This window comes from Sinomonas soli, from assembly GCF_054782415.1.
In genome coordinates this window covers 394,394-449,454 of record NZ_BAAGSN010000003.1, presented here as the reverse complement: position 1 = coordinate 449,454, position 55,061 = coordinate 394,394, and the positions used below count along the sequence as shown (strand labels likewise).

Below are 55,061 nucleotides of genomic sequence, written 5' to 3'. Positions count from 1 at the left end.
GCGTGCGGGCGGCGCAGCTTGCGCCGTAGACGCCACCTCTGCGCGCCCATCGCGTGTTCGGACATAGGCCTTCCGACTCTTCGGCAGGCGTCCGGGCTGGGAATAGCCTTGAGCCGTCCATCGGCCGACGAGCATGACGGCGAGGTATCCGACATGGGCGCCTCAGAGAAGTCGGAAGTGGTCCGGCGGGGGTACGTGGCCTTCAATGCAGGGGATCTGGCAGCCCTCAGCGAGTTGCTCGCAGAGGACGCGGTCTGGTACGCCGCCGGCAGGGGCGTACTTTCCGGAGCCAAGCAAGGACGCGACGCGATTTTGGCCTACTTCGGCGAGTTGGGCGCCCGTTCCCACGGTACCTTCCAAGCAGCGGTCCAGGACATCGTCGGCGGAGAAGGCCACACGGTAGGAATCCAGCAGAGCCGCGCAGAGAACGACGGGAAGACCCTCGACGCGGCCACGGCAATCGTGTTCGTCATCCGCGACGGAAAGGTCGTCGAAGGCCGTGAGTTCTTCGAGGACACAGCCACGGCCGACGACTTCTGGAGCTGACCCTCCAGCGGAGCAGAAGCAGAGCACACATCCGGACCACGTAAGGAGCAGACATGGAAGCCACCCCGTACGGAGTCGTGCATTTCTTCCCGGGAGGCACCAAGGAGCAGTACGAGGCCTCGATAGCCGCCGTCCACCCAGGCCCAGGCCTCCTCCCCGGTGGCCAGATCTTCCACGCAGCAGGACCTTCAGCGGGAGGATGGACGATCATGGCCGTCCACCAATCGAAGGAAAGCTGGGAGCAATTCCGCGACAGCATCCTCATGCCCCGCATGCAGGCAGGCATCGAGGGCGGATTCACCTCGCCACCGGAGGAGACCGTCATCGACCTGTACAAGATCATGCCCTGACACTTCGGCAGGCCGCCTAATGCAGGCCCCGAACGGCCCACGGGGTAGCAGAGTCCGCCCGTCCCGTTAGGCGCGCCCGCCGTCCCCGGCGTCGGGAAGGACGAGGCCTGCAACCCTTCCCCCGGCAGAAGGCCCGGCACCCCGACCGCCGGCCCTCACCTGTGCGAGCCCTCCCTCCCCCGCTCGGCCTGGGCGATGTAGAGGGCTGCCTGGGTCCTGTTCTCGAGGCCGAGCTTGGCCAGGACCGTGGAGACGTAGTTCTTCGCTGTCTTCTCCGCCAGGGCCATCTCCCGGGCGATCTGCCGGTTCGTCATGCCCTGGCCGAGCAGCTCCAGCACCCGGGACTCCTTCCGCGTCAGATGGTCGTAGACCCGCGGTGGCGGGGCCGACTCGATCACCCCCGAAAGGATCCTGTCCTCCTCCTGGGGGTCGAACAGCACCTCACCCGCCGCGACGCGCCGGACCGCGGCGGCGATGTCCTGCCCCGGGAGCTCCTTGAGGAGGTAGCCGGACGCCCCGGCCAGGACCGCGTTCCGGAACCCCTGATCGTCGTGGTCCTCGGCCAGGATCAGACACCTGATACCCGGGTGGACGGACCGGACACGCCGGCAGACGTCGATCCCCGGACCGCCCGCCGGCCGCTCATCGAGCACCGCCACCTGGGGGCGCACGGCGGGAATCATCGCCGCTGCTTCTGCGGCGGTGCCGCTCTCTCCCACGACGACCATGCCCTGGCCCTCGAGCAGCTCCCTCAGGCCCCGCCTTGCCACCTCGTGGCCGTCCAGGATGTAGACCCGGATCGCCTCGATGGCTTCGTCATTGCTGTCCACGTTGCGCGCCTCTGGCTCAGCCCTGCTCGGAACGGGCGGCAGCCGCCGTCGCGGCGTGAGGGTGCGGCACACGCCGGGAGTTCCCGTTCAAGGGGTTTCACGGAAGGGGAGCCAGTCTGGTTCAAAGCTCCCCCGTGGGCGCGATTCTTGACCCGCAGCCATGCTAGGGACCGCCCTCCTTGACGGGCGAGTACAAGACATCCCACCACTATTCCCACCAGAATTCGCCAGCATCCGTCACGGTCTTGGGGGTCGTCCCGCAGCCGATGGAATCCTGCCGACGCCCCGGATTCCTAGGGGTCTGCCGCCTCTTGACGGCGGCGCATGCCGGGAGGACAGTGCCGACCGTAAGGGGTTCGGTCCGGGGAGGTCCTTCGGCGAAAGGAGCCCGCAATGGCATGGCGGCTCGAAGGCACGTACTTCGAAAACTGCAACTGCGACATGGTGTGCCCGTGTACGGCCTCGGGCCTCACGGCCCCCGCCGACAACGACCGGTGCGATGTGCTGCTGGCCTTCCACATCGACACTGGCGAGATCGACGGAGTCGATGTCGGCGGCCTGACCGTCGTCGTCGTGGCGGACACCCCTGCCCTGATGGGCGAGGGCGGCTGGCGGATGGGAGTGCTGATGGATGCCGCGGCATCGCCGCAGCAGGCTGAGGCGCTAGGGGCCGTCTTCGGCGGCCAGCGGGGCGGACCGATGGAAGGCCTCGGCCCGCTGGTCGGCGAGATGCTGGGCATGGAGTCCCGCGAGATCGCCTACGCAGACGACGGCCGCGAGCACCGGGTGAAAGTCGGAGACGCCGTCGACATCACAGCGGAGGACTTCGTCTCCCCGCTCGACCCCACCGGCGCGGGAGTAAAGGTCAGCGGCGTCGGCTTCCCCGCCGACACCTTGGCCGCCGGGCACGCCACTGCGTCGGCCGTGGACGTGTTCGGGCTCACGTGGGACAACACCGGGAAGAACTCCTTCTCGGCTCCCTTCGCTTGGTCAGCCTGACATGGCGGGGCAGGCACACCTGGCCGTCCGCAACCACTCAGCTCTTCTCGTGCTGCTCGGCTGCGCGGCCATCGCCTGGTACTTCACCGTCCTCGGGACCGGGGAGATGCCCCCGGGTCCTGGGACGATGGGCCTGGACCTCGGAGGCTTCCTGCTCGTGTGGTCCCTCATGATGGCCGCCATGATGCTCCCGGCGCTGGCACCGCTTGCAACCGCCTACCTCCGATCTCTCCGGGCGGTACCCGAGGTTCCTTTGCGGGCGGCGCGGACGGCCGCGCTCGTGGCAGGTTACCTGGTGTCCTGGGCCGTCTTCGGAGCAGGCGCCTTTGTGCTGGCGCTGCTCGCCGCCGAGCTGGCGACGGTGGCCCCCGAGGCCGCAGTCTGGACAGGAGCGGGAGTCGTGGCAGCCGCCGGGGTCTACCAGCTGACTCCGCTGAAGGACTTCTGTCTGCGCCACTGCCGCTCCCCCATCGCCTTCCTCCTCCACGTGGCCGGCTTCAAGGGCCCCCTCCGCGACCTCGGCGTCGGCATCTACCACGGCGTCTACTGCATCGGATGCTGCTGGGGCCTGATGATCGTGCTGACCGCGGTCGGCCTGACAAACCTCGCATGGATGGCCGCAATCGCCGCGACCGTGCTGCTGGAGAAGACCTGGGGCCACGGCCGAGGACTGAGCAGGACCGTCGGCGTCGCACTCATCGTCTTCGCATTCTTTGTCCCCGCGAACCCTGCCCTGTTGCCCGGCCTGCACGCACCCGCCCAGATGCAGGCCGCGGCCTCCGTGGCCCGAGAGGCCTGACGCCACTCCCGCCCCGGTCAGCCGCGCGCTAACACAGCTCCGGGGATGAGGGATCAGCGCGGAACGGCGCTTTCGGGGTTCTTGTACTGGGACACTCTCCGCCCTCAGGTCATGCGGGCGTGTTCGTCGAGCAGATCCGCGACGATTCGCAGGTTCGAGGCGCCGTGGGGATCCCGGTCGTCGGGTTGAGCGAGGCCGAGCATTGCCTTCCAGAGTGCCCAGCCGCGCGCCCTGGCCCACATTCCATCGTCCCGGGCGACTGCTCGTCGGAAGGCTTCTCTGCTATCGCCGGCGAACATGGTCCAGGCGATGACAAGGTCGCATGCCGGATCGCCAATCCCGGACGTCCCGAAGTCGATGACCGCCGCCAGCTCGCCGTGCGCGACGAGCAAGTTCCCCGCTGCGACGTCGCCATGGAACCACACCGGTTCTTCAGTCCAGTCCGCCTCGAGCGCGGCGTCCCAGACAGATTCGGCCGCTGCCGTGTCGATACGTCCTTCAAGGGCGCGGAGGCAATGGCGGGTCTCGTCGTCGTAAAGGGCGGGTGCTGCGCCGCGGAACCAGCTGTGCTCGCCCGCAGCAGGAGCGTCCTCCGCAGCACAGGCTTCCAGGGCATGCAGGAATTCGGCAACGGCAATCGCGAATCCCGGCAGGTCCCCTATCGGCGCGCGGTCCGCCGCGTGGCCGTCGATCCAGCTCCGGACGGACCACGGGAACGGGTATCCCTCGCCCGGCCTCCCTACGGCCAGGACCGTCGGAACCCGTACCGGCAGCTGCGGTGCCAGCCGAGGCAGCCAATGGCTTTCCTTCTCCACGGCGGGAGCGTAGCCAGAAGCTGTGGGCAGACGGACCGACATCGACTCTCCGAGCCGGTAGGTCCGGTTGTCCCACCCCTCGAACTCCGCCGGTCGCACGGGAAGGCCCGCCCATTGGGGGAACTGCGCAGCGATCAGCCGCTCTACCAGTCCAGCATCAACCCCGGCTCGCCCGTCCTGACTTTGAGAGACCACCCGACAAGGATCCCTCATGGCCTGTCCACTGGAGGATCCCTCATCGGGCGGGTCTCGGCGGACGCACGAGCAATCGACGGTCCCCCGACAGGGGTGGGGCCAAGGGACCAAGCAGGCGCGCCCGAACTGCTCGAACGCGCCGGCCGGCGCCTCACCGGCGACAGCCCGTACTGACCACTGGGCTATCCTGCCGCCATGGGGGAACGGGGCAAGGCCGCGCAGGTTGCGCTGCGGAGGCAGATCAGGGTGGAGATGGCAGTGCGGGGCCTGAACCAGACCCAGCACCGGGGAGCTCATCGGCCGAGCCGACCGGCGCGCCGCCGGGGAGGACGTCCCGTGAGCGGCGACTACGGGCGGGAGAGCCAGGAGGCGCTGCGGGCGCAGGTGCGGGCCGAGCTCGGCGCGGAGGGCTGGAACCTCGCCGACCTGCAGCGGGCGAGCGAGATGCACTTCAGCACGGTGTCCCGGTACTTCGGCGCCACCGCGGACCGGGACATCCCCTTCGTGGTGGTCGGCACCGTCGCCGAGGCGCTCGGGATGCAGGTCTGCGAGCTCACCGCCCGGGCGGAACGCCGCCGCACAGGCGAGGCCACCATCTGACCCGGGGGAACGGGTGGGTGGCGGCCAGCTGGCGCCAGCCGTGTCAGGGTTGCGCCCCAGCCCAGGCGCCGGACCCGGGCACGCCCCTGACCCCCGTGGTCAGTGGCTAGTCCTGCTGTTCGTCGCGCGAGATCCGTTCGATCGAGGGGTCCCTTTGCCTACTGCGAAGGAAGAAGAACGCCAGCCCGCCGAGCGCTATGACGACAATGGCGGCGAGGACCACGATCCAGATGATCAGCGAACTGTTGTCCGACGCGGGAGCCACCGCAGGGCTGTCACCCCTGCTGTTGGCGACCGGTGCGGGTTGACCTGCCGCGCCACTCGCCGACGAGCTGGCCGCCGACGAGCCGCCCGCGGCGGGGGCCGCGGACCCTGCCCCTTTCACGCCGTTCTTCTCGTAGAAGGCGCGCATCGCATCGGTAGTGGTGATGTATGACTGGTTCTGATTGGTGAACGACCCACTGTTGATCCCGACGACTTCGCCGTCCTGATTCATCGTCGGACCGCCTGACATTCCACTGATCACCTCACCGTCGAGCTGCAGCTTCGGAACCCCCTTCTTCGACACCACCGGCGCACTGACGGAAGCCTCCTTGAAGGACGGTGCCTGCCGCGTCGCATCGAACGCCTCTCCGGTCTCGGCAGGGAAGCCGACGATGGTGACCTTGTCCCGCACCTTCGGTATGTTCGAGGCGATCCTCAACCCGACGCCAGCGGTCGATTTGCTCGCCACCTGAAGGAGCGCATTGTCCTGGGCTTCAAATTCTTGCGAATCGATGAGCTGCGCCGTCGTTCCCCGGTCGTCGAAGACCGGGTTTGCGATGACGTTCGGTTGGAGGACCTGCACGGTGGGCGTCTTCTCGGGCACGACCTGCCAATCGAGCTTCTTGACGTCGAGACTGTTCGCCTGCGACGGGAACTGCGAGGTGATCAGGTTGGAAATCATGGCCTCGCGCACGGACTCTTCGTAGGTGACGCAATGGCCTGCCGTGGCGATATGCGCAACGTCATCCATGATCCAGCCGGTGCAGTTTCCTGTCGCGGTCGAGGGGTAGGTCTGTGTTGTGCCGTCCTGGAAGGGAACGATGACTGCCCCTTTCCAATTGATCACCACGAACACGACTGCTCGGGACACTTTGTCAACGTCGATGTCGGCCCGAGCCGGGATTATTGCGGCGCCCGACCAGCCGAGTGCGAGCGTGAGGGCCGCGGCTGCGCGCAGCAATGTTTTCACCGCCATGTCTTTCTCCAAGTTCATGAGAAGGGGCGAAACCGTTGGATATGTGTAAGCCGGGTTTCGGGGCTCGCCGCTCAAGGACCACGCCTTCGGGGCGGGCCGGAAGAAGGTGCACTCGCGCCGGTCCAGCGCCGGCGCGGGCGCACGAGAGACTCACGTGGGGCGGGACATCAGTGTGCCCGCCTGCAATCGAGGAATGGTTTTGGGATCCGATGCGCACCCACGACGTGCTTACGCGGCGGAATCTCCCTCAAAGCGATGCGCTGCGGATCCCCGAGTTCCGAGCGGGCGCGGCCTGCGCCGAAACGGAAGCCGCTCTTGAGAGCCCTGCTCGCCGCCATTTCTTGACGACAGCAGACTGGTGTTCGTCCCTCCAATGGTGCGTTTATTGGAGCCGATGCTTACCAGCCATGCCATCGTCATGGGGGCTGCACGGATCGTCAACCCGAGAAAGCTTGGCGTGGGCCCGGATTGTTTCGTGGGTTGCTGGAGTGACGGGGTGTGCCCTCCGGGCCCTCGACTTCCCAAGTGTCGAAGAGATCCGGCCGACCGGACCTTGACATCCTGACGTCCTGGTGTGGCGTGCAGGCTGTCGGACCGGAAGTAAGAGCCCAAGGGCGCCCCAGTCTCCCGAGGCGTACGCTGCCTCTACAACAAGAAACACCCCAAACGAAATGGAGAGCGCCCATGCACGCCGTGCTCGAGTACACCTGCGCGGACAACTACCTCGAAAGCCGTGAGCAGCACCGCGCAGACCATCTCCGTGCCGGGTGGGAGTCGGCCGAGCGTGGCGAGCTTCTGCTGGGCGGAGCCGTCGGCGAACCGCCCTTCAAAGGATTGCTGATCTTCACCGGCGAGAACGCGCTGGGTGCGGCGAAAGCTTTTGCTGCGGCAGACCCCTACGTCATCAACGGCGTGGTCACGTCGTGGACCGCCAGCCCGTGGACAACCGTCGTCGGAGACGAAGCGGCCACACCCTTGCGCCCCTAAACGCCCCCGCGCCTCGCCGCAGGGCGTATTGCGCCCAGGCCGGTCCGACGACGGAGGGGCGTGTTATGGAGCGCTTTGCTTGGAGCAAGTCAGAATATCGGTGTTCGGCACCCGTTGTCATTTGGCGAAAAGCAGGTGCACGTGCCTACCTTTGGCCGAAACCAAGGACAGCTGGGCGCAGCTACTGGGTCCTGACCGCCCAGGGGTCACGGTCGGGGCGGAATCTGGCCAGTCGGACGGAGTGGCGGAGGGCGACCCCCGAGCAGGCCGCACCCACAGAGACTTCCACGACGACGGGCTTGACGAGAGTCGCCCGGACCGGCCCCGTGTCCCGAGCGAAGCGGTCGAAGGCCGCTGCAGGCACTTCCTCGAGCCACGGGTGTCCCACCTCAGGGGGTAGAAGAAGCCAGCAGCGACCGGGGCCTGTGCAGGGGTGAGAGATGCTGTGCAGCCGATGAAGCGCAGCTCGCCTTCGGCGCCCCAGGCTCCGAGGACGAGCTGCTGCGGGTTGCCCCGGTCACCAATAACAGCGGCGCAGACGGCGTCGGTGTTCTCGGCGTTTGACCTTGGACCAGGCTCTCCTCTCCCCTCCCCTGTAGGGCCGGGCGAAGTCTTTGGCCATCAGGCCCTCGATGCCGGTGTGGGCGAGCTCGTCCCACCACCGCCCCAGACGACGGCTTCTCCGTCGAGCACGCACCCGGACGGGATCTGTTCGGCGGCTGCTGCCAAGAGTTCAGGGAACCGTGTGCTGAGGTCCGTGCCGTTGCGGGAATAGACGACGGGAGCCCCGTCCTCGAAGATGAGGGCCGCGCGGAAGCCGTCCCATTTCGGCTCCAAGAGAACCCCGGGGCGCGCCCAGCGTCCGGGACCGCGGCGAAGGCATGTCTCAAGGTCAAACGATCCCGCTCCCGCAACCCAGCTTCCCTGTTCGGGATCCTCGGCCAAGTGGCACTTGCTGCGCACCGATGCCGCCCTCGGCTCTGCATAAACGGCACAGGCCCTGTGTCGCCGCCAGCGGGTGACGGACCGCGGCGACATCGCGTTGCAGTGAATCGCGGACCGGCGTGGGCTTGCGCGGTCTGGGCGCCAGTCAGAATTGGAGTTAGCATGACTGACATGAAATCCGGGGCGCCAGTCCGCAGCTATGTGATGACGAAGCGGGCTCAGTCCGCAGCGGCCACCGCAGAGCGCATCCTGGACTCGGCAGCGGGCGAGTTCGAGGACGGCACCCCCATCGCCGGCATCACACTCGAGGCCGTGGCCGCCCGCGCCGGGGTGAGCGTGCAGACCGTCTTGCGCCGCTTCGGCGACAAGGACGGCCTCTTCGCCGCCTCCGCGGAGCGGCAGGCGGCCCGGGTGGCAGCGGAGCGGGACCCGGCCGTGGCGGGCGACCTGACCGGCGCCGTCGCCAATCTGGCCGGGCACTACGAGCGGGACGGCCGCTTGGCCCTGCGCCTGCTGGCCGAGGAGTCCTCCTCGCCGTTCATGGCAGCGGTCACGGGCGCCGGCCGGGCCTTCCACCGGTCCTGGTGCGAGCGGGTGTTCGCGCCCTTCCTCGACGGGCTGGAGGGTGCCGGCCGCCGGCGCCGCCTGGCCCAGATCGTCGCCGTGTGCGACGTCTACGTCTGGAAGCTGCTCCGGCTGGATGCCGGACTGAACCCGCAGGCGTATCGCGAGGCGCTCCTCGAGCTCCTCGAGCCCCTCACCCGGAGGCCATGATGTCCCGCATACTCGCCTACACCTCTCCCGCGATCGGCCACCTCTTCCCCATGGCGCCGCTGCTCCTCGAGCTCAAGCGGCGCGGGCACGAGGTGCATGTGCGCACCCTCGCAGACCAGGTCGGCCTCATGCGCCGCCTCGGGCTCGCCGCCGAACCGATCGACGCCCGGATCGAGGCGATCGGCCACCACGACTTCGGCGTCCGGAACACCCTCGAGGCGTTGTCGGCATCCGTTGACGTCTTCGTCCGCCGGGCCGCGGTCGACGGCGGCGACCTCGCCGCCGCGACCGCCTCGATCCGCCCGGCAGCGGTGATCGTGGACTTCAACTCCTGGGGCGCCCGCGCAGCCGCTCAGGCGTGGGGCGGCCCGTGGGCCGCCTTCTGCCCCTACACCCCGCCGGTCACCTCGCGCGGCACACCGCCGTTCGGTCCAGGGCTCCCTCCCCTCGCCGGCCCAGTGGGTCGGCTCCGGGACCGGCTGCTGCGCCCTCTCATCATGGGCCAGCTCGAGAAGCGGTTCCTCCCCGGCATCAACGCAGTCCTCGCTGCCAACGGAGTTCCGGCCGTCACCAGCGCCGACCAGTTCTTCCGGTCCGCACCCCTTACCCTGGTCGCGACCTCCGAGCCCTTCGAGTACCCCCACCCCGACTGGGCACCCGACCTACGCCTCATAGGAGCCCTCCCGTGGGAGCCCCCAGCGGAGGCACCGGAATGGGTCGAGGAGCCGGGCGACCCCTTCGTCCTCATCACCACATCCTCCGAGTACCAGGCCGATGAAGCCTTGGCCCGGGCCGCGGTCGAGGGCCTGGCCGGCGAACCCTACCGGGTCGTCGTGACGATGCCCGCCGGCGTGCCAGACCTCGGGCCGCTGCCGGCCAACGTGCGGGTCGAACAATTCATCCCGCACGGGCCCGTCCTCGTCCGCTCCGCAGTGGCGGTGACCCATGGCGGGATGGGCGCGACCCAGAAGGCCCTCGCCGCCGGCGTCCCCTGCGTCGTCGTGCCCTTCGGACGGGACCAACTCGAGGTCGCCGCCCGAGTCAGACACGCCGGCGCGGGGATCCGCCTACCCAAGGGCAAGCTGACCCCATCCCGGCTGCGCGAGGCCGTGCACCGCGCAGCCGGGATGGGCGAGGGCGCCCGCCGCACAGCTGCAGGCTACCGGGCGGCCGGCGGAGCAGCAGCAGGGGCGCAGGCAGTCGAGTCACTCATCGGCATCCCGCGGCCCGAGTCAGCCCTGAAGCGCCCCGACCGCGTATGACTCCTGTTTGGTGGGGTGCACAGCAAGGATGCCTTTGATCGGGAATCCGGACCAACGATCACGAAGACCCGTATTTCACTGGCCCTCGGGAGAGCCATTCCAAGTGGTCGGCCCGAGGCACTGCGCTCCAGCGGGAAGATAAGGCCGAAGTCAGCGTTATGACAGCTATGGCGAGCTAAAGTGGCCTGCAGGAAGGGTGGACGTGTTCGACATCGGAGCCTACTGAGAGATCCTGTCGAGGAGCTTCGGTTGGGCGACGTCAGTACGGATGACCTCCCTCAGGACGTCTGTGCTGGTGGCTGTCCCGGTCCTCTTCCTCACCTCGCGCCGGACGATGTCCAGCACAGGCTCAGAGAGAATGGCGTCGAGCAGAAGTTCAGGTGCTGTTGCTGCACTATGCCGCCAGACCTCCTCGATCTGCCGCCGCTTGAGGGAGTCGTGGTGCAGGTAGAACAGCAGGGAGGCCTTGCTCTCATCGCTTTCGGCCCCGAGCAGATCCACTTCGAAGACGAGGTCCACCACGACGGGAAGCCCACCGGTGAGGTGGTACACCTGCCAGTGCTGGCCGTTGGTGAGGACCATCCATTCGACGCCCTCATTGACCGCGTACATCTGGATCTGCCGCAGGTGGCGCTCATTGAGCTTCTGGCTCACTCGCTTCACCTCGATGAAGGCCACGAGCTGGCGGTCGATGCGGACCCCGTAGTCGGCGAAGTCCTGGCGGACCATGTACTCGGTGGTGAGGTCCGCGTACTTGTCGTACCCGAGGCCTTCGCACAGCAGATCGGTGATCAGTAGGCGCGTGTCCCCCTCGTTCGCGTCGCGCGCCAGCAGTGCGCGCAGCGGATCGGCGAATCTGCGCACCGCGGCCAGCGTCTGCTCGCGCGCAGCCTCCTCCCAGCGCGGGACCTTCAGCCGTGACCTGGCCGCAGTCGCCCTGCCGGACCGGCCTTCGCCGGAGGAGTCCGGCGCGTCCTGACCCGGGTCCTCAGCGGCATCCTCGGGTGGTGATGCTGTTGTGACGGCTTCCTCCCCCGTCAGGGCCTCCTCTGTGAGGACGGCGGCGGTGCCGATTGCCGCCTCAGCAGGCTGCGATGACAGGGTCTCGGTGAAGTCTGCTGCCGACTCGGTTCGGGTCGGAGTCGCGGGCTCGGCCAGTTCCGGTGGGAGCTGCGAGTACGGGTCCACGACCCCCATTGAGGCCTGGGCCATGATCCACCGGATCGTGGCGGCCCAAGGCTCTACGGCGGGGTGATCCGCCCCCGGTGCGTCCAGAGTCCTCGCCACGGCGAGAACCTCCAGGACCTCGACGCTCGGCACCTCGTGCCCGTTCTCGGCCACCGCATCGGCCCATCGGACGAGAGCCGCATAACGTGCTGAAGCCTTCGCCTCCATGTGAACCCCCCAGTTCCGCAGCTCCCCTAGCTGCTCCTTACAGACTCTAGCCCAGCCCCGACACTCGTACCGGACCGCCAGAGCGTAGACCCGGTTCCCGGGTGAGGAGAGGCCAATTTCGCCCATGAAACAGCGGCCTACCTGGAAGACATCCAAGTAGGCCGCTTGTCTCTCGCGTATAAGGTCCGGCTCTGTCACCTAAACCTGTTCTTCCCAACAGGAGGAAAGGAACTCAGAACTCCCAGTCCTCGTCCTCCGTGTTGACGGCCTTGCCGATCACGTAGCTCGAACCCGAGCCGGAGAAGAAGTCGTGGTTCTCGTCGGCGTTCGGGGAGAGCGCCGAGAGGATCGCCGGGTTCACGTCCGTGACGGAGGACGGGAACATGGCCTCGTAGCCGAGGTTCATGAGCGCCTTGTTGGCGTTGTAGTGGAGGAACTTCTTGACGTCCTCGGCCAGGCCCACCGGGTCGTAGAGGTCGTGCGTGTACTGGACTTCGTTCTCGTACAGCTCGAAGAGCAGCTCGAACGTGTAGTCCTTGATCTCCTGGCGCTTCTCCTCCGAGACCTTCTCGAGGCCCTTCTGGAACTTGTAGCCGATGTAGTAGCCGTGCACGGCCTCGTCGCGGATGATGAGGCGGATGAGGTCGGCCGTGTTCGTCAGCTTGGCCCGCGAGGACCAGTACATGGGCAGGTAGAAGCCGGAGTAGAACAGGAAGCTCTCGAGCAGGGTCGAGGCGACCTTGCGCTTGAGCGGCTCGTCGCCCCGGTAGTAGTCCATGACGATGTGCGCCTTGCGCTGGAGGTTCTCGTTCTCGAGGCTCCAGCGGAAGGCGTCGTCGATCTCCTTCGTCGAGCACAGGGTCGAGAAGATCGACGAGTAGCTCTTCGCGTGGACCGACTCCATGAACGCGATGTTCGTGTAGACGGCCTCCTCGTGCGGAGTGATGGCGTCCGGGATGAGCGAGACGGCGCCGACCGTGCCCTGGATTGTGTCCAGGAGGGTGAGGCCCGTGAAGACGCGCATCGTGAGCTGCTGCTCCTGCGGCGTCAGGGTCGCCCAGGAGGGCACGTCGTTGGACAGCGGCACCTTCTCGGGAAGCCAGAAGTTGTTGACGAGGCGGTTCCACACCTCGACGTCCTTCTCGTCCTGGATGCGGTTCCAGTTGATCGCCTGGACGTGGTCGAGGAGCTTGAGCTTCTCGGGGGTCATCGCTGGTCCTTTCGAGCGGATCCGAACAGAGGGGGTGCCACCACTAGAGCATGCAGCTGACGCAACCCTCCACCTCCGTGCCCTCGAGCGCGAGCTGGCGGATGCGGATGTAGTAGAGCGTCTTGATCCCCTTGCGCCACGCGTAGATCTGGGCCTTGTTGATGTCCCGCGTCGTCGCCGTGTCCTTGAAGAACAGCGTGAGCGAGAGGCCCTGGTCCACGTGCTGGGTCGCGGCAGCGTAGGTGTCGATGATCTTCTCGTAGCCGATCTCGTACGCGTCCTGGTAGTAGTCGAGGTTCTCGTTCGTCAGGTAGGGGGCCGGGTAGTAGACGCGGCCGATCTTGCCTTCCTTGCGGATCTCGATCTTGGAGGCCACCGGGTGGATCGACGAGGTCGAGTTGTTGATGTAGCTGATCGATCCGGTCGGCGGGACGGCCTGGAGGTTCTGGTTGTAGATGCCGTGCTCCATGACCTCGGCCTTGAGCGCGCGCCAGTCCTCCTGGGTGGGCAGGTGGACCTTGGCGAACAGCTCCTGGACCTTCTCGGTCTGCGGGACCCACTCCTGCTCGGTGTACTTGTCGAAGAACTCCCCCGAGGCGTACTTGGAGTTCTCGAACCCGCCGAACGCCTGCCCGTGCTCCTTGGCGAGCAGGTTCGAGGCCCGCAGCGCGTGGTACAGCACGGTGTAGAAGTAGATGTTCGTGAAGTCCAGGCCCTCCTCGGAGCCGTAGTGGACCCGCTCCCGGGCGAGGTAGCCGTGCAGGTTCATCTGCCCGAGACCGATCGCGTGCGACTTCGAGTTGCCCTCGGCGACCGAGGGGACGGACTGGATGTAGCTCATGTCGGACACGGCCGAGAGGGCACGGATCGCCGTCTCGATGGAGCGGCCGAAGTCCTCGGAGTCCATCGTCTTGGCGATGTTCATCGAGCCGAGGTTGCAGGAGATGTCCTTGCCCACCGCGGCGTACGTGAGGTCCTCGTTGTACTCGCTCGGGGTGGACACCTGCAGGATCTCCGAGCACAGGTTGCTCATCGTGACCTTGCCGGCGATCGGGTTGGCCCGGTTCACCGTGTCCTCGAACATGATGTACGGGTAGCCCGACTCGAACTGGATCTCGGCGAGGGTCTGGAAGAACTCGCGGGCGTTGATCTTGGTCTTCTTGATCCGCGCGTCGTCGACCATCTCGTAGTACTTCTCCGTCACGGAGATGTCCGAGAACGGCTTGCCGTACACGCGCTGGACGTCGTACGGCGAGAAGAGGTACATGTCCTCGTTCTTCTTCGCGAGCTCGAACGTGATGTCCGGGATCACGACGCCGAGGGAGAGGGTCTTGATGCGGATCTTCTCATCCGCGTTCTCCCGCTTGGTGTCGAGGAACCGGTAGATGTCCGGGTGGTGCGCATGCAGGTACACCGCGCCGGCGCCCTGGCGGGCCCCCAGCTGGTTGGCGTAGGAGAAGGAGTCCTCGAGCAGCTTCATGACCGGGATGACGCCGGAGGACTGGTTCTCGATCTGCTTGATCGGCGCCCCGTGCTCGCGGATGTTGGTCAGCGAGAGGGCCACGCCGCCGCCGCGCTTGGAGAGCTGGAGGGCGGAGTTGATGCCGCGGGCGATCGACTCCATGTTGTCCTCGATGCGCAGCAGGAAGCAGGAGACGAGCTCGCCGCGCTGCTTCTTGCCCGCGTTGAGGAACGTCGGGGTCGCCGGCTGGAAGCGCCCGGCGATGATCTCGTCGACGAGCTGGGTCGCGAGCTGCTCGTCGCCGCGGGCGAGGTGGAGCGCCACCATGCACACGCGGTCCTCGTAGCGCTCGAGGTAGCGCTTGCCGTCGAACGTCTTGAGCGTGTAGGAGGTGTAGAACTTGAACGCACCGAGGAAGGTCTCGAAGCGGAACTTCTTCTTGTACGCGCGGCCGAACAGCTCGCGCACGAAGTTCATCGTGTACTGGTCGAGGGTTTCGCGCTCGTAGTAGTCCTTCTTGATGAGGTACTCGAGCTTCTCGTCCAGGTCGTGGAAGAAGACCGTGTTGGTGTTGACGTGGTCCAGGAAGTATTGGCGCGCCGCGTAGCGGTCGGCCTCGAACTGGATCCTGCCGTCCTCGCCGTACAGGTTCAGCATCGCGTTGAGCTCGTGGTAGCCCAGGCCCTTGTAGCTGGCGGGCAGCTCCTTGGGATCTGCCGTCACGGCGACTGCTGGCTCTTCGAGAGTCGTGTCCAAAATGCGTCCAATCCTTCGGTGACCCGGGCCACGTCGTCGGGCGTGCCCATGAGTTCGAATCGGTAGAGGTGGGGGACATGGCACTTGGCGGCGACGATGTCTCCCGCCGCACAGTAGTTGTCCCCGAAGTTCGTGTTGCCGGCACTGATGACGCCCCGGATGAGCGACCTGTTGTGCGGGTCGTTGAGGAATCTGATGACCTGCTTGGGCACGGATCCCGCTCCCCCGGTCCCCCCGTACGTCGGAACCACGAGCACAAAGGGAACCGTGGCCCTGAGGGCCGCATCACCCTGGTGCAGCGGGATCCGCGCGGCCTCCAGGCCGAGCTTGTCGATGAACCGGCGCGTGTTGCCCGAGACGGAGGAGAAGTAGATGAGTCGCGCCGACGTGGGGCGGGATCCGGCATCCGAACCCGTTGCCCCGGCGTCGGCCGCGGCGAGGACCTGGGAGGTCATCTCAGCGCACTCCCTCGTTGGGACGGTGGAGTCGGGGCGTGCCCGACGCCGTGGGTCAGGCCACCGAGGCTGCCGAGCTGCCCTCGGCGATCGCCGCGATCTTGTCCGGGCGGAAGCCGGACCAGTGGTCGGCGTCCGTGACGACGACGGGCGCCTGCATGTACCCCATGGCCTTGAGGCGCTCGAGGGCCTCCGGGTCCTGGGTGACATCGACGCTCTGGTAGGCGATGCCCTTCTTGTCGAGGGCACGGTAGGTCGCGTTGCACTGCACGCAGGCCGGCTTCGTGTAGACCGTGACGTTCATGAATCCTTACCCCATTCTCCAAAGCTTCCCCAGCCGAGGCGTTCGCCGCTGCCGCACCGACGGCCGCCCTGACAGCCCTGTGATCCAGTCCTGCGCACCTCGGTGCCCTCGATACTACATGTAGTGCACCCCGCTGCCGAGGACCCCAAGATGTTGTCTTACAAGTATGTCATTCCTCACCCCGTGAGTCCACAGCCGACCCACATTTAATGCACCGCCGGATGCCCGTATTCCCGCCCTTCAGGGCCCTGCGTCCACAGGCTGTGGATGCCCGGTTCCCACACCCGCGCACAGGTGCGTGTCGCCCATCTCACGGCGTGTCGCGGTGTGTCGTAGGCTGGGCGGGTCGCGGCCGGAAGGAGACGACGTGGTCAACCCTGTGCACCTGACGACCCTCATCGAAGTGGTCCGCCTCGGCTCGTTCGCCTCGGCCGCCGCCCAGCTGGGGTACACGCCGTCGGCCGTGTCGCAGCAGATGGCGGCGCTCGAGCGCGAGACCGGCGTCGAGCTCTTCCGCCGCACGCCGCGCAGCATCGTCCCCACCGAGGCCGCCCTCGTGATGATCCGCCACGCCGAGAAGGTCCTCACGGACATCGACGCGCTCAAGGCCGCGACGGCCCGGGCCGCCGACGCGGCCGGGCGGGAGCTCCGGCTCGGCATCTTCCCGAGCCTCGCGACCTACGTGCTGCCCCGCGTCCTCAGCGGCGAGCGGTGGCGCCGGCTCGGGCTCGACCTGCACGTGTCCGTGGCCGAGCCCGGGGACACCATCCGCAGGCTCGCCTCGGGCGGGGGGCTCGATGTGGTCCTCGTCTACCAGGTGGGCCAGAGCGGCCTCGCCTGGCCGCACACCGCTGAGCGCCTCTGGATCGGCGACGACCCGTTCCACGTGGTCCTGCCGCAGTCCTGGGGCATCGCGGAGGGCGCCCGGGTCACCGCGGACCAGCTGGGCGGGATGCCGTGGATCGTCCACCACCCGGGGACGTCCGACGCGACCGTGATCGACCGGCTCTTCGCCGGCTGCGGCCTCGCCCCGCGGGTGGTGGCCTACAGCGACGACTTCAACGCGAGCCTCGGGCTGGCCTCGGCCGGACTGGGCGCGGCCCTGGTGCCCGAGCTCGCGCTCCAGGCCACCCCCGAGGGGGTCGTGCTCGTCGACGTGCCGGAGATCCGGCTTGCACGGAACATCTTCGCCCTCCGCCCGCACGCCGCCGCGGACTCCGCCACCCGGCTCTTCCTCGACCTCGTGGCCGAGCAGCTCGCGGCGCTGCCTGTGCGCACCGCGCGGACCGGGCGCGGACCGGCGGACCGGTAGCGTGTCCGGCATGGCCCGCGCGTTCATCGGCACCTCCGGCTGGCGGTACGCCAGCTGGCGCGGCGACTTCTACCCGAAGGGCCTGCGGCAGGCGGACGAGCTCGCCTACCTCGCCGGCCAGCTGACCTCCGCCGAGCTCAACGGCTCCTTCTACTCCCTCCAGCGGCCCTCCTCCTACGAGGCGTGGAAGGCCGCCGTCCCGGAGGGGTTCGTGTTCGCGGTCAAGGGCAGCCGCTACATCACCCACATGCTCCAGCTGCGCGGCGCCGAGACCGCGCTAGCGAACTTCCTCGCCTCAGGTGTCCTCGCCCTCGGCGACACCCTCGGCCCGGTCCTGTGGCAGCTCCCGGCGAGGATGGCGTTCGACGCCGGGCGCCTGGCCGAGTTCTTCGACCTCCTTCCGCGCACCACGGCGGACGCGGCGGCCCTCGCCGCCCGCCACGACGCCAAGGTCCCCGATGACAGGGCCCTGGTCGAGGCCGCCGCGGACCGGCCGATCCTGCACGCCGTAGAGCCCCGCCACGAGAGCTTCGCCGGCACCGAGGCGCGGGAGCTCTTCGCGCGGGAGGGCATCTGCATGGTCGCCTCCGACAGCGCCGGGACGTGGCCGGAGGTCGACGCGGACACCTCCGGGATCCGGTACGCCCGGCTGCACGGCGAGAGCCGCCTCTACGGGGGCGGCTACTCGGACGCCTCGCTGGACCGGTGGGCCGGGCGCGTCCGGGACTGGCTCGCCGCCGGCCGCGACGCGTACGTCTACTTCGACAACGACGCCGACGGGCGGGCCCCGCACGACGCGGCGGCGCTGCTCGCGCGGCTCGCCTAGGGACGCTGGCCTGCCGCGCCGGTACGGGCTTATCGTTCTGTCATGGAGACGGCAGTGAGCCAGCACTTCGGTGAGATCGCCCTCGCGCCCAGCGCCGGGAGGGCTGTGGCCGGCAGGTTCACCCTCGACGGCGTCCCCGTCGAGCTCGACCTCAACATCACCGCCCAGGACCGGCTGGACGAGGCGGCGCTGCACAAGGTCGACTACCGCCTCCGCTTCCTCCCCGAGCTCGTCGAGTCCGTCCGGGAGCTCATCGGCCAGCAGCTCGAGGACGAGGACAGCGCCGCGGAGCAGTACCGGCGGTTCCACTGCCAGAACGTGGACGACGGCGAGGTCCGGTCCGTCTTCGGCGTGGACCGCGCCCAGGACATCACGGACGAGGTGTTCCTCAAGGCCCTCCGGGTCGCCCATGTGGGCATCTACCCCGCGCAGCCTGAGCGGTACTTCGTGCTCGACTTCACCCTCGGCGAGCACTTCACGGACGAGGTGCTCGTGGCCGCGGCGGACGCCGACGGCGTGGTCGACGACGAGGTGCTCTGGGACTGAGTCCCGCCCGGCACGGCTGCGGGGCCCCCGGCGCGACGGGGGCCCCGCAGCGTGTCACCGCACTCAGACGGCCGAGGACACGTCCGCGAGCGCGGCCCGGGCCACCTTCGCCGCCGCCACGAGGTTCCGCAGCGAGGCCTCGGTCTCCTCGTAGCCGCGCGTCTTGAGCCCGCAGTCCGGGTTGACCCACAGCTGCCGGGCGGGGACGTGCTCGACGGCCCGGGCCAGCAGCTCCTCGATCTCCTCCTGGCCGGGCACGCGGGGCGAGTGGATGTCGTAGACGCCCGGGCCCACGCCTCGGCCGAATCCGTGCGCCTCGAGGTCGGTGACGACCTCCATGCGGGAGCGGGCGGCCTCGATCGAGGTCACGTCGGCGTCGAGGCCGTCGATCGCGTCGATGATGACGCCGAACTCCGAGTAGCACAGGTGCGTGTGGACCTGGGTCGCGTCGCCGGCGCCGCCCGTGGCGAGCCGGAACGCCTTGACCGACCAGTCCAGGTACGCAGGGCGGTCGGCGGCGCGCAGGGGCAGGAGCTCCCGGAGGGCTGGCTCGTCGACCTGGATGATGCGGATGCCGGCGTCCTCGAGGTCGGCGATCTCGTCGCGGAGGGCTAGGGCCACCTGGTTGGCGGTCTCCGCGAGCGGCTGGTCGTCGCGCACGAACGACCACGCGAGGATCGTGACGGGGCCTGTGAGCATGCCCTTGACGGGCTTGTCCGTGAGGGACTGGGCGTAGGCGGCCCATGGGACGGTGATGGGCGCGGCGCTGTCCGCGTCGCCCCAGAGGATCGACGGGCCGGCCTGCCGGGAGACGTCGCCCCACAGGATGGAGGGGCGCGTGCAGCGGGAGCCGTAGGACTGCACCCAGCCGTGGACCGTCACATCGAACCCGTCGAGGTGCTCTGCGAAGTACTGGACCATGTCGTTGCGCTCGGGCTCGCCGTGGACGAGCACATCGAAGCCGAGCTCCTCCTGCAGGGCGATGACCCGGGCGATCTCGTCCTTCATGAGCCGCTCGTACTCGGCCTCGTCGATCGCGCCCTTGGTCAGGCGGGCGCGCGCGCTGCGGACCTCGGCGGTCTGCGGGAAGGAGCCGATGGTCGTGGTGGGCAGCGGGGGCAGGTCGAGTACGGCCTCCTGGGCCTGGGCGCGGACGCCGTACACGGAGCGGGAGAAGTCCTCGGCGGTGAGGGCCGCGGTGCGCTCGCGGACCTCCGGCCGGCGTACGCCCGGCGCCTCGGCGCGGGTGGCGAGGATCCGCGAGGAGTCCGCCAGGGCCGCGTCCTGGGAGCCCGGCGCGGCGAGGTGGCCGGCGAGCGTCACGACCTCGCGCACCTTCTGGTCGGCGAAGGCCAGCCAGCTGCGCAGCTGCGGGTCGAGCTGGGTCTCCTCCTCGGCGTCGTGCGGGACGTGGAAGGTCGAGGTGGACGTCGCGACGGCGACCTCGAAGCCGTGGCGCGCGCCGGCCTCGCGGAGGGCGTCGAGCGTGGCGGCGGATGCGGCGAGGTCGTTGCGCCAGATGTTGTGGCCGTCCACGACCCCGGCCACGACGGTCTTGCCGGCGAACTGCCCGAGGTCTGCGGGCAGCCGGCCCTTGAACAGGTCCAGCGCCACCGCCTCGGCACCCGTCGCCGCCACGGCGGCGGCCTGCTCGCCGAGGCTTCCGTACGGGGCGGAGAGGAGGATCGCCGGGCGCCCGGACCCGGCGGCCGGCGCCGTGAGGACGGCGTAGGCGCGCTCGACGGCGGCGCTCACCTCGGCGGGCGAGGTGCCGCCGGGGAGGTCGAGGTCGGCCACCAGGGCAGGCTCGTCGAGCTGGACCCACGGGGCGCCCGCGGCGGCGAGCTTCTCGAGGAGCTCGGCGTAGACCGGGAGGATGTCCTCGAGGCGGGACAGCGGCGCGAAGCCGGCCGGCGCGCCGTCGGACGCCTTCGACAGCGCGAGGAAGGTGACGGGCCCGACGAGGTAGGGCCGGGTGACGGTCCCGTGCGCCCGGGCGAGCGAAAACTCCTCGACGATGCGCTCCGAGGAGAGCGAGAACTCGGTCTCGGGGCCGATCTCGGGCACGAGGTAGTGGTAGTTGGTGTCGAACCACTTGGTCATCTCCAGCGGCTGCTGCTCGGCGGTGCCGCGGGCGAGCGTGAAGTAGGCGTCAAGACCGAGGCGGCCGTCGCCGTCGTGCAGCGCCCCGAAGCGCGCGGGGACCGCGCCGAGGGCGACGAGCGTGTCGAGGACCTGGTCGTAGAAGGAGAAGGTGCCGGGGACGGCGGCGGTGCCGGTCAGGCCGAGCTCGGCGAGGCGGTCCACGGTGGCGAGCCGGAGCGCCTCGGCCGAGGCCTCGAGCTCTGCCAGGGAGCTGGTGCCGGCCCAGTAGGCCTCGACGGCCCTCTTGAGCTCGCGGCGGCGGCCGATGCGCGGGTAGCCGAGGACGGTGGCAGACGGGAACTGGGCAGGGGTGTGCTGGGCAGTCATGGTGGAGTCCTTGGTGGTGGAGAGGTCAGGGGGTCAGACGGCGGCCCGGTGGCGGGCCGCGAGCAGCGGCCGGCGCGGCCGCGGGAGGTCGAGCCGGGCGAGGACGTCCAGCGCCGCGCCGTGCTCGTTGAACGTGTAGAGGTGCAGGCCCGGGGCGCCGGCGGCGAGCGCGGCCTCGGCCAGGCGGACGCTGGCCTCGGTGCCGATCCTGCGGACGGCCGCCGCATCGCCGCCGGCGGCACGGAGCCTGTCGACGAGGGCGGGGTCTGGGGCGACGCCGGAGAGCTGGGCGAGCTTCTCGACGCGGCGCAGGCTCGTGAAGGGCATGATCCCCGGGATGATGGGAATCGTCACGCCCGCCCGCCGTGCACGGTGCACGAGCGAGGCGTACTGCTCGGCGCGGAAGAAGACCTGCGTGATGGCGAAGTCCGCCCCCGAGCGCTGCTTGGCCAGGAGGACCTCGATGTCGTGGACCTCGCTGGGCGATTCCGGGTGGCGCGTAGGATACGCTGCCACCCCGATGGCGACCTTGCCGGCCGCGAACTGGGCGCACCGGCGGCCCTCGGCCCGTCGGATCAGCTCGATGAGGTCCTGGGCGTGGCCCAGCGCACCGCGCGGAAGGGCGCCGTCCCGCGGGGCGTCCCCCCGCAGGGCGAGGATCCCGCGCACGCCGCGGTCCAGGAGCTCGTTGACGACGCCGGTGAGCTCCTCGGGCGTCCCGCCGACGCACGTGAGGTGGGCCAGCGGGCGCAGCGTGGTCTCGAGCTGGAGGCGGTCCACGAGGTCGAGGGCGGTGTCGTGGTTGGACCCGCTCGCCCCGTACGTCACTGAGACATAGTCGGGATCGGTGGCCTCGAGCTCGCGGATGGTGGTCCACAGGGTCTGCGAGGCCGCCGGGCTGCGCGGCGGGAACAGCTCGTAGGAGAGGGCGATGGGCGCCGGGGCTGCTGCGCCGGGTACGTCGATGAGGGTCGGTGGTGACATCTGCATCCTTGGGTGTCCGGTCTGCACTGGCGCGCCGGAGCACGGCGCATCGCCAGGGCAGTGTTCTTCAGGGATCGCAGGGAAGGTCCGTTCCTGGCGCGCCGCCGCGGCTGGCGCTGTACGACCAGGACTGGTCCCTGCGGCAAATGTCAGGCCCACACGGGGGCACCCACATCCCCGCTGAGGGGGATCGCTGACACGTTGCACGAGCAACTTGCCTACGAGCCTAGAAAGGCGGGCGCGGGTCCATCAAGCCCCCGCCGGAATGTGTCCTGCAGTGACGGAATGTGACTGCTACCAGGGCCTGTCGACCGGGGCAGACGGCGGGCTGTCGAGGTAGTCGTTGCGCTGCTGGCCGTCCGAGCGCTGCTGCTGCCCGGCCTGCGACTTGCGCTCGAGGTTCCTCAGCCGCTGGTCCTGGGGCGTCTGGCCCTGCCCGGGCGACGGCGGCGCCGAGGGCGCGGGCGTCTGGCCCTGCTGGCCGGGGGTGCCCTGCTGCCCGGGCTGGCCCTGCTGGCTTGGGGTTCCGGCCGGCTGGCTGGAGGGGCCAGGGGTGCCCTGCTTACCCTGCAGCCGGTCCTTGGCCTCGCCGAGCCTCTGGCCCTGCTGCTGCTGGTTCTGCGGGCTGTTCTGCTGGAAGCAGCCCTGCGGGGCGGCCTCGGCCACGGCTTCCCCGTCGCGGTAGAGCACCCCCGCCTTCGCGGTGTCGCCCGCGTCCCGTGCCGCGTCCCCGAGCTTCTCGATGGTCAGCACCAGGTTGACCCGCACCGTGCACTCGTCGTCGGGCCCCGTCCGGCGCAGCGCCTCCTCGAACTCCGCGCGGGCCCGCGTCCAGTCCCCCGCGAGGACGGCGGCGTCGCCGGCGGCGAAGTGGGACTTGTGCGTCTCGACGACGTCGAGGAACCCCATGCCCGCCGCGCCGGAGGCGACGCCGGCGGCGTCCTTGCCGTCGAAGGCCACGATGGCTTCCTGGGCGTAGGCGTTCATGCCCAGCAGCTTGGCGGCCGCCAGCAGGGCGACCAGGACGAAGGGCAGGCCGCCCAGGAGCAGCCGGGACCGGCGCCGCAGCCGCGCAGCGCGCCGGTCTGGGCTCTCCTCCGCAGGACCCGGTCCGGTCCGGGGCGGCCGCCCCAGCAGCGCCGTCATCCCGGCCTCCGCACCGGCAGGACCTCCAGCAGCGCACGGCCTGACCGGACGACCTCGGCCAGGGTGAGCCCGAACGCCGCCAGGGCGAAGATCCAGTAGAGCTCTAACCGGCCGAACAGCCCCGACTCCGCGGTGGGCCTCAGGGTCCCGGGCTGCGCCTGGACGAGGGCCGCATCCACGGCGTCCCCGGGGCCGCGGTGCACGTAGGGGACCCCGAGCTGGCCCGCGAGCCCGCGCAGGGCGTCCTCGTCGATCCGGCTCACGGCGTCCGCGCCGGTGGTCGGGTCGAGCAGGTACGGCTGCTCGCCCTGCGCATCCGGCGCGTTCTCCCGCATCCGGCCGCCGGAGGCCGTGCCGTACCCGAGCACCGCTCCCCCGCTGACGAGGCCGCGGTCGATCCCCATCGGGGCCGGCGCGCCTGCGCTCGTCTGCTCCCCGTCGCCCAGGTAGAACACCACGCGCTGGCGCTCCGGGGCGTCATGGGCCGATGCCTCGAGCCGCTGCCGCAGGGCGTCGGCGCCCGCGGTGATGCTCGAGCCCTGCGAGTAGAGGTAGTAGGCGGGGCGCATGGTCTCGGCGGTCGTCTCGAGGGCGGAGGTGTCCGCGCTCAGGGGCATCCTGACGCTGCCCTTGGTATCGAACGTGATGACGGCGAACTTGGCCCCCGCGAGGCGCTCGGCGATGGCCGCCATGTCCGCGCGCATGCCCTCGAGGCGGGGCCTGCCGCCGTAGTCCTCCGCGGCGGAGCTCGTGGTGAGGTCGACGACGAAGAACACGTTCACATCGCTTGCCGCGCCCTGCGCCTCGGCGCCGGGAATGCCCGGCCGCCACACGGCCGCGACGAGGAACACGGCCAGCAGGCACCGGAGGATCCACGGCACGCGCGGTCGCCCCGCGGCCAGGGCGCGCCAGGCGGCCCAGCCCACCACGCCGAGGACGAGGACGCTGGCCGCGAGCGCGGCCCACCAGGGGATCACGGGCAGCACCGTCATGTCCGCGCCCTCCACAGCCCCAGGGCGAGCACCAGGCCCGCGGCGAGGGCGATGCCCAGGGGCACCTCCGGCTTGTCGGCGACGAGTCCGCGGGCCGCGGCCTTCGTGGCGGTCGCCTCGCTCGCCTGGATCTGGGCGATGATGCTGCGCGCTGCGGTGGTGCTCCGCAGCGGGAAGTAGGTCCCGCCGGTGGACTCGGCCGCGGTGCGCAGGCCGAGGGTCTCCTGGGTGGGGGTGGTGCTGCCGAAGTCCGCGGGGTTGAGGGCGTAGACCTTGACCTGGCTCGAGGTCGCCAAGTCGGCCGCCTGCTGCAGCGTGAAGATCGGCCGTCCGGCGAGGTAGTTGTCCGTCGAGAGGATGACCGAGCGGGAGCGCTTCTCGGTGCCGAGGCGCGGGAAGTTCATCACGCACGCGGCCAGGCCGTCGCCGATCAGGGACGTGCCGCGCCCCTCGGAGGTGCCCTCGAAGAAGGACGGGTCGCCGCCGCGCCGGTCGAAGGCGGTCTGGGCCCGGCCCAGCTGCTCCTCGATGTAGGAGTAGTCGTCGGTGAGGGGGAAGACCTGGACGCCGCTGCCGTCGAAGATCGTCATGCCGATCCGCTCGCCGTGGAAGTCCCGGACCATGGAGGCGAAGACGTCCACGATCGCCGAGTCGGCCCGGCTCATCGACCCCGAGGTGTCCAGGCACAGGATGATGTCGCGGCTGCGCTGCTCGGGCCGCTGGGAGGAGGCGAGGATCGGCCGGGCGGCGGCGACGAGGAGAGCCCCCGCGAGGACGAGGGCGGCGCCGACGACGACGGCGAGCCAGATCCGCTGCCTCCGCACGAGCCGCCGGTAGCTCGGCAGGGAGGCGAGCCGGTCGCCGTGGGCGACCGGAACGGCGTCGTCCGTGCCCTTCCGCCTCCTCAGCACCACGGCGGCGGCGCCGAGGAGGGCCAGCACCCCCGGCACCAGGAGCCACGCGTAGTTCAGGTCCACGAGCCCACCACCGTCCGGGCGGCGGCCAGGGCGGCCTCGGCATCCGGCTCCCCCGGGGCGGAGAACTCGCCCGGGTAGAAGCGCTCGACGGCGGCGGCCACCGCCGGGACCGGCTGACGGCGCAGTTCCTCGAGAGTCATGCGGGAGGCCCCGACGCCGGTGACCTCCTGCACGAATCCGCGGACGATCCGCGAGAGCTCCTGGGCGGCGGTGCGGGAGCCGATCTCCCCGGCCTCGAGCAGTTCGGCGATCTCCTCGATCCTGCCGAGGTACACCCGGCGGAGGCCCGGCGAGGCGTGGAAACGCGGGATGGACGCGTCCGCCACGGGCCGGGGCGGACGGGTGCTGACCACGGCGTAGCCGACCCAGCCGGCCGCGGCGGCCGCGAGCGCCAGGCCCAGGAAGAGCCAGAAGCCCGAGTAGGCGAGGGGCCCGTAGAACGGGGTGTCAGCGGGCACGGCGGTGCCTTTCCAGGAGCCGGAAGATGCCCGGGAGGACCTCGTCGACGGAGCCGAGGCGTCCCTCGACGATGCCGAGGCGGTTCAGGATCCGCTCGCGGCGCTCGGTGCGCTCGGCCATGAGGCGCCCGTACTCGCGGACCACCTCCGCCTCGGCGGCGAGCCGGCCGAGGAGCAGCGCGCCGCCGTCGACGTCGTAGCTCCGCCGTGGTGCGGCGGCGCCGACGAGTTCGGCGTCCAGGACGGTGATCCAGAGGATCTCGTGCTGGACGGCGAGGCGGGCCAGGAGCGCCTCGTCCTCGTCGTCCAGGACTGCTTCGTCGGCGACGACGACGAGGAGGCCCCGGCGCCGGATGGTGCGGGCGACCTGGGCGAGCTGGGCCGTGAGGTCGCTGCGGGACGCGGAGGAGCCGGCGGAGGACTCGAGCCGGCGCAGGATCTGCTCGAGGTGGGCCTGGCCCGTGCGCGGCGGGTGGGCCGCGGTGGCCGAGGAGTCCCCGGCGACGAGGGCCAGCTGGTCCCCGTGCCGGTACGCGAGGTAGCCCATGACGCCGAGGGCCATGAGCATGATCTCGCGCTTGGGCTCCCCGCTGCGGGACACCGCCGCCATGCCCCGCCCGGTGTCCGCCACGAGGACGACCGTCTGCTTGCGGACGGCCGCGTACCTCCGCACGAGGGGGGACCCGAGGCGGGCGGACGCCTTCCAGTCGATGTCGCGGATCTCGTCGCCGGGCGTGTAGGCGCGCAGGTCGTCGAAGTCGAGGCTGCGGCCGCGGAACACCGCACCGTATTCGCCGTCGAGCATCGTCCGCGCCCGGCGGTGGGCGAAGATGAACATCTTCGAGGCGACCTTCGCCACGAGGCTGGCGCGCATGGGGGCGCCCTAAGGGGTCTGCACGGCGGCGACGAGGGCGTCGATGACGGTCTCCACGGGCACGTGGTCCGCGGCGGCCTCGAAGCCGAGGATGACCCGGTGGCGCAGCACCCGGTGCGCGAGCGACTTGACGTCCTCGGGGACCACGTAGTCGCGCCCGGACAGGAGGGCCGCAGCCCGCGCCGCGGCGGCGAAGGCGATCGAGGCGCGGGGGCTCGCGCCGAACTCGATGTAGCCCGCCAGGCGCGGGTCGATGTACTGGTCTGCGTGCCGGGTCACGTACGTCAGCCCTACGATGTAGCGCACGATGGCGGGGTCGAGGTACACCCGGCGGGCCGCGGTCTGGAGCCCCTCCACCTCGCCGAGGTCCGCTGCTGGCCCGGTCGAGGCGTCCGCGGCGTAGACGCCCCGGTCGATCCGGTGCAGGACTTCGGCCTCCTCCTCGGGCGTCGGGTAGTCGAGCACATCCTTGAGCATGAACCGGTCCATCTGCGCCTCGGGGAGCTGGTAGGTGCCCTCCTGCTCGATGGGGTTCTGGGTGGCGAGCACGAGGAACGGCTCCGGGAGCCGGTGGACCTCGCCGCCGATGCTGGTCTGACGCTCCTGCATCGCCTCGAGCATGGCGCTCTGCGTCTTCGCGCTCGACCGGTTGATCTCGTCGAGGAGCACGATGTTGGCGTGCACGGGGCCGAGCTGGGTGGTGAAGCTCGCGTCGCGTGCGTCGTAGACCTGCGTGCCCACGATGTCGCTCGGCAGGAGGTCGGGGGTGCACTGGATGCGCCGGAAGGAGCCCCGGATCGAGTCCGCGAGCGTCGAGGCGGCGGTCGTCTTGGCGAGCCCGGGAACCGATTCGAGCAGCACGTGGCCCCCGGTGAGGAGGCCGATGAGCAGGGTCTGCCGCAGGCGGTCCTGGCCGACCACCTTCGCTTCGAACTGGCGGGAGACGGCGGCGATGACCCGCGCTGCCTCTCCGAGCTCGCTGGCGCTCAGCGACGGTGCCGGCGGCCCCCCGTCGACGTGCTGGAGCATGGCGTCCCCCTCCTGTGCCCGCACCGCCTGGGCGCCTGCGCCGGCGGCTTGGTGCCCATGCTACCCGCCGAGCAGGAGCCGCTCTGCCCTCGGCGCGAGCGCACGCTCCAGCACGAGGCACGCGGCCCCCACGGCGCCGACGTCCTCGCCCAGCCCGGTCCCCGCGATCTCGACCCGGTAGATCCCACGGGCCGCCAGGAGTCCGTTGACCATGTCGGGCAGCACCTCGAGGCAGAAATCGGCCACCGGCGCCCAGAAGGGCCCGCCGAAGACCATCCTGTCGACGTCGAGGAGGTTGCCGACGACGGCGGCGGCCCACGCGAGTTTCCGCGCGGCCGCGCTCAGGATCGCGACGGCGTGCTCGTCGCCCCTGCCGGCGAGACCGCTCAGGTGCGCGAAGGCCTCCTGGAAGTCCTCGGCCGTGGGCTCGTCGCCGAGCGGGAAGAGCACCCCAGCCTCGATGGCCTCGCCGACGAGCCGCACCGGCTCGAGCACGGTGGCGATCGTCCCGCGCATCCCGCACCCGTCGAAGCACTCCGGGCCGTCCGGGTCCACCATGATGTGCCCGATCTCGCCGGCGTTGCCCGAGCTGCCCCGGTAGACCTCGCCGCCGAGGACGAGGCCGCAGCCGAGCCCGGTTCCCAGGTAGAAGAAGGCGAAGCTGTCCGCCCCGCCGGGTGCCCCGGCCCAAGTCTCCGCGACGGCGGCGCCGGTGACGTCCTTGTCCATGATGGCCGGCAGGCCGGTGGCCTCCTGGACCATCGCCTGCAGGGGGACGTCGACCCAGCCGCGCAGCAGCGGCGGACCGACCACGGCGCCGCGGTCCAGGTCGATCGGCCCGGGTGCTGCCACGCCGACGCCGGCCACGAGCTCGCGGGCGATGCCGGAGCGCCCGAGGAGCCCCTCGACTGACCGGGCGATCGCGGCGACGACCTCGTCCGGTTCGTGGCTGCGGGGGGTCACGAACATCTCCTTCTCCACGATCCGCCCCACGAGATCGAGGAGCACTACGGTGACCAGGCTCGGATCGAGGTGCACCCCGAGGGCGTACATGCCCTGCGGGTTGAGCCTGAGGATCGTGCGCGGCTTGCCCGGCCCGGAGCCCTCCTTCCCGGCCTCGACAATGAGCTTCTGGTCCAGGAGGCGGCGCGAGATGTTGGAGATGGTCTGCGGCGACAGGCCGACGATCTGGGCGAGCTCGACCCGGCTGAGGCCGGACTCGGAGCGGCGGATGGCGTCGAGGATCACGGTGAGGTTGAAGTCGCCCATGCGGGGCAAATTGGTCCCACGTCGGGCGGCTGACTGGCGGGTCTCCGTCACTGGGTCCTCTCGGCAGAATCACGGACGAGCTACTTCGGAGTACGTTACCGTGGAGGCCATTGTCCCACCGCCGAACCGAGGATCATGCATGCCGGCGACTTCCGTACCAGAGCAGGAAGTCCCTGTCACCGCGGATCTGGTGGCCGGGCTCCTGGCGGACCAGCATCCGGACCTCGCCGACCGGGCGCTGCGACCGGCCGCCGTCGGCTGGGACAACCTCGTCTTCCGCCTCGGCGACGACCTGTGCGTGCGCCTCCCGCGGCGGACGCCCGCCGCCCCCCTGCTGCTCAAGGAGCTCAAGGTCGTCCCGGCTGCGGCGGCCCGGCTCGCGGCGGCCGGCGTCGACGTCGGGCTGCCGCTGCCCGTGCGCCGCGGCCGTCCGGGACGCGGCTACCCGTGGGACTGGAGCGTGTGCCTGTGGGCGGACGGCCTGCCCGCGCTCGCCGTCCCGGCCCGTCTGCGGGGGGCCGCCGCCGCCCGGCTGGCGTCCTTCCTCGTGGCGCTGCACGCTCCCGCGTCCGCGGGGGCGCCGGCGAACCCGTTCCGCGACGGCGGACTCGACTCGATCGACGCCGCGGTGCGCGGGCGCCTCGTGCGGGCGGGCGCACGGGCGGATGCGGCCGCCCTCGCGCGGCTCTGGAACGGGTTCAGGAGTGCCGCTGCGCATCCGGGCCCGCGCCGGTGGGTGCACGGGGACCTGCACCCCGGCAATGTGCTCCTCGGCGCGGACGGCCGGCTCAGTGCGGTGATCGACTTCGGCGACGCGTGCGCGGGCGACCCGGCCGTGGACCTCGCGTGCGCGTGGCAGCTCTTCGGCTCCCGGGACCGGGCTGCCTTCAGGGCGCAGCTGGGTGCCGCCTACGGCCACGACTGCTGGCTGAGGGCGGCCGGCTGGGCCCTCCACTTCGGCCTCATCGCGGCGGTGACGGAAGGCAGCGATCCTGCCGTCGCGGCCAGCGGGGAGGACACGCTCGCCGAACTCCTAGGAGACTTCGCCGTGCGCGGGCCGGCAGCCGGAGCCTAGGACCGTGCCACGTCCTGCACGACCTCGTTGCGGCGCAGGAAGAAGGGCTTGAACGGCGGGTCGAACCGCGCGAACCGGGGCGCCCCCGAGGACTCGAGGCCGGCCGCGGCCATGGCCTCCCGCAGCTCCCTGGCGCGCCGGGCGAACGCCGCACCGGACCCGCGCCCGGAGAAGCGCAGCACGGCCGCCGTTGAGGGCGGCACCGACCGGATCCGCACTCGCGGATCAGCGGGCACCGGCGCCGACTCCTGGGTCATGCCGGCGGGGAGCACGAACGCCACCACGTAGACGCCCTCCTCCGGGCGGCCCCGGCCGGCAGCACCGGCGTCGAGCGGTCCGCTCTGGAGCACGGGGGCCGTCATCGCCATCTTCTGGGACGGCAGGCGGCCTGGGGTGGCCTCCTGCACCACCGGCGCGGTCATGGCCAGGGACTGCCGGGCCGTGTTGCTGCCGCTGATGTAGTTGAAGAGGTGGCGGAAGGCGGCGTTGCCTGCCCTGTCGAAGGATGCGCGCACCTCGACCTCCGCCACGGTATGGGCGGGGTAGCGACGCAGCTCGAAGTCCGCGTAGCGGCGGAGGAGCTCGTAGGGCTGCTGTTCGGTCATGGCCCCTCCGACGGTACGCCGGGAGCCGGAGGACGAGAAGGGCCTTCTGGCCGGGAGTCCGCCCCAGGGGCGTCCCGGGCGGCGGCGCGGCGCACCGAGCGTGTCACGGTGAACTTCCGGTTGCGCCCGGCCACCTCCGTCCGGCCCACCGCCCGCTGCAGCGCGGCCCGGTAGCCCAGGTGGCTGTTGGCCACGCACCACAGCTCGCCGCCGGGCTTCAGGAGCCGGCCGGCGGCGTCGATGAGCTTGAGCCCCGCCCCGGCGTGCACGCTCGCGCCGAGGTGGAAGGGCGGGTTGAGGAGCACGACGTCGGCGGACGCCTCCGGCTGGTCTCCCCCGGCGTCGTCGTGCTCGACGGCGACGCGGCCCGCTACCCCGTTCGCCTCCAGGGTGGCGCGCGCCGAGCGGACCGCCGCGGCCGAGCGGTCGGTGGCCACAACCCGGGCACCGGGGTGCCGGAGGGCGTAGGCGGCCGCGAGGGCGCCGGTGCCGCAGCCCAGGTCCACTGCGGTGGTCCCGGGGCCGCCGGGGATGCGGTCGAGGAACCCGAGCAGGAAGCGGGTGCCGAGGTCGAGGCGCGCACCTGCGAAGGCGCCGCCGTACGCGCACAGGGTCAGGCCGACGTCGTCGTGCGCTGCGCACACCGGGAAGGGCGGCAGCTCGGGGACGGGGCGCGGGCCGGCAGCGGTCAGGAGCCGGGACTTGTGCACCGCGAGCTCCGCCGCGACCTCGGTGAAGCGCGTGGCGAGGACGCCGTTCATGGCAAGCGTCATGTGCTTGACGCGGCCGCCAGCGGCCAGCACAACGTCGTCGGCCGCCCAGCGGGCCACCGCGTCGGCGAGCTCCTCGAGCTCCGCGAGGCCCCTCGGCAGCTGGGCGAGGACGAGCCGGGCGCCCGTGAGCAGGCTGGCGTCCAGCTCGTGCTCCTCGTAGGTTGCCGCCAGCCCGAGCGCAGCGGCGTTGCCCGCGAGCGCGGCCCGGCCGGTCACGAGGTCCTGGTGGACCCGGACGCCGTCGTAGCCGGCGGCGGCGAGCTGGAGCGTGACCGCGCCGTAGGCGTCGCCGATGACGGCGATCTCCCGCCCGGCGAGTCCGCGCGCCACCGCCTGTTCGAGGCCGCGGGCGCCGAGGAGCCTGTCGGTGGCGTCGAAGGCCTGCAGGTTGGGGGCTTCGACGTCGGGGCGCCGGCGCAGGTCCTCGAAGGGGAAGGCGGTCCTGTGGGGGTCGTGCACCCGTCCACCCTAGCGGCGCGCGAGCCAGCCGAGCGCTGCCTGTGCCGCACGGTAGCCGGACATGCCGTGGCTTCCCGGCCCGGGCGGGGTGGCCGCCGAGCACAGGTACACGCCGGGGACCCCGGTCGCATAGGGGTTGGCGGCCAGGCGCGGGCGTGCGAGCAGCTGGAACCCCGAGGTGGCGCCGGTGCCGATGTCCCCGCCCACGTAGTTGGCGTTGTGGGACTCGAGGGCCGCGGGCCCGCGCACGGCCGTGGCGCGGACCCTGGCTCTGAACCCGGGGGCGAACCGCTCGATCTGGGCGGTGAGCGCCTCCGTTGCGTCGCCCGGGTACGCCCGCGGGACGTGGGCGTAGGCCCAGATCGGGTTGATGCCGTCCCGCGAGCGCGAGGGGTCGGCGAGGTACTGCTGCCCCACGAGCACGAACGGCCGGGCGGGCATCCGGCCCCGGGCCACCTCCGCCTCCGCCGCGGCGATCTCCTCGAGCGTGCCGCCGAGGTGCACGGTGCCGGCCCGGCGGCAGTGCTCCGCCTGCCACGGAATGTCCCCCTCGATGGCGAAGTCGACCTTGAAGGCCGCGGGGCCGTGGCGGTAGCGGGTGTAGGCCGAGGCAGTGCTGGCGGGGAGGCGCCGGGCGAGGAGCCGGGCGGCGGCCCCGGGGGCGAGGTCGAGGAGGACGAGGTCCGCGCCGTCGAGCTCGCCGGCCTCCGTGACGGGGGCCCCCGTCTCCAGGGTCCCGCCGAGCTGCGCGAGCCGGGCAGCGAGCGCGGAGGCGATGGCCCCGGAGCCGCCCTCGGCGACGGGCCATCCGACGGCGTGGGCGGACGCGGCGAGGACGAGCCCCACGGAGGTGGTCAGGGGCGCGTCCAGGGGCGCGAAGGCATGCGCGGCGATGCCGGCGAACAGGGCCCGGGCCTCCTGGCCGCGCCACCGGCGGGCCGTGAGCGTTGCCGGGAGGACGGCGTCGGCGCCGAATCGGGCGAGGGCGAGCGGATGCCGGGGCACGTGGAGCAGCGGGCCGAGGAACTCGCCGACGATGGTGCCGAAGTCTCGGGCAGCGCGGCCAACGAGGGCGTCCCACGCCGGCCCGTCCGCGCCGAGCCCCTCCATGGTGCGGCCCAGGTCCTGCCACAGGGCTGCCTCGCGGCCGCCGTCGAGCGGGTGGGAGAGCTGGACCTCGGGCCACAGCCACCGCAGTCCGTGCTCCTCGAGCCCCAGCCCGGTGAGGAACGGCGACGCGGCGGCCAGGGGGTGGAAGGCCGAGCAGTCGTCGGCGACCACCCCGGGGAGGGTGGGCTGGGAGGAGCGGCATCCGCCGCCGATCTCGTCCTGGGCCTCGAGCACCCTCACCCGCACGCCGTGGGCGGCCAGGTGCACGGCTGCGGCGAGCCCGTTGGGCCCGCTGCCGACGACGATGGCTGTGCTCACCCTCCCATCCTGCCACCGGCACTGGCGGGGCGGGCGGCGGCGCGACATCATCCCACCATGGGCGTGGATCGGCGGCGGGCGCGCGGTGCAGCGGCGGCTCGCCGGATGCTGCGCCGGATTCCCCTCGCGCCGTGGCTGCGGCACTACGAGCCGCGCTGGCTCCGCGACGACGTCGTGGCGGGCGCGGGGCTGTTCGCGCTCCTCATCCCGGCGGGCATGGCGTACGCGCAGGCCGCGGGGCTGCCGCCGGTCACCGGGCTCTACGCGACCGTCGTCCCGATGGCGGTGTACGCGCTCGTCGGCCCGAGCCGCGTCCTCGTGCTGGGGCCCGACTCGGCGCTGGCGCCCCTCATTGCGGCGTCCGTCCTGCCGCTCGCGGCCGGCAGCGCCGAGCGGGCGGTCGCGCTCGCGGGCCTCCTCGCCCTGCTCATGGGCGCGCTCATGGTGGCCGGCTCCCTCCTGCGGCTGGGGGTGGTGACGCAGCTGCTGTCGCGGCCGATCCGGCTCGGGTACCTCAGCGGGCTCGCCCTCGTGGTCTTCGCCTCACAGCTGGCCACGCTGACCGGGCTCCACGCCTCGGGCGGCACCCCGTGGGAGCAGCTCGTGGCCCTTGCCGCGGCGCTCCCCGCGGCCAATCCGGTCTCGGTGGTGGTGGGCGCAGGGTCGCTCGCCGTCATCGCCGCGGCCGGCCTGCTCGGCTGGCGGCTCGCGGGGATGCTCGCGGCCGTGGTCGGCTCCGCGGCGGCCACGTGGCTGCTCGGCCTGGGCACCCGCACCGCGGTGGCCGGCGCCCTCCCCTCCGGGCTGCCGCCCCCGCCGTTCCGCGGCGTCGTCCTAGAAGACGCCCTGGCACTGGTGGTCCCGGCGACCGGGATCGCCCTCATGACGTTCGCTGACTCGGGCGTGCTGTCGAAGAGCCTCGCGTCGCGGTACGGCGGCGACGTCTCGGGCAACCGGGAGCTGGGCGCGATCGGGCTGGCAAACGCCGTGACCGGGCTCCTGGGCGGCCTGCCCGTCTCGGCCAGCGGGTCGCGGACGCCGGTGGCCCTGGCGGCGGGGGCCCGCAGCCAGCTCACGGGCGTCGTGGCCGCCGTCCTCGTCCTGGCGTTCATGCTCCTCGCCCCCGGCCTCACCGCCTACATTCCGACCGCGACGCTCGCGGCGGTGGTGATCGTGGCCGTGGTGGGCCTCGTGGACGCGCCCGAGATCGTCCGGCTCGCACAGATGAGCCGGAGCGAGGCCGCGGTGATGGCGGCCGCCTTCGTGGGGGTGACGACGCTCGGCGTGCTCCCGGGCATCCTCGTGGCGATCGGGCTTGCGCTGCTCGAGTTCGTCCGCCGCGCGTTCACTCCGTACCGCGCGGAACTGGGCCACCTGGACGAGGTTCCCGGCTACCACGACCTCTCCCGGCACCCCGAGGGCACCCGGCTCCCCGGCCTCATCCTCGCGCGGTTCGACGCGCCGCTCTTCTTCGCCAACGGCTCGGTGCTCACGGACTTCCTCCGTTCGCTCGTCGAGGCCGCGGGGCGGCCCGTGACCCACGTGGTCCTCGCTGCCGAGCCGATCACGGGCATCGACACGACGGCGCTCGAGGAGCTCATCGAGCTGGACGAGTGGCTCGCCCAGCGCGGCATCCAGCTCGTGTTCGCCGAGCTGAAGGGCCCCATGAAGGACAGGCTCGTGCGGTTCGGCACCCGGGCGAGGTTCGGCGTCGACCACTTCTACCCGACGGTCAGCGCCGCGGTGCGGGCCCTCCGCGCCGACCGCGACGACCCGGACAGGCACGACGGCGTGGAGGAGCCTCCCGCGCCCGCCCCGCCCGCCGCCTGAGGCAGGACTAGTGCGCCCCGCGGCGCACGAACTCCGCCGTCTGCCGGGCCAGCGGGGCGACGATCTCCTCGGGGCTCCGTTTGGCGCCCCTGACGGCGAAGGAGTGGTCGCCGCCCTCCTGCCATGCGAGGGCGGCCGTGGGGAGCTTCGCGACGACCGCCTCGAGCAGGTTCGCCCCGGCGAGCGCGTCGCGGGTGCCGGAGAGGAACAACATCGGCAGCGTGATCCCGTACAGGTGCTCGTCGCGCAGCTTCTCGGGCTTCCCGGCCGGGTGCAGGGGGTAGCCGAGGAACACGAGCCCGGCGGGGGCCATGGCGCCCTCGGCGACCGCGAGGGAGGCCATGCGCCCGCCGAACGACTTGCCCGCGGCCCACACCGGCTCCCCGGCGGAGCGGCGCCGCGCCTCCTCGAGCGCGGCCGCCCAGACGGGGATCGCCTTCGGGGCCCTGTCGGGCAGCTTCTTCCCCGCCTCCCTGTAGGCGAAGTTGAACCGCAGGGTCGCCAGCCCGAGCGCGTTGAGGGCGTCGGCGTACGCGACCATGAACGGGTGGTCCATCCCCGCACCGGCGCCGTGGGCCACCACGACGGTGGCGTCCGCCCCCTCCGGGCGGGCGTAGACGCCGGAGACGTCGGAGAGGGGGGTCGGAATCGCGAGGCGCTCGCCATGTTCAGCCATGCGACTATCCTGCCGTTCATGGACCTCGACGTCAGGCCAATCCCCAGGCCGCAGCGCAAACGGGCAGTTTTCGCGGCGTTCGCGAACCTCGCCGTGGGCGAGTCGTTCGTCCTCGTGACGAACCTCGACCCCGGGCCGCTGCGGGCGGAATTCGAGGACGACCAGTACGGCGCCTCCTCCTGGGAGTACCTCGAACGCGGGCCCGAGTGGCGGATCCGGGTCACGCGGACCGCCTCCACTCCCCTGCCGCGTGTGCTCGCCGACACCCGCTCGCTGGCGCAGGCGGACGACGTCGACGCCTCGGGTGCCGTCTTCCGGCTCACCATGGGCAACCGCGACCTCGACTCGAACGTGATCGCGCTGCCGCCGCACGGGAGCATCGGCGAGCATGTGGGTCCGGACCTCGATGTGCTCCTGCACGTGATCGCCGGGGACGGGACGCTCACGACCGAGGACGGGGAGGTAGCGCTGGCGCCGGGAGCGCTCGTGTGGCTGCCGAAGCGGTCGCGCCGGCAGTTCGCCGCCGGCGCCGGCGGCCTGCGCTACCTCTCCGTGCACCAGCGCAAGCCGGGCCTCGGCCTCACCCGCCGGCCATGGTGACGGCGGCGCGGCGGCGCGCAACTGCCCCGCCGGGCGCCGTCAGCCTGAAAGGTTGCCGATCATGGCCTCGAGGGCGCGGAGGGTGCGCTCGTACTCGCCGTCCTCGAGGCCCCGGACGGTCACCTCGCGCAGGCCGTTGACCGTGTCCCGCGCACCGTGGAGCTCCATGCGGCCCAGGTCGGTGAGCCGGTAGACCCCGCCCTTCTCCGCCACGAGGCCGCCGCCGAGCAGCGGCTCGAGGTGCCGCTCGCTCGTCTCCTCCGCCCCGTCGTCAAGGAGGGGGGCAATGGCCTCGTCGAGCTGGGCCACCGTGGCCTGGGTGTCCGCCAGGACGTTGAGCAGCTGCCATTGGCGCCGGCTGAGCCGGTGCCTCTCGAGCGCCTCGTCGAAGCGGTCCTCGAGCAGCCGGTCCAGGGTCCGCAGGAGGAAGCCGATGGGGCGCTGGGGCTCTTGCATGGCGTCACTCCCGTGCCGGGTGCGGGTCGGTCGTGACCACTATGCGCCGCCCGGAGGGGTGCGGCTAGGGACCTCAGTCCGTCTGCAGCGCGCGGCTGCGGACCTCCCGGCCGGCGGACTTGACGGTCTGGGCCAGGCTCGCGGCCGCGGTGCCCTCGCCGTTGAGCACGGCGGTGGCGAGGTCCTCGACGAGGTCGATGTACTCGGTGATCTGCACGGGACCATCCTCGCCTCCGGAGGTGTACCGGCAGCCGAGGGGCCGGTGAACGCCGTATGAAGGCTTCGTGGAGACACAGCGACGAGGACCGCCTCGTGGGCGGCATAGCCACCGGATCACGCCCGAGGGAACCACGCCGCCACGCGGAGGCTTCCAGATGAGTCTCGGGGCCCTATCGCCACAGGTGATCCGGTCGTACCCTGCGCGTGTAGGGACCGCTGGTACCCCTGCCAAGGGTCCGCGCTCACGGCGCTTCGCCCGCTCGCGCCCCGGCAGCTGTGGCAGCGCAGCAGCAACACTTGATCGGAGTGCAAGAGATGACCGCAACATCAGCTCACAGCGCGGCAACGACCCCAGTCACTGTAGGACCAGCATTCGCAGATCCGGCTGCGCTTGGCCTAGGTGCCTTTGCCATGACAACCTTCGTCCTCAGCCTTGCCAACGCGAACGTCGTCCCGACGGCGGGCTCGGCTGTGCTCGGTCTGGCCCTCTTCTACGGCGGACTCGCGCAGGTCGCGGCCGGGCTCTGGGAATTCGCCAAGGGGAACACGTTCGGCGCGACCGCGTTCTGCTCCTTTGGATTCTTCTGGGCGTCCTTCTGGTGGCTCGAGATAAACCCGGACGTCGCCAGCAAGGCCGGGTCCGCTGGCGTCGGCGCCTACCTCCTCGGCTGGACGATCTTCACCGCCTATATGACAGTCGCCGCGATCAGGACCAATGGCGTGGTCCTCGCAGTCTTCGTCATGCTGACCCTGACGTTCCTTGCCCTCACCATCGGCGCCTTCTCGGCTTCCACCATCTTCGACCGCATCGGGGGCTGGCTCGGCATCATTACCGCGATCCTCGCCTGGTACGGTTCGTTCGCGACCGTCGTCAACGCGACCTGGAAGCGATCACTGCTTCCCGTCTGGGCAGCACGGTAGGCAGCAGGATGGCCACCGCCCCAGATGGGCCGCGTCCCGCTCCCTTGGAGAACCTGACAACAGAGGAGCGCGTCTTCCCTCCGTCGCCGGAGTTCGCCTCAGCCGCCAACCTGCACAAGGACGCCTATGCAGAGGCCGAGCGCGATCCGCTCGCGTTCTGGGCCAAGCAGGCCGAGCGGCTCACCTGGTCGAAGAAATGGGAGACAGTCCTCGACTGGTCGAATCCCCCGTTTGCCAAATGGTTCATCGGAGGGCGCCTGAACGTCGCGTACAACTGCCTCGACCGGCATCTGGAGGCGGGCCTCGGGGAGCGTGTGGCCTTCTACTTCGAGGGCGAGCCGGGCGACACTCGCACCATCACCTACGCACAGCTCACCGAAGCGGTGTGCCAGGCGGCCAACACCTTGGCGCGCCTCGGGGTCAGGGCCGGTGACCGCGTGGCGATCTACATGCCGATGATCCCGGAAACCGTCGTGGCCATGCTCGCGTGTGCAAGGCTCGGGGCTCCGCATACGGTCGTCTTCGGCGGATTCTCTTCCGAAGCGCTGCAGGCCCGCATCTTGGACTGTGACGCGCACGTCGTCATCACGGCCGACGGCGGGTACCGCAGGGGCAAGGCCTCGGCGCTCAAGCCTGCGGTCGATGAGGCGCTCGTGGACTGCCCGGACGTCCACAGTGTGCTCGTAGTGCGGCGCACGGGCCAGGACGTGGGGTGGACGGAGGGACGCGACCACTGGTGGCATGAAACGGTCGAACAGGCCGACACCCACCACGATCCGGAGGCCTTCGACGCCGAGCATCCGCTCTATGTCATGTACACCTCTGGCACGACCGGGAAGCCCAAGGGCATCCTCCACACCTCTGCCGGCTACCTGGTCGGCTGTTCCTATACCCACTGGGGCGTCTTCGACCTCAAGGCCGACACCGACGTCTTCTGGACGGCCGCGGACATCGGCTGGGTGACGGGGCACAGCTACATCGTCTATGGGCCGCTCAGCAACGCTGCGACGTCCGTGCTCTACGAGGGGACCCCCGACGCCCCGCACCGGGGCCGGTGGTGGGAGATCATCGACAAATACAAGGTCTCGATCCTCTACTGCGCGCCCACTGCCATCCGCACCTTCATGAAGTGGGGCGAGGACATCCCCGGACGCTTCGACTTGGGCTCACTCAGGGTGCTCGGTACCGTCGGGGAGCCGATCAACCCCGAGGCATACGTCTGGTATCGCGAGAACATCGGCCACAGTCGAGTGCCGGTAGTCGACACCTGGTGGCAGACCGAAACCGGCATGCAGATGATCAGCCCCCTGCCGGGTGTCACGCCGGCGAAGCCGGGCGCCGCCATGCGCGCACTGCCCGGGGTCTCTGCCGATGTCGTGGATGACGAGGGCCGCCCCGTCCCGAAGGGGTCCGGAGGCTATCTTGTGCTGACCGAGCCGTGGCCAGCCATGCTCCGGACGATCTGGGGAGATGACAAGCGGTACGTCGAGACCTACTGGTCGCGGTTCCCTGGGCTGTACTTCGCCGGCGACGGGGCCAAGCGCGACGAGGACGGCGACATCTGGTTGCTCGGACGCGTGGACGACGTCATGAATGTCTCCGGGCACCGCCTCTCGACAACAGAGATCGAGTCGGCCCTCGTGGCGCATCCCAAGGTAGCCGAGGCCGCGGTCGTAGGGGCCTCGGATGAGGTGGGCGGCCAGGGGATTGTGGCGTTTGTCATTCTCCGCGCAGACGCGGGCGACGGCGGCCCCGACGTCGTGCAGGAACTGCGCGAGCACGTCGAACACGAGATCGGTAAGATCGCGAGGCCGAGACAGATCATGATCGTCCCTGAGCTGCCCAAGACGCGGTCAGGAAAGATCATGCGCCGGCTCCTGCGCGACGTCGCAGAGCAGCGCCCGATCGGCGACGTCACGACCCTTGCGGACTCGACCGTCATGGAAACCATCAAGGCCAACCTCGCTGCCGGAGCCGAGGGGCAGAGCTAGGCCGCGGGGCGTTTGCCCCTCCGGAAACGAATGAGGCCGCCCATCGGGCGGCCTCAGCTCGGATGCACTTGTGATACGAGCAACTCCGTGGAGGTAAGGGGATTCGAACCCCTGACCTTCTGCATGCCATGCAGACGCGCTACCAACTGCGCCATACCCCCGTGGAGCTGAGGGGACTCGAACCCCTGACCCCCTGCATGCCATGCAGGTGCGCTACCAGCTGCGCCACAGCCCCGGAAGTCGGTTCCGGACGCGTGATCACGGGCCTTCAGACCCCTTCACCCCGTCCGGAGCAACTCAATTATCTTAGAGCCTCGCGGCCCGTCCGCACAAATCAGCGGCGGTCGCCGCGCGGCGTCCCGGGTCAGCCCTCTTCGACGGTGACCGGCACGGGCAGCGTGCCCGCGTTGTGCTCGCCCAGCCGCCATCGGAGCGTCCCGTCGCGGCGCGGCCGGCGCTCCTCGAGGATGGACCACGAGCAGTTCGAGAGCCCGGCCAGCGCGCCCCAGAGGTCGTGCGGGAGGCCGAGCAGGTGGGCGAGGCCCACGCGGATGGCGCCGCCGTGGCTCACGACGACGAGGGTCCCGTCCGCGGGGACGCCGGCGAGGGCGCGGTCCACCGCGCGGTGGACCCGGGCGGCAACGTCGAGGCGTGTCTCGGCCCCTCCCGCGGCGGTGTTGACGTCGCCGTCCTCCCAGCGGTGGAGCGCCTCGGGATCCATGCCCCGGATCGCGTCGAACGTGTGCCCCTGCCAGGCGCCGGCGTTGGTCTCCCGCAGCCCGCTGTCCACCCTCACCGGGAGGCCCGTGACCGCGGCAAGGGCCTCGGCGGTCGCCCGCGTGCGGTCCAGGTCGGAGGCAACGATGGCGGACGGGGAGAGCGACGCGAGCCGGCGCGCGGCCTCCTCGGCCTGCCGGAGGCCCTCCTCGTTCAGCGGGATGTCGGTCTGCCCCTGGAACCGGCCGGCGGCATTCCAGTCGGTGCGCCCGTGGCGCCAGAACACGATGCGCCGCAGCGCCCCGCGCGCGGCGTCGGGGTGCACCGCCCTCAGCCCGCGGCGGAGGCCGAGGCCCCCGCGTCGTCGAGGCCGAGGTCCACCATCGGGCAGTCCTTCCACAGGCGCTCGAGCGCGTAGAAGGCACGGTCCTCGCTGTGCATGACGTGGACCACGACGTCGCCGAAGTCCAGCAGGACCCAGCGGCCCTCGGACCGGCCCTCACGGCGCACGGGGCGCCGGTCGAGCTGGACGATCAGCTCGTCCTCGATGTTGTCCACGACCGCGTTGACCTGGCGCTCGGTCTCGGCCGAGGCGATGACGAAGATGTCGGTGATCGCGAGGCGTTCGCTCACGTCCACCGCCACGATGTTCTCGGCCAGCTTGTCCGCTGCGGCCCTGGCGGCCGTGCGGGCCAGCTCGACGGCCGTCTCTGTTGCGCTCACTCTTCTCCTTGGAGGCTTGCTGCTGCCGGGGGCTACTTGCCGCCCAGCACGATCATGATGATGGCGACGATGAGGGCGAGGATGCCGACGGCGCCGATGGCGAGGAGCACGAGGCGCTCCCGCTGGGCACGGCCCACGCCCGCATGCGCGGAATCGAGGGGGTCCAGCCCGTGGGCGCTGCGGGCCGAGACGGGCGCGCCCTCGGGCATCTCCCCGCGGGGCTGGGCGCGGCGGAGGTCCACGGGCCGCGAGCCGGTCGGCGCGCCCGCCGCCCGGGCCTGCCGCGCGTTCTTCCCGGTCACCACGGGAACGTGCGTGGTGGTGGGCGGCTTCATGACGGGGTGCGGGACCCCTGGCACCCGGACGAACTCGAGCGGGGTCACCATCGCGAGGTTGTCGGTCGCCGCGGGGGCGGGCGCCTTCCGGGCCGGGGCCGACGCTTCCTTCCGCGATTCCTCCGCGAGCCGCTGCTTGGCCTGCGCGCGCCGGTTCAGCACGGCGGCGCGCTCGGCCATCGCCACCTGCTCGGCGAGGAGGGCCGGATCGACCTCGGTGCCGGCCCTGCCGCGCTGGGCCTCCAGCATGGCCGCCTGATTCTTGGCCTGCTCCTTGAGCAGTTCGCGCGCCGCGGCGATCTGCTCGTGGCTGAGCCTGCGGAACGAGCCGGTCTCCGGGCCGAGCGCCGGGGTCACGGTCAGCCCCTGCGGCACGATGCCCTGCATCGCCGTGGGAGGGGCGGGGTCGACACCCGGGATCGGCGCCGTCCCGGCGCCGGGGCTGTGCGGCGCGGGGACCATCGGGAGGGCCTGGGCCGAGGGGGCAGGGCCGCCGCCGGCCTCGCCCTGCGGCTGCCCGGGGGCCTCGGGGCCGCCGGTGATCGGCGGGATCTTGCCGGTCTCCCGCTCGCGGATGGAGCGTCGGGTCGGGAAGGACTCGCGGGAGCTCTGGGCGGCCTGCTCCTTCTCGGCGAGCTCGCGGAGGACCCGCTGGGCGGCCCGGTCGCGGGCGCGGGCCTGGGAGCTGCGCTCGGGCGCCCCGGGCTCGGCGGCGCGGGCGCGGGGGGCGGGGCGTCCGGTGGCGCACGACGGCGCGTCCCCGCCGCGCGCTGCCGCTGCGGCCGCGCCGTGGGCAGCCGCGAGGGCCTCGGAGCGGGCACGGGCGGCTGCGGCCGCCGCCTCGGCCTGCCCCCGAGCCTCAGCTTCGGCCTGTTCCGGCGTCAGCTGCTCCCGCGGAGCCGAGGCGAGTGCAGCCTGCTGGGCCAGGCGACGCTCGCGCCGGCTCGTGATCGGCCTATCCTCGTTGCTCATGCCTGCTCATCGCACAGCGGCCGCTGTGCTCCCTGCCTCTCCGTTCTCGTCCTGCGCGTGGCCGTCGCCGTCGTCCGACGGTCGGCCCTTCCCACGGTAGAGGCCGTACTTGGCGATGTACTGCACCACGCCGTCGGGCACCAGATACCAGACCGGTTCGGCCACCGCCACGCGGGCGCGGCAGTCCGTCGAGGAGATCGCCATCGCGGGCACCTCGAGCAGGCTGACATCGGTGCGGCCAAGGTCGTGCAGTTCATGCCCGGGCCGGGTCACGCCCACGAAGTGGGCGAGATTCCACAGCTCGTCGACGTCCTTCCACCCCACGATCTGCGCCATGGCGTCGGCGCCGGTGATGAAGTACAGATCGGCCTCGGGCCGCAGCCGCCGCAGGTCGCGCAGCGTGTCCTTGGTGTAGGTCGGACCGGGGCGGTCGATGTCGACGCGGCTCACAGTGAACCGCGGGTTCGATGCGGTCGCGATCACCGTCATGAGGTACCGGTGCTCGGCGGCGCTGACCGTGCTCTTCGACTTCTGCCACGGCTCCCCCGTCGGCACGAAGACGACCTCGTCGAGGTCGAACTTCGACGCGACCTCGCTGGCCGCGACGAGGTGGCCGTGGTGGATCGGGTCGAAGGTCCCGCCCATGACTCCGAGGCGGTGGCGACGCGCGCTCCCGGACTGCTCTGCTGGGGCCAAGGCGAGAGGGTTCAGTGGCCCTGGCCGCGGTCGTGCTTGTTCGGGTGCTGGCGGTGCGGGTCCGCGTGCTCGTCGACAGGCTCGTGGCGGCGGCCGAGGTTGGTGTAGGAGACCGTGACGAACATCAGCACGGCGAAGATCACGAACATCGTCACGCCGATGACGAACGGCGGTGCGATGAGCGGAGCGGGCTCCTCGTGGCCGGCGGCCTCCGCGCTCACGTTGACTGCGGTGCTGATCAGCGTTGCCAGCATGGTCTCCCCTTCAGGTGGTAACTCTCAGATGCAGGATCTGGACTGGGTTTCATCCTACCCCGGCGGATCAGGCCCGGACCTGCCCCTCGCCCTGCACGATCCACTTGGTGGTGGTCAGCTCCGCCAGGCCCATCGGACCGCGGGCATGCAGCTTCTGGGTGGAGATCCCCACCTCGGCGCCGAGGCCGAGTTCGCCGCCGTCGGTGAACCGGGTCGAGGCGTTGACCATGACCGCGGCCGAGTCGACCTCGGCGATGAACCGCTCGGCGTTGGCGAGGTCGTTGGTGATGATCGCCTCGGTGTGGCCGGTGCTCCAGCGGCGGATGTGTGCGATGGCCTCGTCGAGTCCGTCCACGGTTGCCACCGCGAGCTCGAGGTCCATGTACTCGGTGGCCCAGTCTCGGTCGGTGGCCTCGTCGGCAGCCACGTCCGCGGGCAGGGCCGCGAGGGTGCGGCCGTCGACATGGAGGCGCACACCCCGCTCCGCCAGGGCCCGCGCAACGGCCGGCAGGACCGTGGAATCCTTGTGGACGAGGACGGTCTCGACCGTGTTGCACACGCTCGGGCGCTGGGTCTTGGCGTTGACGAGGATCTCGACCGCCATGCGCTCGTCGGCGCTGGCGTCGACGAACACGTGGACGTTGCCCTCGCCGGTCTCGATGACGGGCACGGTCGAGTTGAGCACCACGTTCTGGATCAGCTCGCGCCCGCCGCGCGGGATCAGCACGTCCACCCGGCCGCGGGCCTTCATCAGGGCGTTCCCGCCCTCGCGCCCGTAGGCGTCCACGCTCTGCACGGCGTCGTCGGGGAGGCCCACGGCGGCCAGGGCGTCCCGGATGATGCCCAGCAGCGCCGCGTTGGTGCGGCCCGCTGCGCTGCCGCCGCGCAGGATCACGGCGTTGCCGCTTTTGAGGGCCAGCCCGGCGATGTCCACCGTCACGTTGGGGCGCGCCTCGTAGATCGCGGCGACCACGCCCATGGGCACGTTGACCTGGCGGACGCGCACGCCGTTGGGCAGGGTCTGGCCGCGGACCACGGTGCCCACGGGGTCCGGGAGCCCCGCGAGGGTCTCGAGGGCGTCGACGAGCCCGTCGATGCGGGCCGGGGTCAGGGCCAGCCGGTCGAGCAGCGCCGCAGACGTGCCGTTGGCGCGCCCCGCCTCGAGGTCCTCGCGGTTGGCGGCGAGGACCGCCTCCTCGTGCTCCTTGAGCGCGGCGCCGACGGCGCGCAGCGCGCGGTCCTTCCAGGCCCGGTTGGCGCGGGCCAGGACGCGCGAGGCTGCCCGCGCGCGGTCGCCGATCGCGTGGACGGCCGTCTCGACGTCCGCCGGCACGAGCACGGCCTGTCCGGGCGCCGGCGTGGCCGGCCCGGTGGCAGCGGTGGTCTCGTCGGGGACGGAGGCAGGCGCGGTGGCGCGCGCGGTGTCAGTCATGGCACCAGTCTACCGAGGGGGCCGCCGCGGGCCCGGCGCGGCGTCACACGAGCACGAGGTCGTCGACGTGGACGACGACGCGCTCGTACTCGGGTCCGAGCTCGCGCCCGAGGTCCTTGGTCGAACGGCCCAGCATGGCCGGGAGCTCGTCAGCGGAGAAGTTGACCAGACCGCGGGCGAGGACGTGGCCGGCCTGGTCCGCGATCTCGACCGGGTCGCCGGCTTCGAACTCCCCCGAGACGGCCGTGATTCCGGCGGGCAGCAGCGAGCGGTGACGCTGGCCCACGGCCCGGACGGCGCCGTCGTCGAGCGTCAGGGTGCCCCGGACGGCCGCGAGGTGCTCGAGCCAGAGCAGGCGCACCGGCTTGCGCCGGCCGCTCACGCTGAACCACGTGCCGACGTCCTCCCCGGCGAGGGCCCGCCCCGCGGCGGCGGTGGAGGTCACGAGGGCGGGGATCCCCGAGCTGGCCGCGATGGTCGCGGCCTCGACCTTGGTGGCCATGCCGCCGGTGCCGAGCCCGGCCTTGCCGGCGCTGCCGATCCGCACCCCGTCGAGGTCGGCGGTGTCGCGCACGTGCTCGATCCGCACGCCGCCCTCGGCCGGCGGTCCGGTGTACACCGAGTCGACGTCGGAGAGCAGCACGAGCGCGTCGGCGTGCACGAGGTGGGCCACGAGGGCGGCGAGCCGGTCATTGTCGCCGAAGCGGATCTCGTGGGTGGCCACGGTGTCGTTCTCGTTGACGACCGGGACCACGCCGAGGTGCAGGAGCTTCTCGAGGGCCCGGTGCGCGTTCTTGTACTGGGTGCGGCGCACGAGGTCGTCTGCGGTGAGGAGCACTTGGCTGACCGTCACGCCGTGCGCCGTGAACGCCTGGGTGTAGCGCGCCATGAGGAGGCCCTGCCCCACGCTCGCCGCCGCCTGCTGGGTGGCGAGGTCCTTGGGCCGGCGCGCCAGCCCGAGCGGGGCCAGGCCGGCGGCGATGGCGCCCGAGGAGACGAGGACGATCTCGGTGCCCTCATTGGCGCGCTCCGCGAGGGTGTCCACGAGGGCCTTGAGGGCCTTCTCCGAGATGCCGCCACGGAGCGTCGTGAGGGACGAGGAGCCGACCTTGACTACGATCCTGCGGGCCTCGGGCAGCCATTCGCGCCCGCGCGCGGTGGCCTCAGAGGTCGTCGTCGTCACCAACCCACTCCCCCTCGGCGGCCTCCTCGGCCGCGACGGCGTCCTTCTCCGGTGACCGCCGGCGCGAGGACTCGGTCCAGATGCCCGCGCGCCGCTCGGCCTCGAGCTCCTCGCGCGCCGCGGCCCGCGCGGCCTTGCGGTCCTCGTAGTCCTCGCGCTTCTGGGCGCGGGTGGGGCGCTCCCAGTCGGCGAGGCGCAGGTCGGTGCCGCGGGGTCCGGTGAGGACCTCGGCCCCGGTCATCATGGTCGGCTCCCAGTCGAAGACCACCGCGTTGTCCTCGCCGATGACCACGGTGTCCCCGGGCTTCGCGCCCACCTTGAAGAGCTGGTCCTCGACCCCGAGGCGGTTGAGCCGGTCCGCGAGGTACCCGATGGCCTCCTCGTTGGTGAAGTCGGTCTGCTTGACCCACTTCTCAGGCTTCTCCCCCAGCACCCGGAACAGCGGCTCCAGGTTGCGCTCCTCGCGCCGGATCGTGAACCCGGCCTCGTTCACGGCGCGCGGACGCAGGACGGCGGGGGCCACCTTCGGCGGGGCGGCCTGCACGGCGTCGCGGGCGGCCTGGACGATCTCGGCCATGGCGAAGCCGAGGGGCTTGAGGCCTGCGTGGCTCGTCGCCGACACCTCGAAGACCCGGTAGCCGCGGCGCTCGAGTTCCGGGCGGACCATCTCGGCCATGTCCTTGCCGTCGGGAAGGTCGGTCTTGTTCAGGGCCACCAGCTTGGGACGGGCGTTGAGCGGCTGGGCCTGTCCGTCGACCCCCGCGTAGCTCATGTCCACGGCGTACTTCTCGAGCTCCCGCTCGATCACGTCGAGGTCGTCGATCGGGTTGCGGTCCGCCTCGAGGGTCCCGCAGTCGAGGACGTGGACGATCGCCGCGCACCGTTCGACGTGCCGGAGGAAGTCGTGGCCGAGGCCGCGGCCCTCGCTCGCGCCCTCGATGAGGCCCGGGACGTCGGCGATCGTGAAGCGCACGTCGCCGGCCTGGACCACGCCGAGATTGGGCACGAGGGTCGTGAACGGGTAGTCGGCGACCTTCGGGCGCGCGGCCGACATGGCGGCGATGAGGCTCGACTTGCCCGCCGAGGGGTACCCGACGAGGGCGATGTCCGCGATGGACTTGAGCTCGAGGACGATGTCGCGCTCGTCCCCGGGGATGCCGAGGAGCGCGAACCCGGGCGCTTTCCGCTTGGCGGAGGAGAGCGCGGCGTTGCCGAGGCCGCCCTGGCCGCCGGCGGCGGCCACGTACTCCGTGCCCTCGCCGACGAGGTCAGCGAGGACCTTGCCGTCGCGCGACTTGACCACGGTGCCGTCCGGCACGGGCAGCACGAGGGTGTCGCCGGTGTGCCCGGCGCGCCAGTCGCCCATGCCGGGGCCGCCGTTCTGGGCGTGCCTGTGTGGTGAGTGGTGGTAGTCGAGCAGCGTCGTCGTCTGGTGTGAGACGCGCAGGACGACATCGCCGCCGTTGCCGCCGTTGCCCCCGTCGGGGCCGCCGAGCGGCTTGAACTTCTCCCGTTTGACCGAGATGCAGCCGTGGCCGCCGTTCCCGCCCGAGACGTGCAGGACTACGCGGTCCACGAAGCTCGCCACTTCATTCTCCTTAGGTCTTCGGGCCTGTCACCCGATTCTAGTGCTGGGTCCTCCAGCGAGTGGGCCATGGCTCCCGCCCCGCGCAAGGGGGCAGAGACACAGCAAAGGGTGGAGCGGACCACTGGCCCACTCCACCCTGTGTCAACGGACCGCGCCCGGGGGCGCAGCCGCTGGTGCCTGTCTTCTGCTACGCAGCGACGACGATGTCCACGATCCGGCGCCCGCCACGGGTGCCGAACTGGACCGCGCCCGCGGTCAGAGCGAAGAGGGTGTCATCCTTGCCGCGCCCCACACCGTTGCCGGGGTGGAAGTGCGTGCCACGCTGGCGGACGATGATCTCGCCGGCGTTGACGGCCTGGCCGCCGAAGCGCTTGACGCCGAGGCGCTGCGCGTTCGAGTCGCGGCCGTTGCGGGTGGAGCTTGCGCCCTTCTTGTGTGCCATGAGCTGTGCCTCCCTGAGGAAATCTAGAGTCTGGGTGAACCCGGAGGTTCAGGCGTTGATGCCGGTGATCTTGACCTTGGTCAGCTCCTGGCGGTGGCCCTGGCGCTTCTTGTAACCGGTCTTGTTCTTGTACTTCTGGATGACGATCTTCGGGCCCCGGAGGTCTTCGAGGACCTCGGCCGTGACGGTCACCTTGGCCAGCTCGGCAGCGGCGGAGGTCACCTTCTCACCGTCGACCAGCAGGAGGGCGGGCAGCTCGATGGTGCTGCCGGCCTCACCGGCCACGCGGTTGAGGGTGACGAGGTCTCCGACGGACACCTTCTCCTGACGGCCGCCGGCGCGGACAATCGCGTACACCACTGGGGAACTCACTTCTCTCGACTGATATTTCCAAAAGCTCTTTGCGCGCGGCGCCCGGCGTCCGTGCACAGCACGGAGCGTCGAGCGCCCAAGTGTGCTTCTGCCGTGAGTCCGCGAGGGGAATCCCTGGGAGTGAATACCCAAGTGACGGCGCAAGCACCGAGGATCAAGAATACGCTAGTCCTCTGTCCGGCCGCAAATGAGGCCTATCCGGCCACTGCATGCCGGAAAAGCACGCCCGCCCAGTGTATCCCACTGGGTGGGCATGCCCGGTCAGGCGAACCTGCGCGGCGCGTCGAAGAACTCGCGCTCGTAGACGGCGGACGCTGTGAAGGCCTCGCGCATCGCCGCACGCTCGCCGCCCGAGGCGCGCCGGCCCGCGGCGTCCGTGTAGGCGATCGCCCGGCGCGTGGCCGCCGCGAAGGCCTCGTCCGCGTAGGTGCCGATCCACGCCCCATACGGGTGCCCGTCCTGGTCGGGCCGGGCGGCATGCCGGGCGTGCAGCGCTGCGCCGACCTCGGCGTAGATCCAGTAGCACGGCAGCGCTGCCGCGGCGAGCACGGCGTAGCTGCCGGAGGCGGAGGCCGCGAGCAGGTGGTCCACGTAGGCCTTCGTCACCGGGCCGGGGACGGTACCGCCGGCACCGGTGCCCTCCGCCCCCGCGCCTCCGGCGTCATGCGCCTCGACGGGGTGGCGGGAGAGCCAGGTGCGGTGCAGCTCGGCCTCGACCGCGAGGCAGACCCGGGCGCCCTCCGCCCAGAAGGCCTGCTCCTCCTCGCTCGGGGCGAGGGCACTCGCCCGGGCCAGCACGCGGGAGTACCCGTTGAGGTACAGGGCGTCCTGGGTCAGGTAGTAGGCGAAGTGGCCCTGGGACAGGGTCCCGTCGTCGAGCTGGGCGATGAACGGCAGCGCGTCGATCTCGGCCCGGACCTTGGCGGTGTCGCGCCAGAGGCCGTCCGTGAACTCCCCCTCGGCGAGGGGGACGGACGCAGCCAGGTGGTGGAAGTGATGCACCGGGCCGTGGCCGCCGCCGACCTCGAGCTCGCTGGAGGCCGCCAGCGCTCCGCGCAGCCACTCCTTCACCACCGCCAAGGAGCGCGCCCAGTCCCCGGTGCGCGCCTGCACCGTGGCGAGAGCGGAGGAGAGCGAGCAGCCGGTGCCGTGCGTGTTGCGGGTGGCCACGCGCTCGCCCTCGATCTGGACGACGACGGGGTCGGCGCCCCGGCGGGCGTCGACGATCGCGTCGGGACAGGCGGCGCCCTCGAGGTGACCGCCCTTGACGAGCACGGCTCCCCCGGTCCGCTCGGAGAGCCTGCGGCCCTGGTCGAGCGCCTCCTCCCAGGCCGTCGCCGTGTCCTCCCCCAGCAGTGCCCCCAGCTCGGGGAGATTGGGCGTGACGAGGTGGGCGTGGGCGAGCAGGCCGCGCAGCGCCTCCTCGGCGTCCGCGGCGAGCAGCCGGTCGCCGCTCGTGGCCACCATCACTGGGTCAAGCACGACGACGGCCGGCTGCGTGCGCTCGAGCCAGGCGGCCACCGTGCGGATGACCGCGGCGTCGGAGAGCATACCGATCTTCACCGCGTCGACCTGGATGTCGCTCCCGACGGCCTCGAGCTGGGCGGCGAGGAAGTCCGCCGGCGGGGTGTGCACCGCGGTGACGCCGCGGGTGTTCTGGGCGGTCAGCGCCGTGATGGCGCACATGCCGTAGCCGCCCATCGCCGCGATGCTCTTCAGGTCGGCCTGGATGCCGGCTCCGCCCGACGGGTCGGAGCCGGCGATGCTCAGGACACGGGGAACGGCGCCCACGCCTGCTACAGCTCCGACGCCGGGACGCCGACGCCCAGGATCATGGGGCCGCCCTCGTCCTTCGGAGTGTCCGGCGTGGCCTTGCCGGCCTGGGCGGGTGCCGTGGGCGCTGCCGCGGAGCGGGTCTGGCCCCCGACGGCGCCAGCCGTCTCCTCGACGCGCGTCACCTCCGCCGAGCCCTGGCCGCTGCGGGCACCGCGGCTGCGGCGCTTGCGGCCCGGGCGCGGCTCGGCCTCGCTGGGCACGTGCCGCTCCCCCGTCAGCTGGTCGAATGCCTGGCTGAGCGCGTCCAGGCTCAGCGCGGGCGCAGGCGCCGGGGCCTCGTGCGGCAGGTCGCCGTGCGGGATCTCGATCCGTTCCCCGCCGATGGTGAGCACGGGCCGGCCGTCCTCGCCCTCCGAGGTGGCGCGGACTGGCGGTGCACCGTGGGTCGCCTCGGCGCGGGCAGCGGGGGCCGACGAGGCCAGGGCGCGCACGGGCTCCTGGGCGTGGCCCGTTCCGGCGTGCTCCGCGTCGGTGCCCCCGGCAGCGTGGCCGGCGGACGCGGCCGCGGGAGCGTGCTGGACGGGTGCCTGCTCCGCGGGGACGTGCTCGCCGCCGTCGGGGTGCTCGGCGTGCGCCGGCTGTTCGCCGTCGTGCACGTGGGCTGCGTGGGCCGCGGCCGCCACGGCTGCCAGGGCGGCCCGGGTGGCCTGGGCGCGGGCCTGGCGCTCGGTGTCGTCGACCGGCGGGGCGGCCTGGGTCGGAGCGGGCGCCGGTGCCGCCTGGGCCTCGGGCTGCTGCCCGCTGCCGCGGCGGCGGCGCTTGCGCCCGCTGCCGGAGGCCGGGGCCTCGGTCCGGGGTGCGGCCTGGTGCTCGGGGACGGGTGCGGCCGGGCGGCTGCCCCGCTCGACGGGCTCCTCGTGCGTGATGACGCCGCGGCCGCCGCAGACCTCGCAGTTCTCGCTGAAGACCTCGAGCAGGCCGGTGCCCATGCGCTTGCGGGTCATCTGGACGAGCCCGAGCGAGGTGACCTCGGCGACCTGGTGCTTGGTGCGGTCACGACCGAGGCATTCGACCAGCCGGCGCAGCACGAGGTCCCGGTTGGACTCGAGCACCATGTCGATGAAGTCGATCACGATGATCCCGCCGATGTCCCGCAGGCGCAGCTGGCGGACGATCTCCTCCGCGGCCTCGAGGTTGTTCTTGGTGACCGTCTCCTCGAGGTTGCCGCCCGAGCCGGTGAACTTGCCGGTGTTGACGTCGACCACCGTCATCGCCTCGGTGCGGTCGATCACGAGGGAGCCGCCGGAGGGCAGGAAGACCTTGCGGTCGAGCGCCTTGTGGATCTGCTCGTCGATGCGCCAGTGGGCGAAGACGTCCTCGTCGGACTCGTACTTCTCGAGCCGGCCGAGGAGGTCGGGCGCGACGTAGGTGACGTAGGCCTCGATCGTGTCCCACGCCTCCTCGCCGCTCACGATGAGCTTGGAGAAGTCCTCGTTGAAGACGTCGCGGACCACCTTGATGGTCAGGTCGGGCTCGCCGTACAGGAGCTCCGGTGCGAGCACCTTCGTCGAGGACGCCTGCTCCTGGATCGACTCCCACTGGGCCCGGAGTCGGTTGATGTCGTGGGTGAGCTCTTCCTCGCTCGCGCCCTCGGCCGCGGTCCGCACGATCACTCCGGCGTCCTCGGGGAGGCGGTCCTTGAGGATCTTCTTCAGCCGGGCGCGCTCGACGTCGGGCAGCTTGCGGGAGATGCCCGTCATCGATCCGCCGGGCACGTACACGAGGTAGCGGCCGGGCAGGGAGATCTGGCTCGTGAGGCGGGCGCCCTTGTGGCCGATCGGGTCCTTGGTCACCTGGACCAAGACGGAGTCGCCGGACTTGAGAGCGTTCTCGATGCGGCGCGGGGCCCCGTCGAGGCCGGCCGCGTCCCAGTTGACCTCGCCCGCGTAGAGCACGGCGTTGCGGCCGCGGCCGATGTCCACGAAGGCGGCTTCCATGGACGGCAGCACATTCTGGACCCGGCCGAGGTAGACGTTGCCGATGAGCGAGTCCTGCTGCGTCTTGGAGACGAAGTGCTCGGCCAGCACGCCGTCCTCCAGCACCGCGATCTGGATGCGGTCGTCCTTCTGCCGGACCACCATCTGGCGGTCCACGGACTCGCGGCGCGCCAGGAACTCGGCCTCGGTGATGACATGGCGGCGGCGCCCCGACTCGCGGGACTCGCGGCGGCGCTGCTTCTTCGCCTCGAGGCGGGTGGATCCCCGCACACTCTGGACTCGCGTGCTCGGGGCTTCCGACGGCGTGCGGGGCGCCCGAACCCGGGTGACCGTGCCGGGCGGGTCGTCGTCGTGGCCGCCCTCGAGCTCGAGGTCGGCGTCGCCGCGGCGGCGGCGCCGGCGGCGGCGGGAGGTGATCTCCTCGGACTCGTCGCCTGGCTCGCCGTCCTCGGTGTCCTGCTCGTCGCTGGACTCGGTGCCGCGCGTGCGGCCGCGGCGTCCGCGTCCGCGCCGGCGCCGGCGTCCGGACAGCTCCGACTCCTCGTCCTCGTCCTGCTCGTCCTCGTGGTCCTCCACGGGCTCGGCAGCGGCGACGGGCCGCAGCACCGTGCTCAGGTCGGGGGCCTGGAAGATCATCGACGTCGGGGAGATGGGCTCCCTGAAGAAAGTCGCGAAGCCGCCCTCCGCAGACTCCTCAGCCTCACCGTCGGCGGTTTCGGGCGCGGGGGCCTCCTGACGCGGGGCGGCAGCCGCGGCGCCGTCCGCCACAGGGGCGGCGTGGGGCACGGCGTCCCGCCGGGCGGGCTCCTTTGCGGCCGGCTCCTTGGCGACCGGCGCTGCGGCGGACGCCTCTTCGGCCGGGCGGGGCTCGTCGGCGACGGCGGCCTGCACACCCTGGGCGGGGGCCTCGTCGGCTCCGCCCGGTCGGGCAGCCGACCGGCGGCGGGCGCGGACCGAGCTCTTGGCCCGCGAGCCGGCGGCCGGAGCAGCGGCGGGGGCCGCTTCCGGCTCTTCAGTCTGGTCGGCGTCGGCGGCGCGCTCGGGACGACGGGTCTCCTCCTTGACGGCCGCGGCGCGGGCCGAGGTCCGGCGGCGTCGCGACGCCGGGGCCTTCTGGCCGGTGGACTCGGCGCCGTCTGCGTCCTTCGCCTCGGCAATGGCACCGGCCCCCGTCCGTGCGGCGTCGGCCTGCGCGGCGTCGGCCTGTCCGGGTGCCGAGTCCTCGCGGGGCGCAGTGTCCGCGGGGGCGGCCTGCTGCTCGGCAGCGGACTGCTCGGCGGGAGCGGGCTCGCTGGGAGCGTCCTTGGGTGCCGCGGCGGCGCGGCGGCTGCGGGTCGCCCGCTTCGGCTTGGTCGGCGGTTCGGCCGTGGCCGCCTCGGTGCCCTGGGCCTCCGGCGCGTCGGCCGCCGTGGCGCCCGCCTCCGCAGTCTCCTGGGCGGCCGGCGACGCGGCCGGGCTCGAGGCGCTGCGCCGCCGGGTGGTGCGCCGGGGCTTCTGCTCGGCCACCGTTGCGTCGTCCGGGGCCTCGGCGCCGGGCTGCTGTTCCATATCCATCTGTGCGTACTCCAAAGCCGCCCCGTCCGTCCCCACATACGGCGGCCGCGGCGGCGCCACGAGTCGGCACCCGCAGGCGCCGACGAAGTCAGTCCCGTGCCCCCGCGGGAGTCCCGCGTGGGCCGGCGCCGCGTTGAAACCCGCCAGCGGTCGAGGCCGGGCAGGTGCCGCTCTGGCCCGCGCATCCCGGTCGGGATCGGTAGATCCGGACGGGAACGGGGCGGCGGTCTTGTCGCTGAACACCGGGCCGGGCACTGCATGTGGATCAGCGTCCGGCCAATGGCATTGTCTCACACGCTGGCCCGGCATGATCGGGAAGGGCGCGCCTGTGCACCGCCGCGCCGTGGCCGCCGCGCCCCGCCGGTCGCCTGCCTGCCCGGGTGCGGCTCCAGTGATCGCCCAGACGGGCCGCCTAGAATCGGAGCATCCCGCAGGAAGGACCTCCATGACTCCCCAGAGCAGCCCGAGCCGGGCCACGACCGCGTCCGGGCCCGACCAGGCCGGAACGGACGAGACCGCCGCCGTCCCCGACAGCGGCGGCCATGCCATGACCCGCACGGTCCCGTTCGCGTGGCTGCTGCTGGTCGCGAGCGCGGTCGGCTGGCTGGCCTCGGGCGAGCTTGTCCTCGAGAAGATCGAGAAGCTCATCAATCCGAGCCACACCACGATCTGCGACGTGAACCCGTGGATCTCCTGCGGCGAGGTCATGAGCACCTGGCAGAGCTCGCTCTTCGGCTTTCCGAACATGTTCATCGGGATCGTGGCCTTCGCCGTCACGATCACCGTGGCCGTGGCGCTCCTGGCCGGGGCCCGGTTCAGCCGCTGGTTCTGGGTCGGCCTGCAGGTCGGCGTCACTCTCGGCTTCGTCTTCGTCATCTGGCTCTGGAGCCAGGCCCTCTACGCGATCGGGATCCTGTGCCCGCTGTGCATGGTCGTGTGGGCCATGATGATCCCGATCTTCGTCTGGACCACGGCCCGCAACCTGGTACACGGCGTCATCCCCGCACCGGCACGGCTCGCCAAGGGCTTCGCCGACTGGGGCTGGGTGACGGTCGCGGTCCTCTACATCGCGGTGATCGCGACGATCTTCTTCCGCTTCCTGAACCTGTTCGTCCCGTCCACCATGTAGCCCCCCTCCCCGTTTCGGGTACGCATCTCGTCGCCTTTTCGGCGTTCCG

53 protein-coding genes and 2 tRNA genes are annotated in these 55,061 nt (G+C 71.4%); 17 read left to right on the top strand and 38 right to left on the bottom strand.

The window, feature by feature from the left end:
- The first annotated feature begins 153 nt into the window (after positions 1–153).
- Both ACYVKZ_RS03300 and ACYVKZ_RS03295 read left to right on the top strand, forming a co-directional pair.
- Positions 154–546: a nuclear transport factor 2 family protein gene (locus tag ACYVKZ_RS03300; RefSeq protein WP_460990560.1), complete on the top strand. Its 393-nt coding sequence runs from the start codon at positions 154–156 to the stop codon at positions 544–546.
- A gap of 53 nt (positions 547–599) precedes the next feature.
- Positions 600–896, top strand: a complete 297-nt coding sequence (locus ACYVKZ_RS03295; RefSeq protein ID WP_460990559.1) for a hypothetical protein — start codon at positions 600–602, stop codon at positions 894–896.
- 155 nt (positions 897–1,051) lie between these two features.
- On the opposite strand, the gene ACYVKZ_RS03290 is transcribed toward ACYVKZ_RS03295, so the two are convergent.
- Positions 1,052–1,726, bottom strand: a complete 675-nt coding sequence (locus ACYVKZ_RS03290; RefSeq protein WP_460990558.1) for a LuxR C-terminal-related transcriptional regulator — start codon at positions 1,724–1,726, stop codon at positions 1,052–1,054.
- A 393-nt stretch (positions 1,727–2,119) separates the two neighbouring features.
- Between ACYVKZ_RS03290 and ACYVKZ_RS03285 the strand changes: the two genes are divergently transcribed.
- Both ACYVKZ_RS03285 and ACYVKZ_RS03280 read left to right on the top strand, forming a co-directional pair.
- Positions 2,120–2,725: a DUF1326 domain-containing protein gene (locus ACYVKZ_RS03285; RefSeq protein ID WP_460990557.1), complete on the top strand. Its 606-nt coding sequence runs from the start codon at positions 2,120–2,122 to the stop codon at positions 2,723–2,725.
- A gap of 1 nt (position 2,726) precedes the next feature.
- Positions 2,727–3,524, top strand: a complete 798-nt coding sequence (locus tag ACYVKZ_RS03280; RefSeq protein ID WP_460990555.1) for a DUF2182 domain-containing protein — start codon at positions 2,727–2,729, stop codon at positions 3,522–3,524.
- Between the two features lie 104 nt (positions 3,525–3,628).
- Here the strand turns inward: ACYVKZ_RS03280 and ACYVKZ_RS03275 are convergent, their stop codons facing one another.
- Positions 3,629–4,552, bottom strand: a complete 924-nt coding sequence (locus tag ACYVKZ_RS03275) for an aminoglycoside phosphotransferase family protein (protein WP_460990554.1) — start codon at positions 4,550–4,552, stop codon at positions 3,629–3,631.
- A gap of 318 nt (positions 4,553–4,870) precedes the next feature.
- On the opposite strand from ACYVKZ_RS03275, the gene ACYVKZ_RS03270 reads away from it, so the two are divergent.
- Positions 4,871–5,134 carry a helix-turn-helix domain-containing protein gene (locus ACYVKZ_RS03270; protein WP_460990553.1) on the top strand — a complete coding sequence of 88 codons (264 nt, stop codon included), beginning with the start codon at positions 4,871–4,873 and terminating at the stop codon, positions 5,132–5,134.
- Positions 5,135–5,240: 106 nt separating this feature from the next.
- On the opposite strand, the gene ACYVKZ_RS03265 is transcribed toward ACYVKZ_RS03270, so the two are convergent.
- A complete protein-coding gene (locus ACYVKZ_RS03265; RefSeq protein ID WP_460990551.1) occupies positions 5,241–6,374 on the bottom strand; it encodes a S1 family peptidase in 1,134 nt (377 codons plus the stop codon).
- A gap of 684 nt (positions 6,375–7,058) precedes the next feature.
- Here ACYVKZ_RS03265 and ACYVKZ_RS03260 point away from each other — a divergent pair.
- The gene (locus tag ACYVKZ_RS03260) at positions 7,059–7,361 is read left to right on the top strand and encodes a YciI-like protein (RefSeq protein WP_460990549.1); all 303 of its coding nucleotides are present in this window, start codon (positions 7,059–7,061) and stop codon (positions 7,359–7,361) included.
- Positions 7,362–7,982: 621 nt separating this feature from the next.
- On the opposite strand, the gene ACYVKZ_RS03255 is transcribed toward ACYVKZ_RS03260, so the two are convergent.
- The gene (locus tag ACYVKZ_RS03255; RefSeq protein ID WP_460990547.1) at positions 7,983–8,399 is read right to left on the bottom strand and encodes an ATP-dependent DNA ligase; all 417 of its coding nucleotides are present in this window, start codon (positions 8,397–8,399) and stop codon (positions 7,983–7,985) included.
- A 69-nt stretch (positions 8,400–8,468) separates the two neighbouring features.
- Here ACYVKZ_RS03255 and ACYVKZ_RS03250 point away from each other — a divergent pair, with 69 nt between their 5' ends.
- Both ACYVKZ_RS03250 and ACYVKZ_RS03245 read left to right on the top strand, forming a co-directional pair.
- Positions 8,469–9,080 carry a TetR/AcrR family transcriptional regulator gene (locus ACYVKZ_RS03250; protein WP_460990545.1) on the top strand — a complete coding sequence of 204 codons (612 nt, stop codon included), beginning with the start codon at positions 8,469–8,471 and terminating at the stop codon, positions 9,078–9,080.
- The gene (locus tag ACYVKZ_RS03245; protein WP_460990544.1) at positions 9,077–10,342 is read left to right on the top strand and encodes a glycosyltransferase; all 1,266 of its coding nucleotides are present in this window, start codon (positions 9,077–9,079) and stop codon (positions 10,340–10,342) included. The genes ACYVKZ_RS03250 and ACYVKZ_RS03245 overlap by 4 nt, the downstream gene beginning before the upstream one ends.
- A gap of 219 nt (positions 10,343–10,561) precedes the next feature.
- On the opposite strand, the gene ACYVKZ_RS03240 is transcribed toward ACYVKZ_RS03245, so the two are convergent.
- Genes ACYVKZ_RS03240 through nrdH form a run of 5 tightly spaced genes read right to left on the bottom strand, consistent with a single transcriptional unit; the run spans position 10,562 to position 15,924 of the window.
- Complete coding sequence (locus tag ACYVKZ_RS03240; RefSeq protein ID WP_460990543.1) at positions 10,562–11,935, bottom strand: type I restriction enzyme HsdR N-terminal domain-containing protein; 1,374 nt, start codon at positions 11,933–11,935, stop codon at positions 10,562–10,564.
- A 34-nt stretch (positions 11,936–11,969) separates the two neighbouring features.
- Complete coding sequence (gene nrdF / locus ACYVKZ_RS03235; RefSeq protein ID WP_307008021.1) at positions 11,970–12,947, bottom strand: class 1b ribonucleoside-diphosphate reductase subunit beta; 978 nt, start codon at positions 12,945–12,947, stop codon at positions 11,970–11,972.
- A 43-nt stretch (positions 12,948–12,990) separates the two neighbouring features.
- Complete coding sequence (nrdE, locus tag ACYVKZ_RS03230) at positions 12,991–15,111, bottom strand: class 1b ribonucleoside-diphosphate reductase subunit alpha (RefSeq protein ID WP_460990594.1); 2,121 nt, start codon at positions 15,109–15,111, stop codon at positions 12,991–12,993.
- A 17-nt stretch (positions 15,112–15,128) separates the two neighbouring features.
- Positions 15,129–15,620 carry a class Ib ribonucleoside-diphosphate reductase assembly flavoprotein NrdI gene (gene nrdI, locus ACYVKZ_RS03225; protein WP_460990542.1) on the bottom strand — a complete coding sequence of 164 codons (492 nt, stop codon included), beginning with the start codon at positions 15,618–15,620 and terminating at the stop codon, positions 15,129–15,131.
- A 55-nt stretch (positions 15,621–15,675) separates the two neighbouring features.
- Complete coding sequence (gene nrdH, locus ACYVKZ_RS03220) at positions 15,676–15,924, bottom strand: glutaredoxin-like protein NrdH (protein ID WP_307008019.1); 249 nt, start codon at positions 15,922–15,924, stop codon at positions 15,676–15,678.
- A gap of 367 nt (positions 15,925–16,291) precedes the next feature.
- On the opposite strand from nrdH, the gene ACYVKZ_RS03215 reads away from it, so the two are divergent.
- The 3 genes from ACYVKZ_RS03215 to ACYVKZ_RS03205 are packed head-to-tail and all read left to right on the top strand — an operon-like array spanning position 16,292 to position 18,608.
- Entirely contained in the window at positions 16,292–17,236 is a 945-nt protein-coding gene (locus ACYVKZ_RS03215) for a LysR family transcriptional regulator (protein WP_460990541.1), read from the top strand.
- 10 nt (positions 17,237–17,246) lie between these two features.
- On the top strand, positions 17,247–18,062 hold the full coding sequence (locus ACYVKZ_RS03210) for a DUF72 domain-containing protein (RefSeq protein ID WP_460990539.1): 816 nt from the start codon (positions 17,247–17,249) through the stop codon (positions 18,060–18,062).
- Between the two features lie 42 nt (positions 18,063–18,104).
- Positions 18,105–18,608: a DUF2004 domain-containing protein gene (locus ACYVKZ_RS03205; RefSeq protein WP_460990538.1), complete on the top strand. Its 504-nt coding sequence runs from the start codon at positions 18,105–18,107 to the stop codon at positions 18,606–18,608.
- A 63-nt stretch (positions 18,609–18,671) separates the two neighbouring features.
- Here the strand turns inward: ACYVKZ_RS03205 and metE are convergent, their stop codons facing one another.
- From metE to ACYVKZ_RS03160, 9 genes are all read right to left on the bottom strand, one after another.
- Complete coding sequence (gene metE / locus ACYVKZ_RS03200; RefSeq protein WP_460990537.1) at positions 18,672–21,080, bottom strand: 5-methyltetrahydropteroyltriglutamate--homocysteine S-methyltransferase; 2,409 nt, start codon at positions 21,078–21,080, stop codon at positions 18,672–18,674.
- Positions 21,081–21,113: 33 nt separating this feature from the next.
- Entirely contained in the window at positions 21,114–22,064 is a 951-nt protein-coding gene (locus ACYVKZ_RS03195) for a methylenetetrahydrofolate reductase (RefSeq protein WP_460990536.1), read from the bottom strand.
- Between the two features lie 294 nt (positions 22,065–22,358).
- The gene (locus ACYVKZ_RS03190; protein ID WP_460990535.1) at positions 22,359–23,210 is read right to left on the bottom strand and encodes a hypothetical protein; all 852 of its coding nucleotides are present in this window, start codon (positions 23,208–23,210) and stop codon (positions 22,359–22,361) included.
- On the bottom strand, positions 23,207–24,202 hold the full coding sequence (locus ACYVKZ_RS03185; RefSeq protein WP_460990534.1) for a VWA domain-containing protein: 996 nt from the start codon (positions 24,200–24,202) through the stop codon (positions 23,207–23,209). The genes ACYVKZ_RS03190 and ACYVKZ_RS03185 overlap by 4 nt, the downstream gene beginning before the upstream one ends.
- Positions 24,199–25,179 carry a vWA domain-containing protein gene (locus ACYVKZ_RS03180; protein ID WP_460990533.1) on the bottom strand — a complete coding sequence of 327 codons (981 nt, stop codon included), beginning with the start codon at positions 25,177–25,179 and terminating at the stop codon, positions 24,199–24,201. The genes ACYVKZ_RS03185 and ACYVKZ_RS03180 overlap by 4 nt, the downstream gene beginning before the upstream one ends.
- Positions 25,170–25,637 carry a hypothetical protein gene (locus ACYVKZ_RS03175; protein WP_460990532.1) on the bottom strand — a complete coding sequence of 156 codons (468 nt, stop codon included), beginning with the start codon at positions 25,635–25,637 and terminating at the stop codon, positions 25,170–25,172. Before ACYVKZ_RS03175 ends, ACYVKZ_RS03180 begins: the two co-directional genes overlap by 10 nt.
- On the bottom strand, positions 25,627–26,511 hold the full coding sequence (locus ACYVKZ_RS03170; RefSeq protein WP_460990531.1) for a DUF58 domain-containing protein: 885 nt from the start codon (positions 26,509–26,511) through the stop codon (positions 25,627–25,629). The genes ACYVKZ_RS03175 and ACYVKZ_RS03170 overlap by 11 nt, the downstream gene beginning before the upstream one ends.
- 9 nt (positions 26,512–26,520) lie before the next feature.
- Positions 26,521–27,540 (bottom strand): AAA family ATPase, encoded by a 1,020-nt coding sequence (locus ACYVKZ_RS03165; protein ID WP_460990530.1) that lies wholly within the window; start codon positions 27,538–27,540, stop codon positions 26,521–26,523.
- A 60-nt stretch (positions 27,541–27,600) separates the two neighbouring features.
- Positions 27,601–28,809, bottom strand: coding sequence for an ROK family transcriptional regulator (locus ACYVKZ_RS03160; RefSeq protein WP_460990529.1), 1,209 nt, complete (start codon positions 28,807–28,809; stop codon positions 27,601–27,603).
- 139 nt (positions 28,810–28,948) lie between these two features.
- Here ACYVKZ_RS03160 and ACYVKZ_RS03155 point away from each other — a divergent pair, with 139 nt between their 5' ends.
- Positions 28,949–29,884 carry a phosphotransferase gene (locus ACYVKZ_RS03155; protein ID WP_460990528.1) on the top strand — a complete coding sequence of 312 codons (936 nt, stop codon included), beginning with the start codon at positions 28,949–28,951 and terminating at the stop codon, positions 29,882–29,884.
- Here ACYVKZ_RS03155 and ACYVKZ_RS03150 read toward each other — a convergent pair.
- The 3 genes from ACYVKZ_RS03150 to ACYVKZ_RS03140 are packed head-to-tail and all read right to left on the bottom strand — an operon-like array spanning position 29,881 to position 33,149.
- The gene (locus tag ACYVKZ_RS03150; RefSeq protein ID WP_460990526.1) at positions 29,881–30,489 is read right to left on the bottom strand and encodes an SOUL family heme-binding protein; all 609 of its coding nucleotides are present in this window, start codon (positions 30,487–30,489) and stop codon (positions 29,881–29,883) included. The genes ACYVKZ_RS03155 and ACYVKZ_RS03150 overlap by 4 nt on opposite strands.
- Complete coding sequence (locus tag ACYVKZ_RS03145) at positions 30,486–31,721, bottom strand: class I SAM-dependent methyltransferase (protein ID WP_460990525.1); 1,236 nt, start codon at positions 31,719–31,721, stop codon at positions 30,486–30,488. The genes ACYVKZ_RS03150 and ACYVKZ_RS03145 overlap by 4 nt, the downstream gene beginning before the upstream one ends.
- Before the next feature lie 9 nt (positions 31,722–31,730).
- Entirely contained in the window at positions 31,731–33,149 is a 1,419-nt protein-coding gene (locus ACYVKZ_RS03140) for a phytoene desaturase family protein (protein ID WP_460990524.1), read from the bottom strand.
- Between the two features lie 57 nt (positions 33,150–33,206).
- Here ACYVKZ_RS03140 and ACYVKZ_RS03135 point away from each other — a divergent pair, with 57 nt between their 5' ends.
- Positions 33,207–34,979, top strand: coding sequence for a SulP family inorganic anion transporter (locus ACYVKZ_RS03135; RefSeq protein WP_460990523.1), 1,773 nt, complete (start codon positions 33,207–33,209; stop codon positions 34,977–34,979).
- Positions 34,980–34,986: 7 nt separating this feature from the next.
- Here the strand turns inward: ACYVKZ_RS03135 and ACYVKZ_RS03130 are convergent, their stop codons facing one another.
- Positions 34,987–35,655, bottom strand: a complete 669-nt coding sequence (locus ACYVKZ_RS03130; protein WP_460990522.1) for an alpha/beta hydrolase family protein — start codon at positions 35,653–35,655, stop codon at positions 34,987–34,989.
- A gap of 18 nt (positions 35,656–35,673) precedes the next feature.
- Between ACYVKZ_RS03130 and ACYVKZ_RS03125 the strand changes: the two genes are divergently transcribed.
- A complete protein-coding gene (locus tag ACYVKZ_RS03125) occupies positions 35,674–36,255 on the top strand; it encodes a DUF2249 domain-containing protein (RefSeq protein WP_460990521.1) in 582 nt (193 codons plus the stop codon).
- Between the two features lie 39 nt (positions 36,256–36,294).
- On the opposite strand, the gene ACYVKZ_RS03120 is transcribed toward ACYVKZ_RS03125, so the two are convergent.
- Both ACYVKZ_RS03120 and ACYVKZ_RS03115 read right to left on the bottom strand, forming a co-directional pair.
- Entirely contained in the window at positions 36,295–36,711 is a 417-nt protein-coding gene (locus ACYVKZ_RS03120; RefSeq protein WP_460990520.1) for a MarR family winged helix-turn-helix transcriptional regulator, read from the bottom strand.
- A gap of 73 nt (positions 36,712–36,784) precedes the next feature.
- Complete coding sequence (locus ACYVKZ_RS03115; protein ID WP_460990519.1) at positions 36,785–36,928, bottom strand: hypothetical protein; 144 nt, start codon at positions 36,926–36,928, stop codon at positions 36,785–36,787.
- A gap of 317 nt (positions 36,929–37,245) precedes the next feature.
- Between ACYVKZ_RS03115 and ACYVKZ_RS03110 the strand changes: the two genes are divergently transcribed.
- Both ACYVKZ_RS03110 and acs read left to right on the top strand, forming a co-directional pair.
- On the top strand, positions 37,246–37,851 hold the full coding sequence (locus tag ACYVKZ_RS03110) for an acetate uptake transporter (protein WP_447419052.1): 606 nt from the start codon (positions 37,246–37,248) through the stop codon (positions 37,849–37,851).
- Between the two features lie 8 nt (positions 37,852–37,859).
- The gene (gene acs, locus ACYVKZ_RS03105) at positions 37,860–39,842 is read left to right on the top strand and encodes an acetate--CoA ligase (RefSeq protein WP_460990518.1); all 1,983 of its coding nucleotides are present in this window, start codon (positions 37,860–37,862) and stop codon (positions 39,840–39,842) included.
- 88 nt (positions 39,843–39,930) lie between these two features.
- Here the strand turns inward: acs and ACYVKZ_RS03100 are convergent.
- From ACYVKZ_RS03100 to ACYVKZ_RS03035, 14 genes are all read right to left on the bottom strand, one after another.
- A tRNA-Ala gene (locus tag ACYVKZ_RS03100) sits at positions 39,931–40,003 on the bottom strand.
- A gap of 1 nt (position 40,004) precedes the next feature.
- Positions 40,005–40,077 (bottom strand) — tRNA-Ala (locus ACYVKZ_RS03095).
- Between the two features lie 129 nt (positions 40,078–40,206).
- The gene (locus ACYVKZ_RS03090) at positions 40,207–40,884 is read right to left on the bottom strand and encodes a histidine phosphatase family protein (RefSeq protein ID WP_460990517.1); all 678 of its coding nucleotides are present in this window, start codon (positions 40,882–40,884) and stop codon (positions 40,207–40,209) included.
- Between the two features lie 5 nt (positions 40,885–40,889).
- Positions 40,890–41,282, bottom strand: a complete 393-nt coding sequence (rsfS, locus tag ACYVKZ_RS03085) for a ribosome silencing factor (RefSeq protein WP_460990516.1) — start codon at positions 41,280–41,282, stop codon at positions 40,890–40,892.
- A gap of 32 nt (positions 41,283–41,314) precedes the next feature.
- Positions 41,315–42,589: a hypothetical protein gene (locus tag ACYVKZ_RS03080; protein WP_460990515.1), complete on the bottom strand. Its 1,275-nt coding sequence runs from the start codon at positions 42,587–42,589 to the stop codon at positions 41,315–41,317.
- Between the two features lie 6 nt (positions 42,590–42,595).
- Complete coding sequence (gene nadD / locus ACYVKZ_RS03075; protein WP_460990514.1) at positions 42,596–43,285, bottom strand: nicotinate-nucleotide adenylyltransferase; 690 nt, start codon at positions 43,283–43,285, stop codon at positions 42,596–42,598.
- Between the two features lie 11 nt (positions 43,286–43,296).
- On the bottom strand, positions 43,297–43,539 hold the full coding sequence (locus ACYVKZ_RS03070; RefSeq protein ID WP_307007976.1) for a hypothetical protein: 243 nt from the start codon (positions 43,537–43,539) through the stop codon (positions 43,297–43,299).
- A gap of 67 nt (positions 43,540–43,606) precedes the next feature.
- A complete protein-coding gene (locus tag ACYVKZ_RS03065; RefSeq protein ID WP_460990513.1) occupies positions 43,607–44,971 on the bottom strand; it encodes a glutamate-5-semialdehyde dehydrogenase in 1,365 nt (454 codons plus the stop codon).
- Positions 44,972–45,014: 43 nt separating this feature from the next.
- Positions 45,015–46,154, bottom strand: coding sequence for a glutamate 5-kinase (proB, locus tag ACYVKZ_RS03060; RefSeq protein ID WP_307007974.1), 1,140 nt, complete (start codon positions 46,152–46,154; stop codon positions 45,015–45,017).
- On the bottom strand, positions 46,135–47,742 hold the full coding sequence (gene obgE, locus ACYVKZ_RS03055; RefSeq protein ID WP_460990512.1) for a GTPase ObgE: 1,608 nt from the start codon (positions 47,740–47,742) through the stop codon (positions 46,135–46,137). Before obgE ends, proB begins: the two co-directional genes overlap by 20 nt.
- Positions 47,743–47,929: 187 nt before the next feature.
- Positions 47,930–48,184 (bottom strand): 50S ribosomal protein L27, encoded by a 255-nt coding sequence (gene rpmA / locus ACYVKZ_RS03050; protein WP_307007971.1) that lies wholly within the window; start codon positions 48,182–48,184, stop codon positions 47,930–47,932.
- A 48-nt stretch (positions 48,185–48,232) separates the two neighbouring features.
- Positions 48,233–48,544: a 50S ribosomal protein L21 gene (gene rplU / locus ACYVKZ_RS03045; protein ID WP_066498167.1), complete on the bottom strand. Its 312-nt coding sequence runs from the start codon at positions 48,542–48,544 to the stop codon at positions 48,233–48,235.
- Between the two features lie 273 nt (positions 48,545–48,817).
- Positions 48,818–50,347 carry a bifunctional hydroxymethylpyrimidine kinase/phosphomethylpyrimidine kinase gene (locus ACYVKZ_RS03040; protein WP_460990511.1) on the bottom strand — a complete coding sequence of 510 codons (1,530 nt, stop codon included), beginning with the start codon at positions 50,345–50,347 and terminating at the stop codon, positions 48,818–48,820.
- 5 nt (positions 50,348–50,352) lie between these two features.
- On the bottom strand, positions 50,353–53,877 hold the full coding sequence (locus ACYVKZ_RS03035) for an Rne/Rng family ribonuclease (protein ID WP_460990593.1): 3,525 nt from the start codon (positions 53,875–53,877) through the stop codon (positions 50,353–50,355).
- A 451-nt stretch (positions 53,878–54,328) separates the two neighbouring features.
- Here ACYVKZ_RS03035 and ACYVKZ_RS03030 point away from each other — a divergent pair, with 451 nt between their 5' ends.
- Positions 54,329–55,012: a vitamin K epoxide reductase family protein gene (locus ACYVKZ_RS03030; RefSeq protein ID WP_460990510.1), complete on the top strand. Its 684-nt coding sequence runs from the start codon at positions 54,329–54,331 to the stop codon at positions 55,010–55,012.
- Positions 55,013–55,061 lie beyond the last annotated feature (49 nt).

Coding starts and splice junctions, on each gene's coding strand:
- ACYVKZ_RS03300 (WP_460990560.1), top strand. CDS start 154: ATGGGCGCCTCAGAGAAGTCGGAAGTGGTCCGGCGGGGGTACGTGGCC.
- ACYVKZ_RS03295 (WP_460990559.1), top strand. CDS start 600: ATGGAAGCCACCCCGTACGGAGTCGTGCATTTCTTCCCGGGAGGCACC.
- ACYVKZ_RS03285 (WP_460990557.1), top strand. CDS start 2,120: ATGGCATGGCGGCTCGAAGGCACGTACTTCGAAAACTGCAACTGCGAC.
- ACYVKZ_RS03280 (WP_460990555.1), top strand. CDS start 2,727: ATGGCGGGGCAGGCACACCTGGCCGTCCGCAACCACTCAGCTCTTCTC.
- ACYVKZ_RS03275 (WP_460990554.1), bottom strand. CDS start 4,552: ATGAGGGATCCTTGTCGGGTGGTCTCTCAAAGTCAGGACGGGCGAGCC.
- ACYVKZ_RS03265 (WP_460990551.1), bottom strand. CDS start 6,374: ATGGCGGTGAAAACATTGCTGCGCGCAGCCGCGGCCCTCACGCTCGCA.
- ACYVKZ_RS03260 (WP_460990549.1), top strand. CDS start 7,059: ATGCACGCCGTGCTCGAGTACACCTGCGCGGACAACTACCTCGAAAGC.
- ACYVKZ_RS03255 (WP_460990547.1), bottom strand. CDS start 8,399: ATGTCGCCGCGGTCCGTCACCCGCTGGCGGCGACACAGGGCCTGTGCC.
- ACYVKZ_RS03250 (WP_460990545.1), top strand. CDS start 8,469: ATGACTGACATGAAATCCGGGGCGCCAGTCCGCAGCTATGTGATGACG.
- ACYVKZ_RS03245 (WP_460990544.1), top strand. CDS start 9,077: ATGATGTCCCGCATACTCGCCTACACCTCTCCCGCGATCGGCCACCTC.
- nrdF (WP_307008021.1), bottom strand. CDS start 12,947: ATGACCCCCGAGAAGCTCAAGCTCCTCGACCACGTCCAGGCGATCAAC.
- nrdI (WP_460990542.1), bottom strand. CDS start 15,620: ATGACCTCCCAGGTCCTCGCCGCGGCCGACGCCGGGGCAACGGGTTCG.
- nrdH (WP_307008019.1), bottom strand. CDS start 15,924: ATGAACGTCACGGTCTACACGAAGCCGGCCTGCGTGCAGTGCAACGCG.
- ACYVKZ_RS03210 (WP_460990539.1), top strand. CDS start 17,247: ATGGCCCGCGCGTTCATCGGCACCTCCGGCTGGCGGTACGCCAGCTGG.
- ACYVKZ_RS03205 (WP_460990538.1), top strand. CDS start 18,105: ATGGAGACGGCAGTGAGCCAGCACTTCGGTGAGATCGCCCTCGCGCCC.
- metE (WP_460990537.1), bottom strand. CDS start 21,080: ATGACTGCCCAGCACACCCCTGCCCAGTTCCCGTCTGCCACCGTCCTC.
- ACYVKZ_RS03195 (WP_460990536.1), bottom strand. CDS start 22,064: ATGTCACCACCGACCCTCATCGACGTACCCGGCGCAGCAGCCCCGGCG.
- ACYVKZ_RS03190 (WP_460990535.1), bottom strand. CDS start 23,210: ATGACGGCGCTGCTGGGGCGGCCGCCCCGGACCGGACCGGGTCCTGCG.
- ACYVKZ_RS03185 (WP_460990534.1), bottom strand. CDS start 24,202: ATGACGGTGCTGCCCGTGATCCCCTGGTGGGCCGCGCTCGCGGCCAGC.
- ACYVKZ_RS03170 (WP_460990531.1), bottom strand. CDS start 26,511: ATGCGCGCCAGCCTCGTGGCGAAGGTCGCCTCGAAGATGTTCATCTTC.
- ACYVKZ_RS03165 (WP_460990530.1), bottom strand. CDS start 27,540: ATGCTCCAGCACGTCGACGGGGGGCCGCCGGCACCGTCGCTGAGCGCC.
- ACYVKZ_RS03160 (WP_460990529.1), bottom strand. CDS start 28,809: ATGGGCGACTTCAACCTCACCGTGATCCTCGACGCCATCCGCCGCTCC.
- ACYVKZ_RS03155 (WP_460990528.1), top strand. CDS start 28,949: ATGCCGGCGACTTCCGTACCAGAGCAGGAAGTCCCTGTCACCGCGGAT.
- ACYVKZ_RS03150 (WP_460990526.1), bottom strand. CDS start 30,489: ATGACCGAACAGCAGCCCTACGAGCTCCTCCGCCGCTACGCGGACTTC.
- ACYVKZ_RS03135 (WP_460990523.1), top strand. CDS start 33,207: ATGGGCGTGGATCGGCGGCGGGCGCGCGGTGCAGCGGCGGCTCGCCGG.
- ACYVKZ_RS03130 (WP_460990522.1), bottom strand. CDS start 35,655: ATGGCTGAACATGGCGAGCGCCTCGCGATTCCGACCCCCCTCTCCGAC.
- ACYVKZ_RS03125 (WP_460990521.1), top strand. CDS start 35,674: ATGGACCTCGACGTCAGGCCAATCCCCAGGCCGCAGCGCAAACGGGCA.
- ACYVKZ_RS03120 (WP_460990520.1), bottom strand. CDS start 36,711: ATGCAAGAGCCCCAGCGCCCCATCGGCTTCCTCCTGCGGACCCTGGAC.
- ACYVKZ_RS03110 (WP_447419052.1), top strand. CDS start 37,246: ATGACCGCAACATCAGCTCACAGCGCGGCAACGACCCCAGTCACTGTA.
- acs (WP_460990518.1), top strand. CDS start 37,860: ATGGCCACCGCCCCAGATGGGCCGCGTCCCGCTCCCTTGGAGAACCTG.
- ACYVKZ_RS03080 (WP_460990515.1), bottom strand. CDS start 42,589: ATGAGCAACGAGGATAGGCCGATCACGAGCCGGCGCGAGCGTCGCCTG.
- ACYVKZ_RS03070 (WP_307007976.1), bottom strand. CDS start 43,539: ATGCTGGCAACGCTGATCAGCACCGCAGTCAACGTGAGCGCGGAGGCC.
- ACYVKZ_RS03065 (WP_460990513.1), bottom strand. CDS start 44,971: ATGACTGACACCGCGCGCGCCACCGCGCCTGCCTCCGTCCCCGACGAG.
- rpmA (WP_307007971.1), bottom strand. CDS start 48,184: ATGGCACACAAGAAGGGCGCAAGCTCCACCCGCAACGGCCGCGACTCG.
- ACYVKZ_RS03035 (WP_460990593.1), bottom strand. CDS start 53,877: ATGGAACAGCAGCCCGGCGCCGAGGCCCCGGACGACGCAACGGTGGCC.
- ACYVKZ_RS03030 (WP_460990510.1), top strand. CDS start 54,329: ATGACTCCCCAGAGCAGCCCGAGCCGGGCCACGACCGCGTCCGGGCCC.